General features: G+C 60.0%; 56 protein-coding genes and 1 riboswitch (2 of these 57 only partly in view). Of the genes, 39 read left to right on the top strand and 17 right to left on the bottom strand.

Annotated features, from left to right (window positions below; translation table 11 throughout):
* The 6 genes from rpsT to RAK1035_RS06245 form a co-directional block, all read left to right on the top strand.
* A protein-coding gene (gene rpsT, locus RAK1035_RS06270; protein WP_008281278.1) for a 30S ribosomal protein S20 crosses the window boundary here: on the top strand, nucleotides 1-68 show its 3' portion. 202 nt of this gene lie to the left of the window's left edge; the window shows 68 of its 270 coding nt (coding positions 203-270); its start codon lies off the left edge, out of view; the stop codon is at nucleotides 66-68.
* Between the two features lie 482 nt (nucleotides 69-550).
* On the top strand, nucleotides 551-1,897 hold the full coding sequence (gene dnaA / locus RAK1035_RS06265; protein WP_008281277.1) for a chromosomal replication initiator protein DnaA: 1,347 nt from the start codon (nucleotides 551-553) through the stop codon (nucleotides 1,895-1,897).
* A 124-nt stretch (nucleotides 1,898-2,021) separates the two neighbouring features.
* Nucleotides 2,022-3,140: a DNA polymerase III subunit beta gene (dnaN, locus tag RAK1035_RS06260; RefSeq protein ID WP_008281276.1), complete on the top strand. Its 1,119-nt coding sequence runs from the start codon at nucleotides 2,022-2,024 to the stop codon at nucleotides 3,138-3,140.
* 52 nt (nucleotides 3,141-3,192) lie between these two features.
* On the top strand, nucleotides 3,193-4,302 hold the full coding sequence (recF, locus tag RAK1035_RS06255) for a DNA replication/repair protein RecF (protein ID WP_008281275.1): 1,110 nt from the start codon (nucleotides 3,193-3,195) through the stop codon (nucleotides 4,300-4,302).
* Nucleotides 4,299-4,730 carry a VOC family protein gene (locus tag RAK1035_RS06250; protein WP_008281274.1) on the top strand — a complete coding sequence of 144 codons (432 nt, stop codon included), beginning with the start codon at nucleotides 4,299-4,301 and terminating at the stop codon, nucleotides 4,728-4,730. Before recF ends, RAK1035_RS06250 begins: the two co-directional genes overlap by 4 nt.
* Nucleotides 4,727-5,347, top strand: a complete 621-nt coding sequence (locus tag RAK1035_RS06245) for a LysE family translocator (protein ID WP_008281273.1) — start codon at nucleotides 4,727-4,729, stop codon at nucleotides 5,345-5,347. Before RAK1035_RS06250 ends, RAK1035_RS06245 begins: the two co-directional genes overlap by 4 nt.
* A gap of 77 nt (nucleotides 5,348-5,424) precedes the next feature.
* Here RAK1035_RS06245 and RAK1035_RS06240 read toward each other — a convergent pair whose 3' ends face one another.
* The 3 genes from RAK1035_RS06240 to RAK1035_RS06230 form a co-directional block, all read right to left on the bottom strand.
* A complete protein-coding gene (locus RAK1035_RS06240; RefSeq protein WP_037297931.1) occupies nucleotides 5,425-5,871 on the bottom strand; it encodes a YtoQ family protein in 447 nt (148 codons plus the stop codon).
* A 16-nt stretch (nucleotides 5,872-5,887) separates the two neighbouring features.
* On the bottom strand, nucleotides 5,888-8,287 hold the full coding sequence (gene pheT, locus RAK1035_RS06235) for a phenylalanine--tRNA ligase subunit beta (protein WP_008281271.1): 2,400 nt from the start codon (nucleotides 8,285-8,287) through the stop codon (nucleotides 5,888-5,890).
* Nucleotides 8,288-8,398: 111 nt separating this feature from the next.
* A complete protein-coding gene (locus tag RAK1035_RS06230; RefSeq protein WP_008281270.1) occupies nucleotides 8,399-9,415 on the bottom strand; it encodes a D-cysteine desulfhydrase in 1,017 nt (338 codons plus the stop codon).
* A gap of 97 nt (nucleotides 9,416-9,512) precedes the next feature.
* Here RAK1035_RS06230 and RAK1035_RS06225 point away from each other — a divergent pair, with 97 nt between their 5' ends.
* A complete protein-coding gene (locus RAK1035_RS06225) occupies nucleotides 9,513-10,385 on the top strand; it encodes a LysR family transcriptional regulator (protein WP_008281269.1) in 873 nt (290 codons plus the stop codon).
* Nucleotides 10,386-10,391: 6 nt separating this feature from the next.
* On the opposite strand, the gene RAK1035_RS06220 is transcribed toward RAK1035_RS06225, so the two are convergent.
* Nucleotides 10,392-11,096 (bottom strand): winged helix-turn-helix domain-containing protein, encoded by a 705-nt coding sequence (locus tag RAK1035_RS06220; RefSeq protein WP_008281268.1) that lies wholly within the window; start codon nucleotides 11,094-11,096, stop codon nucleotides 10,392-10,394.
* A gap of 24 nt (nucleotides 11,097-11,120) precedes the next feature.
* Nucleotides 11,121-11,354 carry a hypothetical protein gene (locus tag RAK1035_RS06215; RefSeq protein WP_037297840.1) on the bottom strand — a complete coding sequence of 78 codons (234 nt, stop codon included), beginning with the start codon at nucleotides 11,352-11,354 and terminating at the stop codon, nucleotides 11,121-11,123.
* A 193-nt stretch (nucleotides 11,355-11,547) separates the two neighbouring features.
* On the opposite strand from RAK1035_RS06215, the gene RAK1035_RS06210 reads away from it, so the two are divergent.
* The 4 genes from RAK1035_RS06210 (at nucleotide 11,548) to RAK1035_RS06195 (ending at nucleotide 14,386) form a co-directional block, all read left to right on the top strand.
* A complete protein-coding gene (locus tag RAK1035_RS06210) occupies nucleotides 11,548-11,949 on the top strand; it encodes a hypothetical protein (RefSeq protein ID WP_254683690.1) in 402 nt (133 codons plus the stop codon).
* 27 nt (nucleotides 11,950-11,976) lie between these two features.
* Nucleotides 11,977-12,477, top strand: a complete 501-nt coding sequence (locus RAK1035_RS06205) for a hypothetical protein (protein WP_008281265.1) — start codon at nucleotides 11,977-11,979, stop codon at nucleotides 12,475-12,477.
* A 76-nt stretch (nucleotides 12,478-12,553) separates the two neighbouring features.
* Nucleotides 12,554-13,177: a ribonuclease HII gene (locus RAK1035_RS06200; RefSeq protein WP_008281264.1), complete on the top strand. Its 624-nt coding sequence runs from the start codon at nucleotides 12,554-12,556 to the stop codon at nucleotides 13,175-13,177.
* Between the two features lie 96 nt (nucleotides 13,178-13,273).
* On the top strand, nucleotides 13,274-14,386 hold the full coding sequence (locus RAK1035_RS06195) for a site-specific DNA-methyltransferase (protein ID WP_008281263.1): 1,113 nt from the start codon (nucleotides 13,274-13,276) through the stop codon (nucleotides 14,384-14,386).
* Between the two features lie 83 nt (nucleotides 14,387-14,469).
* Here the strand turns inward: RAK1035_RS06195 and RAK1035_RS06190 are convergent, their stop codons facing one another.
* Nucleotides 14,470-15,834, bottom strand: coding sequence for an MmgE/PrpD family protein (locus tag RAK1035_RS06190; protein WP_008281262.1), 1,365 nt, complete (start codon nucleotides 15,832-15,834; stop codon nucleotides 14,470-14,472).
* A 129-nt stretch (nucleotides 15,835-15,963) separates the two neighbouring features.
* A riboswitch (TPP riboswitch) is annotated at nucleotides 15,964-16,066 on the top strand.
* 46 nt (nucleotides 16,067-16,112) lie between these two features.
* Here RAK1035_RS06190 and thiD point away from each other — a divergent pair.
* Genes thiD through tenA form a run of 8 tightly spaced genes read left to right on the top strand, consistent with a single transcriptional unit; the run spans nucleotide 16,113 to nucleotide 22,028 of the window.
* The gene (gene thiD / locus RAK1035_RS06185) at nucleotides 16,113-16,907 is read left to right on the top strand and encodes a bifunctional hydroxymethylpyrimidine kinase/phosphomethylpyrimidine kinase (RefSeq protein WP_008281261.1); all 795 of its coding nucleotides are present in this window, start codon (nucleotides 16,113-16,115) and stop codon (nucleotides 16,905-16,907) included.
* The gene (locus tag RAK1035_RS06180) at nucleotides 16,904-17,890 is read left to right on the top strand and encodes an FAD-dependent oxidoreductase (RefSeq protein ID WP_008281260.1); all 987 of its coding nucleotides are present in this window, start codon (nucleotides 16,904-16,906) and stop codon (nucleotides 17,888-17,890) included. Before thiD ends, RAK1035_RS06180 begins: the two co-directional genes overlap by 4 nt.
* On the top strand, nucleotides 17,874-18,071 hold the full coding sequence (gene thiS / locus RAK1035_RS06175) for a sulfur carrier protein ThiS (RefSeq protein ID WP_008281259.1): 198 nt from the start codon (nucleotides 17,874-17,876) through the stop codon (nucleotides 18,069-18,071). Before RAK1035_RS06180 ends, thiS begins: the two co-directional genes overlap by 17 nt.
* A 1-nt stretch (nucleotide 18,072) precedes the next feature.
* On the top strand, nucleotides 18,073-18,843 hold the full coding sequence (locus RAK1035_RS06170; protein WP_008281258.1) for a thiazole synthase: 771 nt from the start codon (nucleotides 18,073-18,075) through the stop codon (nucleotides 18,841-18,843).
* The gene (locus tag RAK1035_RS06165; RefSeq protein WP_008281257.1) at nucleotides 18,843-19,439 is read left to right on the top strand and encodes a thiamine phosphate synthase; all 597 of its coding nucleotides are present in this window, start codon (nucleotides 18,843-18,845) and stop codon (nucleotides 19,437-19,439) included. The genes RAK1035_RS06170 and RAK1035_RS06165 overlap by 1 nt, the downstream gene beginning before the upstream one ends.
* A complete protein-coding gene (locus RAK1035_RS06160) occupies nucleotides 19,436-20,419 on the top strand; it encodes a HesA/MoeB/ThiF family protein (protein WP_008281256.1) in 984 nt (327 codons plus the stop codon). The genes RAK1035_RS06165 and RAK1035_RS06160 overlap by 4 nt, the downstream gene beginning before the upstream one ends.
* Nucleotides 20,416-21,348 (top strand): ABC transporter substrate-binding protein, encoded by a 933-nt coding sequence (locus tag RAK1035_RS06155; protein ID WP_008281255.1) that lies wholly within the window; start codon nucleotides 20,416-20,418, stop codon nucleotides 21,346-21,348. The genes RAK1035_RS06160 and RAK1035_RS06155 overlap by 4 nt, the downstream gene beginning before the upstream one ends.
* On the top strand, nucleotides 21,345-22,028 hold the full coding sequence (tenA, locus tag RAK1035_RS06150) for a thiaminase II (protein ID WP_008281254.1): 684 nt from the start codon (nucleotides 21,345-21,347) through the stop codon (nucleotides 22,026-22,028). The genes RAK1035_RS06155 and tenA overlap by 4 nt, the downstream gene beginning before the upstream one ends.
* Before the next feature lie 5 nt (nucleotides 22,029-22,033).
* On the opposite strand, the gene RAK1035_RS06145 is transcribed toward tenA, so the two are convergent.
* The 4 genes from RAK1035_RS06145 to RAK1035_RS06130 form a co-directional block, all read right to left on the bottom strand.
* Nucleotides 22,034-22,417 carry a DUF3307 domain-containing protein gene (locus RAK1035_RS06145; protein WP_037297929.1) on the bottom strand — a complete coding sequence of 128 codons (384 nt, stop codon included), beginning with the start codon at nucleotides 22,415-22,417 and terminating at the stop codon, nucleotides 22,034-22,036.
* A 126-nt stretch (nucleotides 22,418-22,543) separates the two neighbouring features.
* A complete protein-coding gene (locus RAK1035_RS06140) occupies nucleotides 22,544-24,322 on the bottom strand; it encodes an adenylate/guanylate cyclase domain-containing protein (protein WP_050775758.1) in 1,779 nt (592 codons plus the stop codon).
* A gap of 41 nt (nucleotides 24,323-24,363) precedes the next feature.
* Entirely contained in the window at nucleotides 24,364-25,917 is a 1,554-nt protein-coding gene (locus RAK1035_RS06135) for an NAD(P)-binding protein (RefSeq protein WP_008281251.1), read from the bottom strand.
* A gap of 119 nt (nucleotides 25,918-26,036) precedes the next feature.
* The gene (locus RAK1035_RS06130; protein WP_008281250.1) at nucleotides 26,037-26,996 is read right to left on the bottom strand and encodes a LysR family transcriptional regulator; all 960 of its coding nucleotides are present in this window, start codon (nucleotides 26,994-26,996) and stop codon (nucleotides 26,037-26,039) included.
* 94 nt (nucleotides 26,997-27,090) lie between these two features.
* On the opposite strand from RAK1035_RS06130, the gene RAK1035_RS06125 reads away from it, so the two are divergent.
* The 9 genes from RAK1035_RS06125 to RAK1035_RS06085 are packed head-to-tail and all read left to right on the top strand — an operon-like array spanning nucleotide 27,091 to nucleotide 35,946.
* Nucleotides 27,091-27,972, top strand: a complete 882-nt coding sequence (locus tag RAK1035_RS06125; protein ID WP_232279201.1) for an ABC transporter permease — start codon at nucleotides 27,091-27,093, stop codon at nucleotides 27,970-27,972.
* Nucleotides 27,972-28,757, top strand: coding sequence for an ABC transporter permease (locus tag RAK1035_RS06120; RefSeq protein WP_008281248.1), 786 nt, complete (start codon nucleotides 27,972-27,974; stop codon nucleotides 28,755-28,757). Before RAK1035_RS06125 ends, RAK1035_RS06120 begins: the two co-directional genes overlap by 1 nt.
* Before the next feature lie 34 nt (nucleotides 28,758-28,791).
* The gene (locus tag RAK1035_RS06115) at nucleotides 28,792-29,934 is read left to right on the top strand and encodes an ABC transporter substrate-binding protein (protein ID WP_008281247.1); all 1,143 of its coding nucleotides are present in this window, start codon (nucleotides 28,792-28,794) and stop codon (nucleotides 29,932-29,934) included.
* 53 nt (nucleotides 29,935-29,987) lie between these two features.
* Entirely contained in the window at nucleotides 29,988-31,058 is a 1,071-nt protein-coding gene (locus RAK1035_RS06110; protein WP_008281246.1) for an ABC transporter ATP-binding protein, read from the top strand.
* A 4-nt stretch (nucleotides 31,059-31,062) separates the two neighbouring features.
* Nucleotides 31,063-32,415, top strand: a complete 1,353-nt coding sequence (locus RAK1035_RS06105; protein ID WP_008281245.1) for an aminotransferase family protein — start codon at nucleotides 31,063-31,065, stop codon at nucleotides 32,413-32,415.
* Nucleotides 32,415-33,341: a 3-keto-5-aminohexanoate cleavage protein gene (locus tag RAK1035_RS06100; protein WP_037297835.1), complete on the top strand. Its 927-nt coding sequence runs from the start codon at nucleotides 32,415-32,417 to the stop codon at nucleotides 33,339-33,341. The genes RAK1035_RS06105 and RAK1035_RS06100 overlap by 1 nt, the downstream gene beginning before the upstream one ends.
* Nucleotides 33,342-33,380: 39 nt before the next feature.
* Nucleotides 33,381-33,824 carry a GNAT family N-acetyltransferase gene (locus RAK1035_RS06095; protein ID WP_232279200.1) on the top strand — a complete coding sequence of 148 codons (444 nt, stop codon included), beginning with the start codon at nucleotides 33,381-33,383 and terminating at the stop codon, nucleotides 33,822-33,824.
* Nucleotides 33,821-34,843, top strand: coding sequence for a histone deacetylase family protein (locus tag RAK1035_RS06090; protein ID WP_008281242.1), 1,023 nt, complete (start codon nucleotides 33,821-33,823; stop codon nucleotides 34,841-34,843). The genes RAK1035_RS06095 and RAK1035_RS06090 overlap by 4 nt, the downstream gene beginning before the upstream one ends.
* Nucleotides 34,844-34,845: 2 nt before the next feature.
* Nucleotides 34,846-35,946 carry an NAD(P)/FAD-dependent oxidoreductase gene (locus RAK1035_RS06085; protein ID WP_008281241.1) on the top strand — a complete coding sequence of 367 codons (1,101 nt, stop codon included), beginning with the start codon at nucleotides 34,846-34,848 and terminating at the stop codon, nucleotides 35,944-35,946.
* Between the two features lie 35 nt (nucleotides 35,947-35,981).
* On the opposite strand, the gene RAK1035_RS06080 is transcribed toward RAK1035_RS06085, so the two are convergent.
* Together RAK1035_RS06080 and RAK1035_RS06075 are read right to left on the bottom strand one after the other, a co-directional pair.
* Nucleotides 35,982-36,647 (bottom strand): GntR family transcriptional regulator, encoded by a 666-nt coding sequence (locus tag RAK1035_RS06080; protein WP_037297925.1) that lies wholly within the window; start codon nucleotides 36,645-36,647, stop codon nucleotides 35,982-35,984.
* 19 nt (nucleotides 36,648-36,666) lie between these two features.
* Nucleotides 36,667-39,597 carry an FAD-binding and (Fe-S)-binding domain-containing protein gene (locus tag RAK1035_RS06075; RefSeq protein WP_008281239.1) on the bottom strand — a complete coding sequence of 977 codons (2,931 nt, stop codon included), beginning with the start codon at nucleotides 39,595-39,597 and terminating at the stop codon, nucleotides 36,667-36,669.
* 140 nt (nucleotides 39,598-39,737) lie between these two features.
* On the opposite strand from RAK1035_RS06075, the gene RAK1035_RS06070 reads away from it, so the two are divergent.
* From RAK1035_RS06070 to RAK1035_RS06030, 9 genes are all read left to right on the top strand, one after another.
* Nucleotides 39,738-40,922, top strand: coding sequence for a pyridoxal-phosphate-dependent aminotransferase family protein (locus tag RAK1035_RS06070; RefSeq protein ID WP_037297923.1), 1,185 nt, complete (start codon nucleotides 39,738-39,740; stop codon nucleotides 40,920-40,922).
* 118 nt (nucleotides 40,923-41,040) lie between these two features.
* The gene (locus RAK1035_RS06065) at nucleotides 41,041-42,015 is read left to right on the top strand and encodes a TRAP transporter substrate-binding protein (protein WP_037297832.1); all 975 of its coding nucleotides are present in this window, start codon (nucleotides 41,041-41,043) and stop codon (nucleotides 42,013-42,015) included.
* Between the two features lie 118 nt (nucleotides 42,016-42,133).
* Nucleotides 42,134-42,688, top strand: coding sequence for a TRAP transporter small permease (locus tag RAK1035_RS06060; protein WP_008281236.1), 555 nt, complete (start codon nucleotides 42,134-42,136; stop codon nucleotides 42,686-42,688).
* The gene (locus RAK1035_RS06055) at nucleotides 42,688-43,968 is read left to right on the top strand and encodes a TRAP transporter large permease (RefSeq protein ID WP_008281235.1); all 1,281 of its coding nucleotides are present in this window, start codon (nucleotides 42,688-42,690) and stop codon (nucleotides 43,966-43,968) included. Before RAK1035_RS06060 ends, RAK1035_RS06055 begins: the two co-directional genes overlap by 1 nt.
* Nucleotides 43,969-43,978: 10 nt before the next feature.
* Complete coding sequence (locus RAK1035_RS06050; protein WP_008281234.1) at nucleotides 43,979-44,752, top strand: enoyl-CoA hydratase/isomerase family protein; 774 nt, start codon at nucleotides 43,979-43,981, stop codon at nucleotides 44,750-44,752.
* Complete coding sequence (locus RAK1035_RS06045; protein ID WP_008281233.1) at nucleotides 44,749-45,951, top strand: CaiB/BaiF CoA transferase family protein; 1,203 nt, start codon at nucleotides 44,749-44,751, stop codon at nucleotides 45,949-45,951. The genes RAK1035_RS06050 and RAK1035_RS06045 overlap by 4 nt, the downstream gene beginning before the upstream one ends.
* Entirely contained in the window at nucleotides 45,948-46,682 is a 735-nt protein-coding gene (locus tag RAK1035_RS06040; RefSeq protein ID WP_008281232.1) for a 2-keto-4-pentenoate hydratase, read from the top strand. Before RAK1035_RS06045 ends, RAK1035_RS06040 begins: the two co-directional genes overlap by 4 nt.
* Nucleotides 46,683-46,902: 220 nt before the next feature.
* Nucleotides 46,903-48,159, top strand: a complete 1,257-nt coding sequence (locus RAK1035_RS06035) for a PQQ-dependent sugar dehydrogenase (protein WP_008281231.1) — start codon at nucleotides 46,903-46,905, stop codon at nucleotides 48,157-48,159.
* Nucleotides 48,159-48,743 (top strand): c-type cytochrome, encoded by a 585-nt coding sequence (locus RAK1035_RS06030; RefSeq protein WP_008281230.1) that lies wholly within the window; start codon nucleotides 48,159-48,161, stop codon nucleotides 48,741-48,743. Before RAK1035_RS06035 ends, RAK1035_RS06030 begins: the two co-directional genes overlap by 1 nt.
* Before the next feature lie 64 nt (nucleotides 48,744-48,807).
* On the opposite strand, the gene RAK1035_RS06025 is transcribed toward RAK1035_RS06030, so the two are convergent.
* The 3 genes from RAK1035_RS06025 to RAK1035_RS06015 form a co-directional block, all read right to left on the bottom strand.
* Nucleotides 48,808-49,830, bottom strand: a complete 1,023-nt coding sequence (locus RAK1035_RS06025; RefSeq protein ID WP_008281229.1) for an aspartate-semialdehyde dehydrogenase — start codon at nucleotides 49,828-49,830, stop codon at nucleotides 48,808-48,810.
* A gap of 74 nt (nucleotides 49,831-49,904) precedes the next feature.
* Entirely contained in the window at nucleotides 49,905-51,077 is a 1,173-nt protein-coding gene (locus RAK1035_RS06020) for an MFS transporter (protein ID WP_008281228.1), read from the bottom strand.
* Between the two features lie 23 nt (nucleotides 51,078-51,100).
* Entirely contained in the window at nucleotides 51,101-52,030 is a 930-nt protein-coding gene (locus tag RAK1035_RS06015; RefSeq protein ID WP_008281227.1) for a histone deacetylase family protein, read from the bottom strand.
* 270 nt (nucleotides 52,031-52,300) lie between these two features.
* On the opposite strand from RAK1035_RS06015, the gene rsfS reads away from it, so the two are divergent.
* Together rsfS and rlmH are read left to right on the top strand one after the other, a co-directional pair.
* Complete coding sequence (gene rsfS / locus RAK1035_RS06010) at nucleotides 52,301-52,666, top strand: ribosome silencing factor (RefSeq protein WP_008281226.1); 366 nt, start codon at nucleotides 52,301-52,303, stop codon at nucleotides 52,664-52,666.
* Entirely contained in the window at nucleotides 52,667-53,137 is a 471-nt protein-coding gene (rlmH, locus tag RAK1035_RS06005; protein WP_008281225.1) for a 23S rRNA (pseudouridine(1915)-N(3))-methyltransferase RlmH, read from the top strand.
* A gap of 39 nt (nucleotides 53,138-53,176) precedes the next feature.
* On the opposite strand, the gene mscL is transcribed toward rlmH, so the two are convergent.
* On the bottom strand, nucleotides 53,177-53,599 hold the full coding sequence (mscL, locus tag RAK1035_RS06000; protein WP_008281224.1) for a large conductance mechanosensitive channel protein MscL: 423 nt from the start codon (nucleotides 53,597-53,599) through the stop codon (nucleotides 53,177-53,179).
* Between the two features lie 158 nt (nucleotides 53,600-53,757).
* A protein-coding gene (locus tag RAK1035_RS05995) for a TIGR02302 family protein (protein WP_037297922.1) crosses the window boundary here: on the bottom strand, nucleotides 53,758-55,375 show its 3' portion. 983 nt of this gene lie beyond the right edge of the window; 1,618 of the gene's 2,601 nt are visible here — the last part of the coding sequence; the start codon falls outside the window, past its right edge — the gene reads right to left on this strand; it ends in the stop codon at nucleotides 53,758-53,760.

Here is a 55,375-nt window from a genome sequence, read left to right as displayed (position 1 = left end):
ACAAGAACACCGCATCCCGCAAAATTTCGCGCCTCTCGTCGCGCGTAAAAGCAATCGCGCAAAGCTGAGAAGCAACCCTTTGAAACTAAAAGGCAGCGTCGTCGACGCTGCCTTTTGCATGTCTGCGGGTCCGGCTGCGGTCAGAGATTCTTTTCGGTCAAAGCCTCTGTCAAGCGCATAGAGTAGTTGCCGCAACAGGCCGGAGGTTGCTAGTTTCAGACCTGCGATTCACGCTTGGGGGGACAGGCTGTATCGGGGTCAAGCAGAAGTGGGAAACCCTCAGCTATGGCACCGCTACTGAGCACTCTGCTCTAGTCATGTCCAATGCGAATGTACTTTGCGGTCAGGAACCGCGTGGCTTTGGGACGGGCCGCGCATATACGGTGATTGATTTCAGAGTACGCGCTTGTTGACGAGGGGACATGCATCCGTTGCACCTAGCATCGGAACGCAAGTTGCTTTGCCGACTCAAAACTGTGTCGCGCCGGATCGAACAACTGCTGTCGGATCCGGCTTGAGAAGAACGGTAGAGTCGCGGAACGGGGACAGAATGACACAAGAGCAATGGGGCCAGTTGAAGCAAAAACTTCAGCAATCCGTCGGGCAGAGCAATTTCAAGAACTGGATAGAGCCGCTGGAATTTGCTCGCGTCGATGATGGTGTCGCGACCTTTCATGTCCCCACGACATTTCTTGGCAATTATGTATCGCAACATTTTGGCGAATTGATTCTCTATCAGATGAGCAATCTGTCTCCCGATGTCAGGCGCCTGCAATTCCGTGTTGCCGCCAATAGTGGCGCGCGCCCCTCACGGCCTGCTACCGTAGCCTCGGTTGAACCTATCGCCGACAGCATCGTTCCGTCTGCGCCGCTGGACGAGAGGTTCACGTTTGATAGTTTCGTGGTCGGTAAGCCCAATGAACTTGCCCATGCCGCAGCGCGCCGGGTGGCCGAATGCGGCCCCGTTACATTCAATCCACTGTTTCTTTATGGCGGCGTCGGCCTTGGCAAGACCCACCTGATGCATGCGATCGCTTGGGAATTGAAGATCACCCGCCCCGATCTCAACGTTGTCTATCTCTCGGCGGAACAGTTCATGTATCGCTTTGTGCAAGCGCTGCGCGACCGCAAGATGATGGATTTCAAATCGGTGTTCCGTTCCGTCGATGTTCTGATGGTCGACGACGTGCAGTTCATCGCCGGCAAGGACAGCACGCAAGAAGAGTTCTTTCACACCTTCAATGCGCTTGTGGACCAGAACAAGCAGATCGTAATTTCCGCCGACCGCGCCCCCGGAGAGATTGCCAATCTTGAGGAACGCATCAAGTCGCGCCTGCAATGTGGCCTCGTGGTTGACCTTCACCCGACTGATTATGAATTGCGTCTTGGCATCCTGCAATCCAAGGTCGACCGATACCGCGCGCAATACCCCGACCTTGCCCTTAGCGACGGCGTGCTTGAATTCCTCGCGCACCGGATCAGCACAAATGTGCGCGTGCTCGAGGGTGCGATGACCCGGCTTTTCGCCTTCGCCTCGCTGGTGCGCAAGCCGATCACACTGGAACTGACCCAAGATTGCCTTGCGGATGTGCTGCGCGCATCCGAACGCAAAGTGTCTATTGAGGAAATTCAGCGCAAGGTCTCGGATCATTACAATATCCGGCTCAGCGATATGATCGGCCCAAAGCGAACCCGCTGCTACGCCCGCCCGCGACAGGTGGCGATGTATCTTTGCAAACAGATGACATCGCGGTCCTTGCCGGAAATCGGTCGGCGTTTTGGTGGGCGCGACCACACAACGATCATGCATGGCGTCAAGCGTATCGACGAGTTGCGCATTCAAGATGCACAGATTGCCGAGGATCTGGAGCTTCTGCGTCGCACGCTGGAAGGGTAAGTGGCGCCAGCCCTTGACGCTGTCGGTTTTCCAGCCGAAAACTCCAAAAAACACTTGAGGTGCGGGGTGGAGTTGCTACCTTGCCCCTCCCGGCATTGATCCGGCACCTGACAGGAGCGAGGGAATGAAACTCAGCATCGAACGCGGCGCATTGCTTAAAGCCGTGTCTCAGGCCCAATCGGTGGTCGAACGGCGCAATACGATCCCGATCCTCGCCAATGTCCTGATCGAGGCCGAAGGTAACAGCGTACAATTCCGCGCCACCGATCTTGATATCGAAGTGGTGGACAAGGCTCCTGCTCAGGTCGAGCGTGCCGGTGCCACAACTGTATCGGCAGTGATGCTCCATGAAATCGTGCGCAAACTGCCCGATGGGTCGCTGGTCACGCTCAGCGACGACGGGGCCTCGGGCCGTCTTACGGTGCAGGCCGGACGCTCCAATTTCAATCTCGCCACCTTGCCGAAAGAAGACTTTCCGGTGATGGCCTCCTCGGAATACGCCAGCAATTTCTCGGCCCCCGCGCCAGTGCTGCGCCGCCTCTTCGACAAATCGAAATTTGCCATTTCCACCGAGGAAACCCGCTATTACCTCAACGGCGTCTATCTGCACGTCTCGGACGCCGATGGCGGCAAGGTTCTGCGATGCGTCGCCACCGATGGTCACCGCCTTGCGCGTATTGATGCTGACCTGCCTGATGGAGCTTCGGACATGCCCGGCGTGATCGTTCCGCGCAAGACCGTGGGCGAACTGCGTAAACTGCTCGAAGACGATGACATGAAAATCGCGGTCTCGGTTTCAGAAACCAAGATCCGTTTTGCCACGCCCGACATTACCCTCACCTCCAAGGTGATCGATGGCACCTTCCCCGATTACACCCGCGTCATTCCGCAGGGCAACACCCGCCGAATGGAGGTGGATGCCGCAGAATTCGCGCAGGCGGTGGACCGTGTGGCAACCGTGAGCTCAGAGCGCTCGCGCGCGGTGAAGCTCTCGCTTGACGAAGATCGCCTGATCCTCTCGGTCAACGCCCCAGATAGCGGTGCCGCCGAAGAAGAATTGGCCGTGGCCTATGGCGATGAGCGGCTGGAGATTGGGTTTAACGCGAAATATCTGCTGGAGATCGCAAGTCAGGTGGATCGCGAGAACGCGGTCTTCCTCTTCAACTCCTCGGGTGACCCGACGCTGATGCGCGAAGGCAATGACACGACGGCGGTTTATGTCGTGATGCCGATGCGGGTGTGACACCCGTAGGTGCCTGCGGCGGGAGTGTTTCGGAACGATGAAAGGGCCGTGAATGCCCGGCCTTTACCTGTCGGAATTGACCCTCTCGCATTTCCGCTCTCATAAATCGGGGCGACTTTTGCTTGATGCGCGGCCTGTGGCGATTCATGGGCCGAATGGGGCGGGCAAGACGAACCTGATCGAAGCGATTTCACTCTTGTCCCCCGGTCGTGGTCTACGGCGGGCCGCGGCGCAGGACATGGCGCGACGCCCCGAGGCGCTCGGCTGGAAGATCACCGCGATCCTGAACTCTTTGCATCAGGTTCACGAAGTCGAGACCTTCGCCGAAGGCACCGCCGCCCGCCAAGTCCGGATCGACAGCAAGACCGCCACGCAATTGGCGCTTGGCCGTATCGCGCGCCTTCTCTGGCTCGTCCCAGCCATGGACCGCCTTTGGATCGAAGGGGCAGACGGCCGCCGCCGCTTTCTCGACCGCATGACCATGAGCTTTATTCCCGCCCATGCCGAGGTCACGCTCGCTTATGACAAGGCGATGCGCGAACGCAACCGTCTGCTGAAGGATCAGGTGCGCGATGCGCAGTGGTATCTTGCGCTCGAACGGCAAATGGCCGACGCGGGCGCCGAAATCCATGCCAACCGCCAGCACGCGCTCGCCCTGATCATGGGGGCGCAGATGCAAGCCGAAACCGCCTTTCCCACTGCAGAACTGGAGCTGACGCAAACCGAAGGGGAGATGCCGGACAGTGCCGACGATCTGCGTCAAGCATTGGCCGAGAGCCGTTTTCGCGATCTGATGGCCGGTCGCACCCTGATCGGACCGCACCGCGCCGATCTCTACGGTGTCTATGCCGCCAAGGGCGTGCCCGCCGCTGACTGCTCCACCGGCGAGCAAAAGGCGCTTCTGGTCTCGCTCATCCTTGCGAATGCCCGCGCCCTTGCGCGCGATTTCGGGGCGCCGCCGCTCTTGTTGCTGGATGAGGTCGCAGCCCATCTTGACGCCACCCGCCGCGCGGCCCTCTATGACGAAATCTGCGCACTCGGCGCTCAGGCGTGGATGACCGGTACCGGGCCAGAGCTATTCTCCGAACTGGGCAACCGCGCACAACATATCCACGTCACAGACACCGCTGGCATCAGCCAGATCACACCAGAGGCCCCATGACCCCGCAACGCGTCACTCTCATTACCCTAGGCGTCGAGGATCTTGACCGGTCGCGTACCTTCTATGAAGCGCTTGGCTGGACCCCGGCCCAGGCACTTCCAGAGGTGGTGTTCTACCAGATGAACGGTTTGGTGCTTGGTCTCTTCGGCAAGGCGCATCTCGCCGCCGATCAGGGCCGCCCGGATGCCGCCCTCGGGACCGGGGCAATCACGCTGGCCCAGAACTTTGTAACCGAGGCAGAGGTGGACGCCGCCTTTTCCACCGCGCTCGCCGCCGGGGCTGCCGCGCTCAAACATCCTGAAAATGTATTCTGGGGCGGCTATTCCGGCTATTATGCCGATCCCGACGGTCATGTTTGGGAAGTGGCGATGAACCCCTTTTGGCCACTCGCCGAGGATGGCAGCCTGACCTTGCCAGAGGCCCCATGACCATCGCGGCTTTCGATCTGATGCTCTATGCTGCGGCCATGGCAGGCCTCTGGGCTGTGCCGGGCCCGGTCTGGGTGGCATTGACGGCGCGCGCCCTCTCGGGCGGTATGCGCGGGGCATGGCCGCTGGCTGTGGGCGTTGCCTTGGGCGATCTGATCTGGCCGCTCTGCGCCATTCTCGGCCTTGCATGGGTTCTGTCGATCTATGGTGATGCGCTGAACCTGCTGCGCTGGATCGCAGCGGGCGTATTCATCGGTATGGGCCTCTTGCTGATCCGTGCGCCTGCGCGCGTCCCGGGTGCCGATAGCCGCATGACCCGCCCCGGCATCTGGGCCGGGTTTTCGGTTGGCGTGGCGGCGGTCATCGGCAACCCCAAGGCGATCCTCTTCTACATGGGTTTTCTGCCGGGTTTCTTCGATCTGGCGCAGGTTACCGTGCTAGACATCGCCGCGATTCTTGCGATTTCGGCGATCGTGCCCATGCTTGGAAATCTGGCACTGGCGCTGTTTCTCGACCGCGCGCGTCGCCTCTTGCAAAGCCCGGCAGCGCTGCGCCGCATGAACATCAGTTCAGGCGTGCTCCTGATTCTCGTGGGGCTTGTGATCCCCTTTACGTGACCGACCTTGCACGCTTCGTCAGACTGAGCATGCCCCAGGAGCAAGCCCGTTCTTGATCAAGGATAGCGCAGCCGCCCCTAGCCCGGCAGGGTACCATTGAGCACATAGCGCAACAGATCCACAACCTGCGCCGGTTCTCGGGCCACGGCAAGAGCGGCGGCATCTACTTCTTTGAGCGCATGGTCATGTTCGGGGCGCTGCAAGATAATCAAGGACTTGCCAAGTGCCGCTGCATAACCTGCGTCAAAGGCTGCGTTCCATTGCTTGTACTGCTCACCAAAGCGCACCACGACAACATCCGCCTCGGCAAGCCCCTTGCGCGTGCGAATGGCGTTGACCATCGCGCCCTTGTGGTCGTGCCAATATTTGTTCGGCTCTTCCCCAAGGATCGCCACGCCGCAATCATCGCTCGCCGCGTGATCCGTGACCGGGCCTGAGAACACCACATCAAGCCCTTTGGACCCTTCAACAATCTGATCGCGCCAATCAGTGTGGATTTCGCCTGACAGATAGACCTTGAGCATGGTTTTCTCCTCTTGTTCAGCCACGCAGCACTCCGCCGGTCGCCTTTGTTACCTTTTCGATGATCTTGCCCGATACCGCTTCAATCTCGGCTTCGGTCAGTGTCTTGTCGCGGGGTTGAAGGCGTACGGTCAAAGCGAGGGATTTCTTGCCCTCACCCAGATTACCACCGCTGAAGGCATCAAACACGCGAACATCCTCGATCAGCGCCTTATCGGCCCCAGCCGCCGCGTTGATAAGGGTCAGCGCCTCGGTTTGGACGTCTACCACAAAGGCGAAATCGCGCTCGACCGCCTGCAGATCGCTGATGTCCAATGCGCCCCTGCTGGCAGATGTCTTGCGCGGCAACGGAATTTCCGCCGGATAGAGGGTAAAGGCCACGGCAGGCCCTTTGACATCCAGCGCCTGCAAAATGCGCGGATGCACTTCGCCAAAGATACCCAGTACCTTTTTGGGTCCCAGACATATCCGCCCATGCCGGCCCGGATGGAACCATGCCGGCCCGTCGCGCAGGATCTGCACCTTGGCAGGCGCGCCAATAGCGGCAAGGATCGCTTCGACATCGGCCTTGGCGTCGAAGACATCAACCGCACGCGCTGCGCCATGTACCTCTTTAGGCCCCGAGCGCCCTACAAGAAGTCCCGCAACCTGCAAATGCTGTTCACCCGGCTCGCCACCATGAAAGGCGTGCCCCACTTCGAACAACGCCAGATCCATGATCCCTCGCGCCTGATTGCGGGCCGCAGCCCGCAACAGACCCGGAAGCAGGTCCGGACGCATGTGGCTAAGGTCTGCGCTGATCGGATTGGCCAGCATCGTCGCATCATCGCCTCCGCCAAAGAGCGTGGCTGCGGCATGGTCAATAAAGCTGTAAGTGACACATTCGTTATAGCCAAGCGCCGCACAGGTGCGGCGCGCGATCTGTTCGCGCTTTTGCATCGGGCTGAGGATCGGCTTGGGCACGCCAGGCAGGGCGCGTGCCATAGAGCGGCCTTGCAACTTGGTCAGAGATGCAATCCGCGCCACCTCTTCCACCAGATCCGCCTCGCCAAGAATATCAGGCCGCCAGCTTGGGACATAGGCCATGTTACCTTCGAGCTTGAAGCCGAGTGCAGTTAAACTCTGACGCTGCTCGCTTTCAGGAATTTCCATTCCCACCAGCGATTGTACCCGCGCAGGATCAAGCCGGTAGGCGCGGCTCACATCCGGCACCTTGCCCGCGACGACGCGGTTCGAAGGCGCACCACCACATAGGTCGAGGATCATTTGCGTCGCCAGATCCAGTGCTTCCATGTTGAACGCAGGATCAATACCGCGCTCGTTGCGATAGCGCGCGTCTGAGTTGATCCGCAGAGCGCGGCCCGTTGTGGCGATCTGCACGGTGTCCCATACCGCCGCTTCCAGAAAGACATTTACGGTTTCGTCGGTGCAGCCGGTCGCGAGCCCCCCCATGATACCGCCAATGCTCTCAATGCCGGACTCGTCAGAAATCACCACCTGACCGAGGCCAAAGGTGTATTCCTTTTCATCCAGTCCGATCAATGTCTCGCCGCCTGTCGTGCGGTGTATGCGAAGGTCACCCTTCACCTTGTCCGCGTCAAAAACATGCAGGGGGCGATTGCGATCATAGGTGAAGAAGTTGGTGATATCGACCAGCGCCGAGATCGGGCGCAGTCCGATGGCGCGCAGCCGCTGTTGCAACCATTCGGGAGAAGGGCCGTTCTTGACCCCCCGGATCAACCGCCCAGCAAAAACCTCACAGCCGCCGGTTGCCGTATCCGCGTCAATCGTCACACCGATGGGGCAGGCGAACTGCCCCTCGATGTCGACAGTTTGCGCCGGTTTCATCTTGCCCATTCCCCGCGCTGCCAGATCAAGAGCAATGCCGCGCACGCCAAGCGCATCGGGACGATTGGGGGTGATGGCAATCTCGATGACGGGGTCAACCTTGGCCGGATCATGGGCGGCCAGCCAATCGGTAAACCGCTGGCCTACCTCGCCCGAAGGCAGTTCGATGATGCCGTCATGCTCTTCGCTAAGCTCCATCTCGCGCTCGGAACACATCATGCCGTGGCTCTCAATACCCCGGATCTTGCCAACGCCGATGGTGGTGTCGATGCCTGGCACATAGACGCCCGGCTTGGCGATCACGACGGTGATCCCTTCCCGCGCATTGGGCGCGCCGCAGATAATCTGGGTCTCTCCATCCGCTGTCGCGACCTGACAGACACGCAGCCGGTCCGCATCGGGATGCGGTTCTGCCTTGAGCACCTTGCCGATGGTAAAGTCACGCAGCCGCGCGGCGGGGTCGGTGATGCCTTCGACCTCTAGCCCAAGATCGGTCAGGGTCTCGGCGATCTCGGTAACCGAGGCCGTGGTTTCCAGATGCTCTTTCAGCCAGGACAATGTGAATTTCATGCGTGCTTTTCCGCCTGCAAATATAGGTTACAGAGCGCTTTACCGGATATGTCAGGCATGGAAAACCCCGCATTGCTGCGGGGCTTTGTCTTGTTCGCCCTTTGGGATGGGTTACTTTTTCCAGCGGCCCGAGAAATCAAAGGCGCTGTCATAGCCAAACAGCGCGACAGACCCCCCGGTGTGCAGAAAGACGACGCGCTCACCTTTCTTGAAATGACCCTTGCGGATCAGGTCGATAAAGCCCGCAGCCCCTTTGGCCGAATACACCGGATCGAGCAGGATTGCCTCCAATTCGGCAAACATGTGAATGGCTTCGATGCCGGATTCCGTGGGAATGCCATAGCCTTCGCCAACATAATCGGTATTGGCAACCACATCCTCACGCTTGACCACTCCGGCGCAGCCCAGCTTTTCAGCGGTCGCGCAGGCGAGGTTATAGACATTCTCTTCTTGCTTGGCCTTGGGCGCGCGGACGCCAATGCCCAAGAGCGGAATTTGCGCGTTCATCGCCTTCAGACCGGTGATCAGCCCCGCCTGCGTGCCAGCACTGCCGGTGGCATGAACAATGTGATCCACCTTGAGCGCCCGATCATTGAATTGCGCCAGCATCTCGAAGGCGCAGTTAACATAGCCAAGCGCGCCTGTCGGGTTCGAGCCACCACCGGGAATGGTATAGACATTGCGCCCATCGGCACGGAACTTGTCCGCGACCTTTTCCATCTCGGCATTCATGTCGCCGCCACCGGGGCGCTTTTCCGTGGTCGCCCCGTGCATGTGATCCAACAGAACGTTGCCACCATTGTTGTAATTGGCGTTGTTCGAACCCGTGCGATCCTCAAGCAGCAGGTGGCAATCCATTCCCAGTTTGGCGGCAAAGGCCGCCGTTTGACGCGCATGGTTGGATTGCGTGGCCCCTTGGGTCATCACCATATCCGCGCCCTGCAATTCGGCCTCTGCCATCAGGAACTCTAGCTTGCGGGTCTTGTTGCCGCCGGTGCTAAGGCCGGTGCAATCATCCCGCTTGATCCAGATTTCAGGACCGTTCAATTCCTTGGTCAAACGGTCCAGCCGTTCCAGCGGAGTCGGCAGATGAGCGAGAAAACGACGGGGATAGCGGGCAAGATGCATGAGTGTCCTCCATTTAACATGCGTTTTTTGCAGGCTAAAGCGGGACAATACGCGCGTCCAATGCTATTATTGTCATATATAATGCAAGGAATGCAATATGCGGCTAGAGTGGCTAGACGATATTCTGGCAGTTGCTGATGCTGGGTCATTGGCGCGCGCCGCCGAGACACGGCATGTGAGCCAATCCGCGTTTACCCGCCGCCTACGCGCGATTGAGGACGCGCTTGGCGTGCCACTCTTTGATCGGCGGCGCAAACCCGTTGTGCTCTTGCCCGAGATCGAGGCGCAGGCGGGCGAGATGCGGGCGTTGGCCACGCAATTGCGCCACCTGCGCGAAAGCCTGATACAGCGCACCGGAACGCGGGGCCTCACGCTCGCCTGTCAGCACGCGATTACCACCACCCATTCCCCGGCGATCGTCAGCATTCTGACCGCCCAAGGAGGACGACCGGTACGGGTGCGATCCGACAACCGCGAGGAATGTCTTTTGCGCCTGCTCTCCGGCGAGGCCGATCTGGCCGTCGTTTATGCCGTGCCCGAGATTGCGCCACTCACGCTCAGCCGAAGTTTCGAACAGGTCCTGTTGGGGCGAGAGCGACTGAGGCCAGTGGCGGCCCCGCGTCTGGCACAGGGCAGTGATCTGCCATTTATCGGCTATCCGGCAGACGTGTTTCTGGGACAGATCATGGCGCGCGCGATTCTGCCGCGTATCCCCGCAAACCGTATCCTGCGCCGCCGCGCCGAAACCGCGCTGACGCTCGCCGCCCATGAATACGCGCGCCGAGGAATCGGCGTGGCCTGGCTGCCTGAAGGCATGGCGCAACGCGATTTGGACGAAGGGCGTTTGGTGCCGCTTGATCAGGCGCTGCCGGGGCAAGACATGGAGCTTTGGATGATCCGGCTGAGTGAGCGCAACGATGACGGCTGGGCGCATGACTGGTCGCGGCTGGTCGCGGCCTTGGGCGTCTGAGACTGCTCAGATCACCCGGATCACGGCCTTGTCGATGGCCAGCATATACCCGCGCCGCGCAATATTCTTGACCAATAGCTCGCTCACCAACTGATTGCCCAACGTATCGCGCAGGCGCTTGATGCGCGTTGCGCCGGCGGCCTCTTCGCAATCCTCGGGTTTGCGCCCCGAAATCACGGCTTCAATCTCGGCCCCGGTCATCACATCGTCATCCATCCGGGCCTCTGCCAGTACACTCAACGTTTCCATGGCGGCATCAGTCAGCTTGAACCCCATATCGTTGAGATACACTGTCTTTTCATCGCGGCTGATGAGCAGGGAACTGACCTGAATCCCCGAGCGCTCGATCTGCGCCATGCGGCGGTTGAGGGTGATCAGCATCACCAGAAAAACCAGTGACGCCACCAGCAGAGCTGTTGCAAAGACCAACAGCACAAAGATCACCATCCGGTAGCTGACCAGTGTTTCTGAGAATGCCGTGCCTGAAAGGGCAAGGATTTCCAGCAGTTTGATTTCGCCTTCACCGGTCAGCGCGTCATTCTCAACAAAGATCCGTTCAACCTTGGCGTTGAAGGCGTTGGCATCTGGCAGGCTGAGAAACAGGAACACCGCGGCACTGGTCAGAATTGCCACGATGGCCCCGACCCCGGCAATCACCACACGATTGCCGGATCGGCGTGCATCAGCGGCGGTGGTGGTTATCCCGCGCATCCGCGCACCCGTTGACCTATCACCTTAGGTTTCCTTCTTTGACAGCACCTTGAGCAAGGTCAGACCTTGCTGTGCCAATTGCGCCCGGAGCGCGGCCTCTGCCGAGGCGCAGGGCGCGTTTACGACGGTGACGTCGTAATACAGCTCAAGCGGTTTGTCGCGCTTGGCCTTGTATTCTACCTGACAGGCCGCCTGTGCCGTGGTTGCGGCAAGCATCAGGCCAAAGGCAAGGATAAAGGGGCGTGTTATCTGTTCCATGCCGCCAAGATGCGTCAAGGCCTGCGGCTATTCAATAACTTGTGCGACGGACTGGCCGGAAAACGGCGTGTTATCTGATATCATTGGGGCGTTATTGCCTGTCTGGGCGGGCTGATCCCATCCTCGGATTACAGCGTTCGGTCATGCGGACCGACGCAAGAAAACGACCGTCAGCATCCTGAAAGGAATGACCATGCACCGCAAGTTCATCGCTCTCATCATCGGCGCGGCTCTGACCGTGTCCAGCCTTACCGCAGCCCCAGCCCAAGCCCAGAACCGCGGCGAAACCGCGGCCATCATCGCCGGGGTTGCGGCGCTGGCCATCGTTGGGGCCGCAATTGCGGATGATCGCAATCGCGACCGCGATCGTCGCAATGACTATGCCACGCGCGGTCATGGCTATCAGCAGCACTATTACTCCCCCAAACGGCAGCACAAACAGGTCTACAAACCCAATCATCACCGCCACCACTACAACCAGCACCGCTCTTACGAACCGCAGCGCGGCTATGGCCGCCAGCATCAAGGGCGCCCGGTCTATCAGCGGGGCTATGGCAACCATGTCCCCTATCACCGCGACAACCATCGCAACTAGACCACTCGCTTGTGAAAGGATCATCCAATGTTCAGGAAAATTACCACAGCCCTTATTATTGGCGCCGTTGCGCTGACAACCGCCACCGCCACCCCCGCGCTTGCCCGCGACCGCAGCGACAACCGCAATCTTGCCGTGGGGATTGCCTTGGGCGCAATTGTAGGCGCGGCGATTGCCAGCAACAGCAAGCAGAAGAACAACGACGGCTATCGGGACAATGGCTCGTATCGCGACTACGACGGTCGCAATTACAGCACCCGTGACCGTCGGCATGACAAAGCCTATAACGATCACCGCTATGACAACGGCCGTGGGGGCTATGGCAAAAGTTATGGCAAGGCACAGCGCGTCAATTTGCCGGGGGCTTGCAGGGTCTATGCAGGCAACCGGGCTGGATACTCTGGCCGCTGCCTGAACCAGCGCTACGGCTCTTACACTGCGCTGCCGTCGGCCTGCGCCGTGCGGGTGGGCGGGCATCATCAGGTGATCTACCGGGATCACTGTCTGAACCAATACGGTTTCTACTGAAAACATCGCGCGCGCGCGCAAGGGAGGGGCACGCCCCTCCCTTTGCATTTGCGCTCGGATCATGCGACGTGGGATTATGCTTGGCCCTGATTTCACCCATGAACGCGCCGCCCTGTCAGAGGGGTATCTCCGCATTGCCGGGGTGGATGAGGTTGGGCGCGGGCCATTGGCTGGTCCGGTGACGGCCGCCGCTGTGATCCTTGATCCGGGCAATATTCCCGAGGGGTTGAACGACTCAAAGAAACTCAGCGCGGCGCGACGTGCCATACTTTGTGAGGCTATCCATGCCTCTGCCGAGGCCAGCGTGGCCCATGCCAGCGTCGCAGAGATTGATCAGCTCAACATTCTGCGCGCCGCGCATCTGGCGATGGAGCGGGCGATTGCAGCACTCGATCCTCAGCCTGACCTTGTCCTGATTGACGGTAACCTGATCCCGCGTGGCCTGACCCTGCCCGCCCGTGCCATTGTGCGCGGCGATGCGGTCTCGGTTTCGATTGCGGCGGCCTCAATTGTGGCGAAAATCAGGCGCGATCAGATCATGTGGGATTTAGCGCAACAGTTCCCCGGCTATGGCTGGGAACGGAACGCCGGATACCCATCGAAAAGCCACAGAGAGGCGCTCCTAAATCTTGGTGTGACCCCACATCATAGACGTTCGTTCAAGCCGGTGCACAACATATTGTATCAAGAAAATAACTAACCCTCTGATTCAAAAAAGAATTTGACGGCGAATCGGGTTTGACTCATCTTGGTCTCCAACGACCAGAGCGCAGAAGCGCCGGGACAGAGGCAGAAGATGACGACAATGACCAAAGCCAAGGGCGCGCCTGCGCTCCCTCTCAATACGATTATCGCCGGGGATTGCATCGAGGTGATGAACAGCTTGCCAGAGGCAAGCGTTGATCTCATCTTTGCTGACCCGCCTTATAATCTACAGCTCAAGGGCGATCTGCATCGACCCGACAATAGCCAAGTGGATGCGGTCGATGATGCTTGGGACCAATTTGCAAGTTTCGCCGCCTACGACAAGTTCACCCAAGACTGGCTCAAGGCGGCGCGCCGCTTGCTCAAACCTCATGGGGCAATCTGGGTCATCGGCTCTTATCACAACATCTTTCGGGTCGGTGCGGCGCTGCAGGATGCGGGCTATTGGATCCTGAACGATGTGATCTGGCGCAAATCCAACCCGATGCCGAATTTTCGCGGCAAGCGTCTGACCAACGCCCATGAAACGATGATCTGGGCGTCGAAATCCGAGGGTGCGAAGTACACCTTCAATTACGAGGCGCTGAAATCGCTCAACGACGGGGTGCAGATGCGCTCGGATTGGGTGCTGCCGCTCTGCACCGGGCATGAGCGGCTCAAGGATGACAACGGCGACAAGGCGCATCCGACGCAAAAACCCGAGAGCCTGTTGCACCGCGTTCTTGTCGGATCGACCAATCCCGGCGATGTCGTGCTGGACCCGTTTTTTGGCACGGGCACCACGGGTGCCGTGGCCAAGATGCTGGGCCGCGATTACATCGGGATTGAACGTGAGGCGGCCTATCGCAGTGTTGCGGAAAAGCGGCTTGCGAATATCCGTAAATTCGACCGCGACGCGCTTCAGGTTTCGACATCCAAACGGGCAGAGCCCCGTGTGCCCTTTGGCCAGTTGATCGAGCGCGGTATGTTGCGCCCCGGTGAGGTTCTGACCTCGATCAACGGCAAAGCGGCCAAGGTGCGTGCCGATGGCACGTTGGTGGCCGATGGCATCAACGGCTCGATCCATCAGATCGGTGCGCATCTCGAAGGCGCACCCTCATGCAACGGCTGGACCTATTGGTGCTTCAAGCGCGAGGGCAAGGTGGTGCCCATCGACGTGCTACGCCAGCAAATTCGCTCGGAAATGGAAGAGCGACCCAACTGATTACCCAGACACCGCCGGTGCCCAAGGCCTGACTTTCTCGGGCACCATTGACTTGCCCCGCCCTCATGGCGGGGCTTTTTTTGTCATCGGTCCGGTGCAGGCGTGACCAGATCAGCCATCTCGGAAAAAAGCATATCTGGCTGCAACAGTCTCTGTTTCATATCCCAAAGCGCCGCAATGCGCCCCTCCGACAGCACATGCCCGGCCATCGCACCCAGCTTGGCGCGCACGTCCGCTTCGGGCATGGGGGCCTCTGGGCCGCCGCGCGCGTTGACATCGCCTGAGGTCAGTCGCCGCCCGTCCTGCAGGATCGCCGTCACATCAGACCAGCGCCCGTCGGGAAAGCGGGCAGAATGGCGCGGTTCTTCACGCACCGTGATCCGCGCGTGCAGGCGGGCGACCTCCGGATCGTTCAGGCCCGAACCGGTGATGTGCTCTGGCCCGATGCGCCCATGCACCAGCAGCGTGGCAAGCGCAAAACCCAGAGAATACTGCGCCTCGCTCGTCGTCTTGGGAAGGCCCGGGAAAAGCGCGGCGGATTGGGCAAATGTCGCCACTTCAAGCCGCTCAATCTCTGCGGCGCGCAGCCCTTGCTCGACCATCAGAACACGCACCCCTTCCAGCGCGCCATGCGCCCAACGGCAAATCGGATAGGGTTTGATGTAGTTGCGCAGGATGGTCCAATCCTGTCCCAAATCTTCCCAAATACGCGCCACGTCTTCTCTCTCGACCGTAATCGCGGGCGCGCCGGTAAAGCCGCGTTCTGCAAGAAACAGTGACGAAATTCCTACAAGAGCCCCCATTCCCGATCCGTCATGCAACATGGTGGGATTGGCAATCTCGCGCATCATCTGGCTGCGCGGCCCATGATATTCCGCGATCCCCAGAGCCTCGCGCAACACATCCGAGGTCTGCCTGCGCAGATGCGCCCCAAGGGCCGCAACACCCAGCGCATTCCAAGCGCCCGAGGTATGGTAATCGCTGACCGTGGCATGAAGCGCCACACCGACCCGTGCCGCCACCTCATAGCCCATCGCAAGCGCAGTGAGCGCCTGCCGCCCGGTCAACTGTGGATGCTGCCCAGCATAGGCAAAGAGCGCTGGCACCAGCGCGCAGCCGATATGCCCTTTGGTCGGGTTGTAGCCGTCATGCCCATCAAGATTGTCGATCTGCGTAGCAAGCGCCCAAGCCGCCCCAGGCATTGCACAGGTTCGCCCGTCAAATAGCAAAGTTGCGCTGTGTTTGTCACTAGACGCCGCATGAAACTCTACCGCAAAATCGCGTGCAATCTGACCCACCTCCAGTGTCGCGGCCCCCGCAGCCACGCCGAGCGTATCAACCAGCAGGAGGGCAATACGCTCCAGCACCTCTTGCGGAACGTCAAGCGCGGGATCGAGCACGAATTTCGCGACGCGGTCGAACTGAGGGCAGTCTAGAACACAGGACATCTGAGCAACCTTCTGCAAGAGGGACTGCCCCAAAGTGGCGTGTTTACACGCCGGTTTGACGGCTGTTTGCGACATTTCCTGTCTCGCATTCTCCTCTTGCAGCGCGCAGAACCGGCTGTTAGCAATCAGGCATATCCGTTGGGGTGCCCGTGTTCAGGGCTGAGAGGTGCAAAGCCAACCCATCGAACCTGATCCGGGTGATGCCGGCGTAGGGAACGGACCTCAGCACGCCCGGTGCGCACTCCGTCCGTTTCCCCGCAAGATGAGAGGAACGGCAGATGATTGCCACAGCTTTGACAATCGCGGGCTCCGACAGCGGCGGCGGCGCGGGCATTCAGGCAGATCTCAAGACGTTTTCGGCACTGGGCGTCTATGGAACGAGCGTGATTACCGCCGTGACAGCCCAAAACACCTGTGCGGTGACCGATGTGCATCCCATCCCTAACGCGACTGTTGAAGCACAGATTTTAGCTGTTTTAGGCGATATCAGGGTCGATTGCATCAAGATCGGCATGCTGGGCGACGCAGGTCTCATCGAAACAGTGGCGCGGGCTCTGGCGGAGTATCATGGCCCCATCGTCCTTGATCCCGTGATGGTCGCAAAATCCGGCGCGCGCCTCTTGCCGGACGCTGCGCGTGCCGCCCTCGTGGAGCACCTTGTGCCACGTGCCGATCTCCTCACCCCGAACCTGCCAGAGGCGGCAGCACTTTTGGGCATGTCAGAGGCGCGCGACAGTACGGAAATGCAGGCGCAGGGCGCGCTTCTGCGGGACATGGGTGCCGTGGCCGTCTTGATGAAGGGCGGGCACGCGCAAGGCGAGACTTGCACCGATTGGCTGATTGCTGACGCAACATATCGCCTCGACGCCCCCCGCATCGCCACGCGCAACACCCATGGCACTGGCTGCACGCTATCATCGGCCATTGCGGCACATCTCGCAAAGGGACTAACCTTGCCAAAAGCGGTTGAAACTGCCCATGGCTGGTTGCATCGCGCCATTCTCGCCGCAGATACGCTGGAAATTGGCAAGGGCCATGGCCCGGTGCACCACTTTCACGAGGTTTGGACATGACAGGGCCTGTCACCATCCGGGGCGCGGGCATCGTTGGCCTCTGCGTGGCAACCGAACTTGTCGCGCGTGGCATTGACGTTACTTTACGCGATCCCGCACCATCACCCGGCGCGCATGCCTGCTCTTGGTGGGCAGGCGGCATGCTGGCCCCATTTTGCGAGGGCTTTTCCGCAGAAGAGCCAGTGGTGCGATTGGGTCAAGCGGCCGCCGATTGGTGGGCGGCACAGGGAGTTGAGGTAATCCGACGGGGCTCGCTCGTTGTCACCTTGCAGCGCGACCGCCGCGAACTGGATCAGTTCGCCCGCCGAACCATGGGGCATCGATTTGTAACAGGCGAAGAATTGGCCGTGTTAGAGCCGCATTTGGTTGAGCGCCACGACCGCGCACTTTTCTTTCCTGATGAGGCGCATATCAATCCTCGCGCGGCACTGCATCACCTGCACAAGCGCCTGGTGGACGCAGGCGTGCGATTCGAACAAGATGCGGCAGAGCCTCATGGTTCGGTGATCGACTGTCGCGGCCTCGCCGCGCAGGACAGTTTGCCCGATCTGCGGGGGGTCAAGGGAGAGATGCTGGTGCTGCGCAGCCGTGATGTGACCCTGACAAGGCCCATTCGCCTGTTGCACCCGCGGTTTCCACTCTACATCGTGCCACGGGGCGATGGTGTATTCATGCTGGGTGCGACACAGATCGAGAGCACGGAGCGCGGCCGTGCCTCGGCTCGGTCCGTGATGGAGCTGCTGTCGGCTGCCTATGCTCTGCACCCCGCTTTTGGCGAGGCGGAGGTGCTGGAAATTGGCGCTGATGCACGCCCTGCTTTCCCCGACAACCTTCCGCGCGTTTCCCGCAAGGGAGGCACAGTTTATGTCAACGGCCTCTTTCGCCACGGCTTCCTCTTGTCGCCTGCGGTGGCGCGTATGGCAGCAGAGATGGTCTCGGGCGATACTCAGAAACCGGAGTTTTATCATGAAGATCACGGTTAACGGCACTGTGCAGGACACCACTGCACCATCGCTTGATGCGCTGCTGATCGAGCTGGGTTATGGCGCGGCCAAGGTGGCGACTGCAGTGAACGAAAGTTTTGTTCCTGCTGCAATGAGGCCAGAACATAGACTGAATGACGGCGACCGGATCGAGATCGTCGCACCACGGCAAGGGGGCTGACATGCCTGTTTTCTACGAGACCGAGATCACCTCGCGGCTGATGCTGGGCACTGCGCAATATCCCTCGCCCGCGATCCTCGCCGATGCCTTCAAACGCTCTGGCGCGGGCATCGCCACCGTCTCTGTGCGGCGTGAGGCAGGGGGCGACCGCGCGGGCCAGGCGTTCTGGGATATGATCCGCGACCTTGATGTGCGCGTCCTGCCCAATACCGCCGGCTGCCATTCGGTCCGGGAGGCTGTAACAACGGCTCAGATGGCGCGGGAACTGTTTGACACGCGCTGGATCAAGCTTGAGGTGATCGGCCACGCCGACACCCTGCAGCCAGACCCCTTTGGCCTGGTCGAAGCGGCGCGCATCCTGACCGAGGACGGATTTCAGGTGTTTCCTTATTGCACCGAAGACCTTGTGCTCTGCGAGCGCCTGGTAGAGGCGGGATGCCAGGTGTTGATGCCTTGGGGTGCCCCGATTGGTACCGGGCTTGGCCTCAATAACATCTACGGCCTTCGCTCTTTGCGTGCGCATTTCCCCGATCTGCCGCTGGTGATCGACGCAGGCCTAGGCCTACCAAGCCAAGCGGCACATGCGATGGAACTAGGCTATGACGCAGTGCTGCTTAACACAGCCGTGGCCAAGGCAGGCGATCCGGCGGCGATGGCCGACGGGTTCGCCCGCGCATTGGAGGCAGGGCGCCTTGCCTATGAGGCCGACCCGATGGAACCGCGCGATATGGCCGCCCCCTCCACCCCCGTCTTAGGAAGGGCCTTTACCTGATGTCTCTGCCGCGTTTCTATCCGATTTTCGATCACACCGACTGGCTTCGCCGCGTGCTGCCACTTGGTGTTAAACTCGTGCAGTTGCGCATCAAGGATCTTACGGGCGAGGCCTTGAACGCGCAAATTACGCAGGCACAGAGCCTATGTCGGACCCATGGTGCCACTCTCGTGGTCAACGATCATTGGCAAGCCGCGATTGATGCAGGCGCGACTTGGGTGCATCTGGGGCAGGAGGATCTCGACACCGCCGACATTCCCGCCATGCGCCGTGCCGGGCTGAAGCTGGGGCTTAGCACCCATGATCATGCGGAGCTTGACCGGGCTCTCTCGCACGATCCTGATTACGTGGCGCTTGGTCCGGTCTATCCTACCATCCTGAAAAAGATGAAGTGGCACGAACAGGGTCTGGACAAGTTGACCGAATGGAAGCGCCTGATCGGCGACGTTCCCTTGGTCGCCATCGGAGGCATGTCGGTTGAGCGGGCGGGTGGGGCCTATGCGGCCGGGGCGGATATCGTGTCTGCCGTGACGGATATCACGCTCAATCCCGACCCCGAGGCGCGGGTGCAGCACTGGATTGAGGTCACGCGATGACCCGTTATGCACGTCAGATCGCCCTGCCCGCGTTTGGGGTTGCTGGTCAGGATCGGCTTGCGGCGGCGCATGTGCTGGTGGTGGGTGCGGGCGGCTTGGCCGCCCCGGTGCTGCAATACCTCGTGGGCGCAGGGGTGGGGCGCATAACGCTGATGGATGGCGACCGGGTCAGTCTCAGCAACTTGCACCGTCAAACGCTGTTTCGCATGGCGGATATCGGCCAACCAAAGGCGCAGGTTGCCGCGGCACACATGACCTTGCTAAATCCAGATTGCAAGATTTCAGCCGTATTAGAGCCGCTTGATCCGGTCAATGCACCGGGCCATGTCGTGGTCGTTGATCTTGTGCTCGACTGCGCTGACAGTTTCGCGGCAAGTTACATATTGTCCGACACCTGCCATGGCTTGGGCAAGCCGCTGATCAGCGCGTCCATCGTTGGCACCTCTGGCTACGTCGGTGGCTTTTGCGGCGGCGCGCCCTCGTTGCGTGCGCTGTTTCCGGACCTGCCAGACCGATTAGGCAGTTGCGATGCTGATGGCGTGTTTGGTCCCGCTGTCGGCGTTATGGGCAGTCTTCAGGCGCAGATGGCAATCGCAAATTTAGCCGGAATAGAGCCTGATCCATTGGGGCAGCTTGTGACCTTTGAGGCGATCGGTTCCCGCTTCGGCGGCTTCCGCTTTGACAAAGCATCAGAGCCAAAGGATGGATTTCATTTTATTGCCCCCGCTCAGATCACGCCCTCCGATTGGCTGATCGACCTGCGCGCCGAGGCAGAGAGCGGGCCCGCTTTGCCAAACGCCATCCGCCGTCGCGTTTCGGATTTCGATCACCCCACCACGCATCCGCAGGGGCCGCGCGCGGTGCTCGCGTGCCGCTCTGGTTTGCGGTCATGGCAAGCCGCAACACGGCTGCGCGGCCACTGGGACGGCGAAATTGCCCTGATCGCCCTTGGCGACGTTCAACAGGAGACAGATACATGAAACACCTCACCCTGATCTTTGCCCTTTTGGCCAGCCCGGCCATGGCGCAGGACAAGATGACCCTGATCCTCGATTGGTTCATAAACCCCGATCACGGCCCCATCATTCTGGCCGAGGAATTGGGATATTTCAAAGAAGCCGGACTCGAGGTAGAGGTCATTGCCCCCGCCGACCCAAGTGATCCGCCCAAGATGGTCGCCGCCGGGCAAGCCGATCTTGCGATTTCCTATCAGCCGCAATTGCACATGCAGATCGAGAATGGCCTTCCGCTGCGCCGCGTTGGCACGCTCGTTGCCACGCCGCTCAATTGTCTCTTGGTGCTAGAGGATGGGCCGATCAGATCCACGGCTGACCTTAAGGGCCGCAAGGTTGGTTTTTCGGTGGCTGGCGTCGAAGAAGTGCTGCTTTCAACAATTCTTGCACAGCATGGCCACAGCCTGAGCGATATCGAACTGGTCAGCGTCAACTGGTCGCTGTCGCCCTCGCTCATGTCCGGTCAGGTCGATGCGGTGATCGGCGCCTATCGTAACTTCGAGCTTAATCAGATGGAGATCGAAGGCGTGCCGGGCCGCTGTTTCTATATCGAAGAAGAAGGTGTGCCCGCCTATGACGAGCTGATCTATGTCGCCAATCCCGATTCGATGGATGCCGAGATGATCCGCCGCTTTCTGCACGCCACTGAGCGCGCAACGCAGTACATCATGAACCATCCGCAAGACAGCTGGGAGATTTTCGCAGGCACTTCGCCCGAGTTGCAGGATGAGCTGAATGAAAAGGCTTGGGTTGACACCTTTCCGCGCTTTGCAACCCGGCCCGCCGCCTTGGATCACGCGCGCTACAAGCGGTTTGAACAATTCCTGCTCGACGCAGGAATGATCAGTGACGCGACCCCGGTTTCCGGGCTTGCCATGGACCTGAACGCAGAATGACGCGCGATTACGGAACGACCTTTCCCCGCTTGCGCGATGCGGCGGGCACGGTCTGGCAGGACTATACGCATCACGCCTTTGTCGAAGGATTGGGTAACGGCACGTTGCCGCGCAAGGCCTTCCTTGGCTATCTCGTGCAGGATTACGTATTCCTGATCCATTTTGCGCGGGCTTGGGCGCTCGCTGTGACCAAAGCCGATGCGCTCGAGGAAATGCGCGCCTGCGCCGCCACCGTTGATGCGCTGGTCAATCACGAACTTAGCCTGCATGTGAAAACCTGCGCCGAGGCGGGGCTAAGCGAGGCGGATCTCTACACCGCCGAAGAGCATCCCGCCAACCTTGCCTATACGCGCTACGTGCTTGACGCGGGCCATTCTGGCAATTTTCTTGACCTTCTGGCAGCCCTTACCCCATGCGTCATGGGCTATGGCGAGATTGGCGCGCGGCTAGGGCCGGTGCCTGCGGATCACCCCTATGCGGATTGGATCAACACCTATGCAGGCGACGCCTATCAACAGGTTTGTCGCGATGCTGGCACGCTCTTTGACGGTGCCGTCCTTCTGCGGCTGGGAGCAGGTGCCGAGACAACCCCGGCCTGGGGGCGGCTTTGCCAGCGTTTTACTACGGCGACGCGGTTAGAGGTAAGCTTTTGGGATATGGGCCTGTCGTTTGGGGCGTGAAACGCTCAGGTCGCGCGGCTGACCACCACTGCGAAAAGCGCGATATACGTAAGCTGGTGCGCGGCCTGATCGAGCCCGAGGTAATACCAAAACCTCGGGTCGGTCTCGGTCAGATCCTCTATGCGCACGAGACGCGCCTTGGACCAGTCGATGTGATAATGCAGCGCCACCTCCGCCAGCACGAGACCAAGAGCAAAATTCCAAGGTAGAGCAAACCAGAGCAGGATAGGCAGGCTGAGTATCCCATGCACTCCGGCGTGCACGATACCCGCCAGATGCCCATACCTTCCTTTGTTCCGTGCGATCCATGCCGTCTGGAACTGAAAATCGCCAAGGTAATGCTTGATCTGAAACAGGATCAAAAGAAGGCACAGATCAAAAATACTCATCGTGAAAACCTCGGCAATTGCCATGAATGCTGGGCTCTGAACGAACACTCCGTCGGAAACGTGGTTTGATACAATTTGGGTCTAGCGGTAATTTCCTTAGTCTATCACATCTCGCGGGCATTTGCATCACCGGCGCGGCAAACCCATCGAGACGAGCGTTTCCAGGTCATCCTTGATCCCCGCCACCAGCGCGGGCCATTTTGGAAAGTGAAACCCGTATTTGATTACATCCAACGAGAAATCAGGCCGCACGGTCAAGGCCTGCGCCAAGGCACGCTCTGCCGTGGTCTGATCCCCGGCGCGCAGGGATAGAACAGCATAGGCGGAATGCACAAAGGCCTCCGCCCCAGGATTGCGCGCCGCAGGTTCGAGATACTGGCGCATATTCTCACCCAAGCTCATGTCGCGCATCCAGATGGCAACGGCGAGCATCCAGTAAAAGGACCACAGCATCGGATCCTGAGGGCTGAGGCGAATGGCCTCTAGCCCGGCCGCCTCCATCTCTTCGGTGTTGGGGTTCTTTTGGAAGAGGTTGATAAAGGTCTGCGCGTTATAGATCAGCGCATCGTTGTGATTGAGCGCCCGCGCGCGGGCCAACGCCTCTCTGGCATCGTTTTCTTGCCCTTGCAGCGTCAAAAGTTGCGCAAGCGTGATATGCCCAAGCTCGAGCCTGTCATCCAATTCGATAGCGCGATTGGCGTGAAACATGCCCTTCACCACATCCTCGCGGGGATTGCGGCTCCGGCCCGAGTAGATCCGTACCGCATGAACACGTCCTATCAGCGCATGGGGCAAAGCATAGGTCGGATCTGCCTCGGCGGCGGCATGAAAGAGGGCGGTTGCGTTACGGACGCCACCAGAGGTGCGCATGTCGATCTCGGTCAGGCCACGCTGGCACATTTCCCAAGCTGACAGGCTCTCGGTGGGTTTGGCGCGCGACATGGCACGCTCATGCGCGCCAATCTCCGGTGTCAGCCCAGTCACGATACAGCGCGTGATGTCATCTTGCAGCGCAAAGAGATCAGCCATGTCGCGATCATAGCGATCAGACCATATCTGACGACCTGTCTCGGCCTCGATCAGTTGTGCTGTAACACGCAGACGGGCACCCGCACGGCGCACAGCACCTTTGACCACATAGCGCACACGCATGTCCTGCGCGATCTGGCGCATGTCTTGCGCGCGGTCTTTATACGCAAAGGAGGAGCCGCGTGCGATGACAAAAAGCGAGCGAAACCGCGACAACTCGTTGATCAAATCTTCGGCGATCCCATCCGCCAGAAACCCATCCTCGACCGAAGACGACAAGTTATCGAAGGGCAGCACGATGACAGAAGGACGATCTGCGCTCTGGGTGACGGTGCTGCGGTTCTCGGCTTCGACCCCGGTTGTAACATGCCAAACCTCAACCGGCGTGGGGATGTTTCGGACAAATTGCATGCCTTGCCCGGTGATCGTCAGGCCCGGTTCCCGCGCCAGCATGTCGCGCACCGTGCGTGACACGCAAATGCCGCCGGGTGCCGATAGGGTTTCAAGCCGCGCCGCAATATTGACGACATCGCCCAGAACATCGCTTCCGTCGATAAGGACACTGCCGTGGTTTATCCCCACGCGCAGCCAGATACGCAGGTCGTCGGGTTCCTGAAGCTGATGCGCGGCAATAGCGCGTTGCGCGCTCAAAGAGGCATGGACCGCTGCGGCAGGGCCGGGGAATTCCACCAAAAGCCCGTCGCCCATGGATTTAACAACCCGCCCACCATGATCTGCAATCGCCGGGTCAATAATGGCGTGCCGCAAGATGCGCAGCCGCTCAAACACCCCCTCCTCGTCCATTGCGACGAGGCGAGAAAACCCCACCACATCCGCGGCGGCGATAGTTGTCGCCCTGCGCTCCAGCGCTTTCACCTCTGTCCCCTTCGTCGCGGCGCCCGTTCCGCCCCCAAAGTTTAAGGTAAGCGGGTGATCTTTGTCACCTGAGCATTTTGAGTGATACTTAGCGTCGGGGCCATTTGTTTCCAGATATCAAGCCAACCTTTTGACAAAACGGTAACTGCTGGCTTGTCGCTGAAAATCAGACCAAGGGTCAGGGGCAATGAAATCCAGATCATGCCATAATAGGCTGGGATTTGTTTCAGCGGGCCATATCCCTGCACCGAATAGGCATATTCCAGCATTCCTGTCAGGATCAGCAGATCATTCTTGGCGAGAAAATCGTAGAAGCTGTCATATTGCAGCAACTCCTTCGGCGCACTCAGCGGCATCGGCAGGGTCAGCCCACGGTAGATCGCCAAGAGCACGTCATACTCTGCAAGACGCACAAAGATTTCGGCCTTGACCTTATCCTCATTGAACCCGGCCATCCAGTTTTCCGGATCGGCAAAGGGCTGGTTGGCCTCGTAATAACCTTTGAGCAGGGTGTAGTCGTCATAATCCATCAAGGTGGCCGGGGCAGGCACGCCGGGAAACTGCCCTGTCGTCACCATGGCGCGGATTGAATGGCCTGCGGGGTCCTGGTGATCGGCGGTCAGAAACATGCCCTCGCGGATATTCCCGTCCATGAACCCGCAGGCGGCAAAATGCGCGGCCATCTTGTCATACGCGGGCGAGAGATAGCAGGTGCCCAATTCACAGGGTGTGGGTTGCCCATTGGGCGATGGTGTATCGTAGGTGACGGTATGCGTCTTGCCTCCGAAACGGTCTGTGGATTCGAGGATTTCGACATTGGTATAGCCCAAACCTTGCAGCCGATGCGCGAACATCATGCCTGAAGGCCCAGCCCCCAGCACAATGATAGGCGCCCCTTTGTCGGCAGGTAGCGACCAACCCAGCGCCGCCTGCTGATCCAGCAGCATCCCGCCATATTGCCAGCACTGCAGCACGGATTCAAAGCAGGTCGAGCCATGCACAAAAACCGTGTTGTTCTTGCCCTGCAGGCCCAGATAATTCCACGGTCCGCCACCGCGAAGACCCGTATTATCGAAATGGTCGAAATAGGGCGTCCGCAGATCGACCGGCGCGCCGGTGCTGTCGGTCACAATCTCATAATCCGGATAAGGCCACCAATCGAGCGTCGGCAGCGTCTGCTCCAGATTGGCGAGAAACTCCGCCTCGGTCATTGGCGGATTGGCCGGACCCTGTAGCTGATACACGGTAACAAGGTTCTCGGTCATGGAATTGGCGGTCTCTAACGAGAATTGCTTGGCTGTTTCGTTGCGATACCCACTGACATGGCCCGCCATGGCCGAAATCTCTGTCGGCGCTAGAATGATGCCATATTGCGGCGCAGGATTGGGCACCTTTACCCTCACCAAAGTGGTGTGAAAGGTAAAGTTGGTCAGCTGACCAAAGACCGCTGTTTCTGCTGCGGTATAGTCACAAATACTGCTCAGATTGCGTGGCTCGCAGGCGACGACCAAAAGATCGCAAGTTTTGGTGACTGGGGCAGCCCCATCAATGGCAACGGTCAGCGTGACGGCTGGGGAGGTCGTTGTGGGCGTCAAAACAGGTCTCCTGGAATCAGTGATGAAAAACCGGCCCGAAACGGGGCAATTTTGACGCTACACTGATTTGCGTAACGGTTGAATCTTTTATGCGGGGCACAAGCCTTGCGCGCAGAACTCTAGCGATAGGTGCGCTCTTCAATCGGGGTTTCGTCAATCCGGGCCAATAGCCGATCAAGCAGGCTTTGTTCCGCCCGATTGAGCACGGCGCGCGGATTCCAGACAACGTGCACATCAACCGCCGCCGTCTGATCATAGGGGGGTAACTGCCACAAAAGCCCGTCTCGCACATCGCGCTCCGCCACATGCAACGGCAGCGGACCCACGCCAATTCCCGCGATGATCATGCGCCGCACCTCTTCCAGATGGCTGGAGGTGGCGATGATCTGATCCCCCAATTCCGCCTGTGCCCGCATCAAGGTTACGGGTTTGAGGGCGTCTTGCAATCGGTCGGTTTCAAAGCTGACGGCCGAGCGCCCAGCAAGGTCCGCCCGCGTGAGATCACGTTGCCCAAACAGCGCATGGCGCGGCCCGCAAAACAAGCCAAAGAACTCTCGATAAAGGCGCATATACTCTAGCTTGGGGTTGCGCTGATGCACAAGGCAGATGGCAAAGGAGGCCGAGCGCGCCGACACCGTTTCAATCGCCTGCGCAGAAGAATGCACCTCGATTGCCAACGTCGCGCGGGGGTTTTCAGCATGGAACTCTGCCAGAACCTGATCAAAAAGCGGGCAGATCACGTGAGAGGCCAAAGACAGGCGCACATGACCCGTCACCTCATCCGTCATATCGCGCATGAGGGTCGAGAGGCGCAAAATAGAGCCTTGGATATCCAGCGCCTCGCGATACAGAACCTCGCCCGCCTCGGTCAGTGCGAAATGCCCCGGTGTGCGGTGAATAAGACGTTTGCCAACCCGTTCCTCTAACCGTTTCAACGCTGTAGACACAGACGGCTGCGTCAGCCGCAACCGATGTGCAGCATCCGTAACAGAGCTGGACTGCGCCAGCGTGACAAAGGTGCGCAAGAGGTTCCAATCCATCTCGCGCATGATGCGTTCGGGGCTGTTACGATCATCCATAGGCTACATCTATTGTCACAATTCCCATTATCTATTTGATTAATGATGGCCTGCTTTGCACCCTCATCGCAAGCCCGCATTTGACGGGTCGCGCATGAAAGGGAGACGCATGTCGGTTGAGGCCCGCGAAGCGAGGCAGCCGTGGATTCTGTTGTCACCCGCCTTGGGGGCGGTGACGCTTCTTTTGCTTGTGCCGCTCATGTTCATCGTTGTCTATTCCTTCTGGCTGCGCTCGGCGATGGGCGCGGATACGGTCGGCTTCTACCTCGACAACTGGCAAAAAACCCTCACGGATCGGTTTTACCGCGACATCCTGCTCAACACGTTGAAAATCGCGGCAATCACCACGGCAATCTGTGCCCTGATGGGGTATCCGGCGGCCTATTTCATCGCCCGTTCGCGCGGCAACAAGATGGTGCTGCTGCTCTTGCTTATGCTGCCGTTCTGGATCAGCTATATCATCCGCACGATGAGCTGGATCAACATTCTGGGCACATCCGGCGCGCTCAATTCCCTGCTCTTATCGCTTGGCATCATCAACGAGCCGATCCAGATGCTCTATAACGAGGCCACGGTGATCCTCGGGCTTGTGCATTTCTTGCTGCCCTTCATGGTGCTCAATGTCTACGTGAGCCTTGAGGGCATCGACACAAATCTGGAGGATGCTGCCAATTCGCTGGGGGCAACCCGGTGGCAGGCGTTTACCCAAGTCACCTTGCCGCTCTCGCTTCCCGGCCTTGCGGCGGGCGGCTTGCTCTGCTTTGTGCTGGGCGCTGGAACCTATATTACCCCGGTGATCCTTGGTGGGCCGCGCGATGCGATGTTCGCAAATCTGGTGTTTGAGGCGATCATCACCCAATTGAACTGGCCACTTGGATCGGCGCTGTCGCTCTTGCTGTTGATCGTATTGGGGCTGCTGGTCGCCATCTACAACCGCTATCTTGGCATGGCGCAACTGGCCAAGGGGCTGGGCTGATGGGGTGGCAGATCATCCGCGCTTGGACCGTTCTGGTCTATGCTTTCATGTTTTTGCCGGTGGCGGTGGTGGTGCTCTTGTCATTTAACGCCAACCAATTCGGCAGCTTTCCGATGACTGGCGTATCGCTGCATTGGTTTCAGGAACTGTGGAATAACGACGCCGTGATGCGCGCCTTTCGCACGTCGCTTGTGCTTGGTCTGATGACTGCGGTGATCTCGACGACCTTGGGGATTTTGGCAAGCCTTGCCTTGGTGCGCTACAACATCCCCGGTCGCAACGCGATCACCACGCTGCTGATTGCGCCTATCCTTGTGCCAGAGGTGGTGCTGGCGGTGGCGCTCTTGCTGTTTCTCAACTGGCTGGGCATCGGCAAGAGTTTCGCACTGCTTCTGGCAGGGCATGTGATCTTTACCCTGCCCTTCGTGATCCTTGTGGTGCAGGCGCGTCTTGTCAGCATCAAGCGCGATGTAGAAGAGGCCGCACTCAGCCTCGGCGCCTCGCCGGTGCAGACCTTCTTTTCCGTGACCCTGCCGTTGATGCTGCCCGCCGTCGCGGCGGGGGCGCTCTTTGCTTTCACCATCAGCTTTGACGACATCACCGGCACGCTCTTTTGGAAACCCGGCGGGGTCGAGACCGTGCCGACGCAGATCTTCTCGATGCTGCGCAATTCGATCAGTCCGGAAATCAACGCTCTTGGCACCGTGATGATCGTTATGACCTTGGGCCTTCCGCTGCTCGGAGCGGCGGTGGCCCGCAAACTCGCCATGAAAGGCGGCGCTTAAGAACCGCATTAACCCTCAACAAGGAGAATTAAAAATGGACAATACCAAACGATACGAAAGACTGCTCGACCGCTATCGCAACGGCGATCTGGACCGGCGCAATTTTCTGGGCCTGATCGGCGCTGCGGGCCTCGCATATGGTGTGCAGACACCCTTTGCCAAGTTCGCCCAGGCCCAGGATGTGAAACAGGTACGGTTTGATGGCTGGGGCGGGGTGGTGTCTGAAGCGTTCCGCAAACATGCGTTTGACCCTTACACAGCAGAAACCGGGATTACCGTGGTCGATGGCACCTTTGCGGGCGGCGATGAATATCTGGCACAGGTCCGCTCTAGCCAAGAGGGTGAATATAACATCGCGCATCTGTCCGGCGTGTTCGACTATGCGCGCTATGTGAACTTTGGCCTGACAGTCGAGTTGAACCTCGACAACATCCCCAACATGGCGCTGGTGATGGATGCGCTGACCAATGCCTTCCGCCGGGTGACCCCGGATTACCTCTCGGCTGTGCCTTATGACTATGGAACCACGGGGCTGGCCTATAATCGCAAGTACATCTCAGATGAGGAGATGAAAGAAAAAGGTGCCTCGATCCTCATTGACGCCGCTTACAAGGGCAAGATCGGCGGTTGGTCAGATTGGCGCACGCGGGTCTGGTATGGCGCGTTGCAGACCGGTCAGGACCCGAACAACATTCAGGATATGGAAGCGGTCTGGGATGCGATCCGCAGCCATCGCGATCTGGCGCTGAAATATTGGTCCTCGGGTGCAGAACTGATGAGCCTTCTGGCCGAAGAAGAGATCTACGTCACGGAAGGCTGGTCTGGCCGCATCGCCGCCCTTCAACAGCAGGGCCACGACATCGGCTATTACGACGCGCCCGGCAGCTTTGCTTGGCAGGAATGTCTGCACGTGCTCAAGGGCAGCCCGGTTGAGGCGTGTGAGGAGTTGCTGAACTTTATGCTCGCGCCTGAAACCTCAATCGCTGTGGCCGAGGGGCAGAATTATCCGCCCGCTCTGGATGGGACCAAGGTGGATCTGGGGTCCAAGATCCCAACCCTGCCCGCCTACGACCCAACCGGCACGCTTGAATCGCTGACCTTTGCCAACCCGACGTACTGGAACGGCAATGAGGCCGAATGGTCCGAAACCTTCAGCCGCGTGCAGCGCGGGTATTGAGCCAGAACCGCGTCCCGATATGGGGCGCGGTCCACCCCGAGAGGACCCCGCGAATGAGCGCCGTCACCCTGAAGAACATCGTCAAGCGGTTCGGCACCTTTACCGCCGTTCATCGCACCACACTGGAAATTCCCGAGGGGGCTTTTGTCACGCTGCTTGGTCCGTCGGGCTGTGGCAAGACGACCAATCTGCGAATGATCGCGGGGCTTCTCGATCCCACCGAGGGCGAAATCCTCATTGGCGGCAAGCGCGTCAACGACGTGCCCATTCACAAGCGCAATCTTGGTCTCGTCTTTCAGAATTACGCGCTTTTCCCGCACAAGACTGTGGCAGAAAATGTGGCGTTTGGCCTGAAATACCGCAACGTCCCAAAATCCGAAATTCCAGCCAAGGTGCAGGCTGCGCTTGATCTTGTGCAATTGCCCAATGTCGGGGAACGCTATCCCAAGGAACTGTCGGGCGGGCAACAACAGCGCATCGCCCTTGCCCGTGCCATCGTGATCGAACCAGATGTGCTTCTCCTTGATGAACCGCTCTCGGCACTTGATGCCAATCTGCGCGAAGATATGCGCGTTGAACTCAAACGTATCCAAGAACGGATCGGCGTAACCACGGTCTTTGTCACGCATGACCAATCCGAGGCGCTGGCCATGTCCGATTTGATCGTTGTCATGTCCGAGGGGCGGGTAGAGCAAGTGGGCAAACCCGAAGAGGTCTACAACACGCCAGCCAGCGAATTTGTCGCGAACTTTCTCGGTGCGTCCAATATCTCTGAGGCGCGCTGCGTCGAACATGGCGCAGCGGTCGTCGTGGAGGATGCCATATTCGGCCGAGTGAGCGTGCCCGCCGCCAAGGCGCCTAATCTGAGCGGCACCGGTCCAGCCAAGCTGGTGGTGCGCGCCGAAAAGCTGAGGCTCGCGCGCGATCCCGCGCCCGAGGGTGTGATTTCTGTTCCCGCAACCGTGGAAACAGTAGATTATCAAGGGCAGGCTGTGCGGTATTTCGTGCGTGCAGGTGAGGCGCAGTTACAAGCCATCAACATGATCGACGACCACCCATTTGCGGTGGGCGCTGCGGTGCATCTGCACTTGCGCCCGCAAGATTGTGCGGCGTTACCGGGATAAGACAATGAACGTAAAACCCTCTCACCTTTTCTATCAGGGACGCGAGCGCAAGCCGGTCCTCGATCAGGCGCGCGGCGTCTATATGTGGGACGTGGATGGCAAGCGCTATCTTGATGGCTCATCTGGCGCGATGGTCTGCAATATCGGCCATTCAAACGAAAACGTGCTCGACGCGATGCGCCGCCAGATGGAGAAATCCACCTTTGGCTACCGCTTGCATTTCGAGACCGAGGCATCAGAGAAACTCGCCGCCAAGACCGCCGCCCTCTGCCCCGAGGGGCTGAGCCGAGTGTTCTTTGTCTCGGGCGGGTCCGAGGCCGTGGAATCCGCACTGAAGCTGGCGCGCCAATATGCGCTGGCCATCGGAGAGGGCAGCCGTTGGAAGATCATAAGCCGCGCACCATCCTACCATGGCTGTACGCTAGGCGCGCTTGCCATAACCTCTTATGCGCCGCTCACCGATCCCTTTGCGCCGATGATGCAGGCAATGCCGAAAATTCCCGCACCGCGCGCCTATCTCGATGGGCTGGACGCCGACAAAGAGGCGACCGGGCATCACTATGCCGACATGCTCGAGGCCAAGATCATCGAGGAAGGCCCCGAGAGCGTGCTTGCCTTTGTGGTTGAGCCCATCGGCGGGGCCTCAACGGGCGCTCTGGTGCCACCGCGCGGCTATATGGAGAGGGTGCAGGAGATTTGCCGCAAATACGGCGTGCTTTTTATTCTGGACGAGGTAATGACCGGCGCAGGACGGACCGGCAAGTTTCTCGCCTCTGAGCATTGGAATCTCGCTCCTGACATTATCGTCATGTCAAAGGGCTTTGCCGCTGGATACGTGCCACTGGGCGCGATGGTTGCGCATGAACGGTTGGTCGAGCCGGTCTTGGACGCTGGCGGCTTTCTCCACGGCTTTACTTACGCAGGCAACCCACTGGCCTGCGCCGCCGGTCTCGCCGTGATCGACGAGATTGAGCGGATGGATTTGGTGGGCAATGCCGCCCGCATGGGTGACCGCCTGCAAGAGCGTTTGCGTGGCTTGATGCAGCGCTATGCCATCATCGGTGATGTGCGCGGCAAGGGGCTGCTGACCGCGTTCGAATTCATGGCGGATCGCGGCACCAAGGCCCCGCTGCCCAAGGGTTTGCGCGCCTTCGACCGATTTGTGCAGATCGCCTATGAGAAAGGTCTGATCGTCTACGCCCGCCGCACCCGTGACGGGGTTGAGGGGGACCATATCATCGTCGCCCCCCCGATGATCGTGACCGAGACGCATCTGGACGAGATCACCGAAATGCTGGATGCATCGCTGGCAGAGTTTACCGATGAAATTCGCCCGGCACTGGAGCGGGCTTTATAATGCGCAAAATCATAATTACTTGCGCACTTACAGGTTCGATCCATACGCCGTCCATGTCGCCGCACCTGCCCATTACCGGCGATGACATCGCCCGCGCAGGGATCGAGGCGGCCGAGGCGGGCGCGGCAATTCTTCACCTGCACGCCCGTGATCCAAAGACCGGGCGGCCCTCTGCAAAACCAGAGCATTTCCGGGCCTTTCTACCACGCCTGAAAGAAGGCTGTGATGCGGTCCTGAACCTCTCGACCGGGGGCAGCGCCACGATGACGCTGGATGAACGCCTCGCCGCGCCGAAAGAGGCCGCGCCGGAAATGGCCTCACTCAACATGGGCACAATGAATTTCGCGCTCTATCCAATGGCAGAGAGGATCGCCGACTGGCAGCACGACTGGGAAAAACCCTTTCTCGAAGGGTCCGACGATCTGGTGTTCAAGAACACGCCCCGCGACATCGCCCGCATTCTGACGGAACTGGGCCAAGAGCGCGGCGCGCGGTTCGAGTTTGAGTGCTACGACCTGAGCCACCTCTATATGCTCCGACATTTCGCGGATCGCGGGCTGATCCGCGCCCCTTATTTCATTCAGTTTGTTTTTGGCGTCTTGGGCGGAATGGGCGCGGACCCCGAGAACCTCACGCATCTGGTGCGCATCGCAGACAAGCTTTTTGGTCAGGACTATATGTTTTCCGTTCTGGCCGCGGGACGGCATCAGATGCCGATGGCGGCACAGGCGGCGGCGATGGGCGGCCATGTGCGCGTCGGACTTGAGGATAGTCTGACCATCGGACGCGGCACGCTTGCGCGCTCTAACGCGGAGCAAGTCATCAAAGTGCGCGGCATTGTCGAGGCGTTGGGGCGCGTCGTGGCCAGCCCCGACGAGGCCCGCTCTCTGCTGGGCCTCAAGGGTGCTGACCGGGTGGCGATCTGACCCATGGTAGATTTTCGCGCAGTCGAAACAGAGGACGACATGGCGTTGCTAGACGCGGCCCTGCGCCAGCTGAGCGCGGATTTGGGCGATGCGCATAGCGCCGGTCTTGACGCGTTGCGCGCCGGGCTGACAGGCAAGATACCGGCGGCATACGGCCTGCTCGCGCTCGAGGGCGATCTGATCGGTGCGGCCCTCTTTGGCCCGCTTTTTTCCACTGTGCGCGGGGCGGCAGGCGTCTATGTCTCCGACCTTTGGGTCACAAAAGCAGCGCGCGGTCAGGGACTTGGCCGCACGCTTTTGTCCGAGGTAGCGCGCCGCGCAGGCACGCTGTGGCATGCGGAATGGATGATGCTGGCGGTTTATGCGCATACACCCGCCTCGCGGCGGTTTTATGAGCGCCTTGGATTCGAGGCGCAACCGCAAGCCACGCAGATGCGCCTGCCGCAGCCTGCGATGCGGAGACTGAAGGGAGAAGACGGATGAAGGCGATTTTCGACGATCGGCAATGGCGACACGACCCCAAACATTTCATGGCGAACGGGGTGATCAAACCCTGCCCCGAGCAGCCCGAGCGTATCGCGCGCCTGACGGACGGGGCCAAAGCAGCCGGTTGTGACTTTGTTGCGCCAAAGGATGCCGGTCTTGGGCCCATCGCGGCGCTTCATTCGCCAGAATATGTGACCTTCCTGCGCAATATTTACACCCGATGGCAACGCATCGAAGGCGCAGGGGATGAGGTGATCCCAAATGTTCACCCTTCCAATCGCAGCGACAGTTATCCCAAATCCGCCGTAGGCCAAGCGGGCTATCATCAGGCCGATACCGCCTGTCCCATCGGGGCGTGCACATGGGAAGCGGCCTATTGGTCAGCACAGACCGCCATCACTGGGGCCGATATGCTCGCCGCTGGCGAGCTTGCCGCCTATGCCCTTTGCCGCCCGCCGGGGCATCATGCCTTTGGCGATCTGGCGGGTGGGTTCTGCTTTTTCAACAACGCCGGGATTGCGGCAGAGCGGCTGCGCACAAGCGGCCTGCGCGCCGCGATCCTTGATGTTGATGTGCATCACGGCAACGGAACCCAAGGGATATTCTATGACCGCGACGATGTGCTGACTGTCTCGATCCATGCCGATCCGGCGCGGTTCTATCCGTTCTTCTGGGGCCATGCCGATGAGCGCGGCACCGGGCGCGGCACCGGCTATAACCTCAATCTACCGCTTGAGCGCGGCACCGGGGATGACGCCTATCTGAAAACACTCGACACCGCGTTAGAGCGGGTGGCGAATTTCGGGGCTGATGTCGTGGTCGTGGCCCTCGGTCTTGATGCCTATGAGGGCGACCCGTTTCAGGGTCTGGCGATCACCACACCCGGGTTTGCGCGCATCGGGGCCGCGATTGCCGGGCTGGGGATACAGACACTCTTTGTGCAAGAGGGCGGGTATCTCTGTCAGGAATTAGGCCAGAACCTTACATCGGTTTTAACAGGATATGAGGGGGCTTGATCATGGCCGATGTGATCGTGATCGGCGGCGGTATCGCCGGGATCAGCGCTGCTGCGGAACTGGCGCGCGGCGGGGCTGATGTATTGGTGCTCGAAATGGAGGGGCAGATTGGCTATCACGCCACAGGCCGCTCAGCCGCTATCTTTATTCGCAACTATGGCAATGCCACGCTGCGCGCACTCAATGCCGTGGCAGAACCGATCTTTGAGCAGCCGGGCGAAATCAGCGACCAACCGCTGCTTAGCCCGCGCGGCGAACTTATGGTTGCCTCCGAGGAAGAATTGCCAATCCTCGACGCCTATCTCGACGGCTCGACCGGCATTGACCGGCTGACCGGCAAGGAGGCCGCCGAGATTGTGCCGATCCTGCGCGCCGACCGTATTGCCGGGGCGATGATCGAACGCGGCGCGCGCGGCATCGACGTGGACCGTTTGCTACAAGGCTATGCGCGGATGCTACGGGCAAGGGGGGGACGAATCGTTACAGGTGCTGTGGTGACCGGCCTGTCGCATCGCGCCGGGCTCTGGCAGGTCAAGACCGCGCAGGAACAGCATAGCGCCCCGATCATTATCAACGCGGCAGGTAGCTGGGCGGATGAAGTGTCCGCCTTGGCCGGAGTGCCGCGCGCAGGATTGCAGCCCTACCGGCGCTCGGCCGCGATCATTCCAACACCCCAGGGCTATGAAACAGAGCATTGGCCTATCTTTGGCTCTATCGCAGAGACTTGGTATGCCAAGCCCGAGGCAGGCAAGCTGATGGTTTCCCCCGCCGATGAAGACCCGGTAGAACCGCATGATGCCTGGGCCGATGACATGGTGCTGGCCGAGGGGCTGCATCGGTTCGAGCAGGCAGTCAGCGTGCCGGTAACACGGGTAGAGCATAGCTGGGCAGGCCTCCGCACCTTTGCCCCTGACCGAACGCCCGTAGTGGGATTTGATCCGCGCGCGACAGGCTTTTTCTGGCTGGCCGGGCAAGGCGGCTACGGGGTGCAGACCGCCCCCGCATTGTCACGCCTGACAGCGGCACTGATTGCGGGGGTTGCACCAGACGTCTCGTCGGAGGTGCTGGCGGCTATGGAGCCGGGGCGGTTCGGGCTAGAATAGCAGCACCCCGCTGCACAAGGTCTGCAGCCCTGCGCTCAGGCCTGCGTTTTGGCCTTGATCGATGCGAACTTGCGCAGCAGGTGATCTTTCATCAGTTTACCGCAACGCTCCGCATCCCGCGTGCGCAGCGCGTCTAGAATGGCCTCATGCTCTTCTACTGCCGCGCGCCAGCGTTCGGGGGTCAGGTTGGCCTGATAGCGTGCCCGCTGCACCCGAAAGGCCAAAAGCTCATGCGCGCGCAGCAAAGTCTCATTTTCAGCTGCGGCCAGAACCGCTTTGTGAATGGCTTGATTGATGCGGAAATACGTCGGGCGGTCCGCCTCGTCATAGGTCCGTCGCAGGGCCGTTGTCATCTCTGCGATGTCCTGCACGGTCTCTGCGCTTGCCTGCATCGTGGCCAATTCGCCGGCCAAGCCCTCAAGTGCGGCAAGCACGCAGAACACCTCTGCCAATTCCGCCTCGCTCTGACGGGTGATGACCGCGCCGCGATGCGGGATAAGGTCAAGCAATCCCTCTGCCGCCAAAACCTTGAGCGCCTCGCGTAGCGGTGTGCGCGACACGCCGAATTGCTCGGTCAGGGCCTTTTCGTTGATCTTCTCACCGGGCTGCAATTGCCCCTCAAGGATCATCTGACGCAGTCGATTTGTGATCTCAACGGCGAGCGCGGTGCGGCCAATCGGATCGGGTTTGAGGGCGGTCATGGGGGCCTCCGGGCCGGGGTTATCCATCTTTGCGGCCTTCCCTTACAGCATTTTGCGATGCCCTGTCGAAGATTTCCGCGATATGCAGCGCGCGGCGGTCGGTGCCATCTGCGATCTGGTGGCGGCATGAGGTGCCGTTCGCGATCAAGAGATCATCGGATGCTGCGGCGCGCACGGCTGGAAGCAGGGACAGCTCGCCCATTTTTAGGGATACGTCGATGGTTTCAGCCTGATAGCCAAAGGCCCCCGCCATGCCGCAGCAGCTGCTCTCGATGGTCTTTGGGTCAAGATCGGGGATCAGCGCCAGCGCCTGTCCCATATCGCCCATCACGCCCGCCGCCTTTTGATGGCAATGGCCGTGGACATGGGCAGTGTGCCCCAAAGGGCCCAGCGGCAGATCAAGCCGCCCGGCGCGCGCTTCGCGCGCGATGAACTCTTCGAAGAGATAGGCATTCTTTGACAAGAGCTGCGCCTCATCCCCCGGCAAGAGCGTGAGAAACTCATCCCGCAACGTGAGCAGGCAAGACGGCTCCAGCCCCACCACCGGCACGCCAGCGCGCACATGCGGCAAGAGCGCATCCAAGGTCCGCCGCGCCTCGGCGCGCGCCTTGTCGATCATCCCCGCCGCCAGATATGTCCGCCCACAGCAAAGCGGGCGACCGGGCGCATGTGCGGTGATCACCTCATAGCCTGCACGGGTCAGAACGCGCAAAGCGGCACGCGGAATCTCTGGCTCCATCCAGCGGTTGAACGTGTCAGTAAAGAGAATGATCTTGCCTGCCTTGGTCGACGAGCGGGCGCGCTTGACCTCAGAGTCCTTGAAAAAATCCCCTCGAAACATGGGCAGAGACCGCGCATGTGCCAGACCGGTAATCCGCTCGCCAAGCCCGGCGAGAAACGGCACCCGGTTGCGCAAGGCGATCAGGCCCCGCAGCGCCACCGCAAGTCGAGCATAGCGTGGCATCTCTGCAATCAGCCGCGCGCGCAGACCGAACCCCAGCTTTTGACCCCGCTGATAGAGCACCTCGGTCTTCATCTTGGCCATGTCGACACCGGTTGGGCATTCGCGCTTGCAGGCCTTGCACCCGACACAAAGCTTCAGCGTTTCGGCCATCTCATCCGAGAAAAGCGCGTTTTGGCCAAGCCGCCCCGAAAGCGCAAGGCGCAGCGTGTTGGCGCGGCCCCGTGTTGCGTCGCGCTCATCTCGGGTCACGCGGTAACTCGGGCACATCGCCCCACCTGCCAGCTTGCGACAGGCGCCGTTGTTGTTACACATCTCGACCGCGCCTTGAAATCCGCCGCCCTTGCCTGTCCAGGCAGACCAGTCGTGGCCGGTTTTCAGATCGGCGAAATCATAGCCCGGCGGATAGCGCATAAGGCTGCGGTCGTCCATTTTCGGCGCATGTACGATCTTGCCGGGGTTGAGGCAGGTGTCAGGGTCAAAGGCCGCCTTGACCTCTTCGAATGCCCTGAGGATTTGCGGACCGAACATCGCCCCATGGAATTCAGAGCGCACAATCCCGTCGCCATGTTCGCCCGAATGCGATCCCTTGTATTCCCGCACCATGGCAAAGGCCGCCTCGGCGATTTCGCGCATTTTGCGCACGTCCTGTTCCAGTTTGAGATTGAGGACAGGGCGCACATGCAGGCATCCTTCGGACGCGTGCGCGTACCACGTGCCGGTGGTGCCGTGACTATGAAACACCTCGGTCAGACGATCTGTATAATCCGCCAGATGTTCCAGCGGCACGGCACAATCCTCGACAAAGGACACAGGCTTGCCCGCCTCCTTCATCGACATCATGATGTTGAGACCTGCCTTGCGCAATTCACCAATCTCGGTGGCGAGGGACATATCCCAGACCTCGACCACGCCACCCTCATGGGCACCGCCGCGCCCAAACCCATAGCCAAGGTCCGCCATCGTATCGGCCAGACGGCGCATGTTCTCTTCATTTTCGGGTGGGCTATCGGCGAATTCCACCAGCAGCATGGCAGCAGGCGCGCCGCGCACGAATTGCTCAAGTGTCTTGGCGTAAATGGGAATCGCGCGGGCAAGATCAATCATGGTGCTATCGACCAACTCGACCGAGGTCGGGCCAAGCGCGACCAGCGGCTTGGCGGCCTCCATCGCGGCGCGGAAAGTGGGGAAATGGCAGACGCCCAGCACGCGGGTTTTCGATGGCAGCGGTGACAGCTTGATCTCTATCGCGGTCGACGTGGCCAGCGTCCCCTCGGACCCGATCAGCAGATGGGCGAGGTTGATGGGCGCGTCACCGGGGACCAGCGCGTCGATGTTGTAGCCACCGACTCGGCGTTGCACCTTGGGGAAACGCAACGCGATTTCGCCAGCTTCTCGCGCACCCAGATCAAGCATTTGCCGCAGCAGAGGTTCGGGCACGCGGTTGCCAGGACCGGGGCCGAAATCGAAGGGCGTGCCATCGGCCAGAAATCCCTCAATCCGGGTTACATTATCCCGTGTCGTGCCATAGCGCAGCGACCGCGAACCGCAGGAATTGTTGCCAACCATGCCACCGATCGTGGCGCGCGACGCGGTCGAGACATCGACAGGAAACCACAGGCCGTGCGGCTTTAATGCGCGGTTCAGATCGTCCAGAACAATCCCCGGCTCGACCACCGCGCGCCGCCCTTCCACATCCAGTTCCAGAATGCGATTGAGGTATTTCGAGCAGTCGACAATCAACCCGGAGTTCACCGTTTGCCCACATTGCGAGGTGCCACCGCCCCGCATCGTGAGCGGCAAACCGGCGGCACGCGCGGCGTCGAGCGCGGCCAGAACATCCTGAGGTGCCTTGGCCAGAATCACTCCTGCCGGCATAATCTGATAGATCGAGGCATCCGTCGCGTAACGCCCGCGCGAAAAGGTATCAAAGCGCGTTTCGCCCTGTACCTCGCGGCTGAGGCGGCTTTGTATCGTGCTGTCCAGCATAGGGTCCCGATCCGGTCGATGGTCAGAGTTTGGTCTTGACAGAATATTGAATTCAGAATTCAATTCAACAGAATTCACCTTTGCCCCGGTCCAGATCTTACCGACGGTGGGCAAGGATGCTGTCTATGGGAGGAATGACAATGACCGCTGGCCGCCACTTTCTGCAAATCCCGGGGCCCTCGAACGTGCCGGATCGCATTCTGCGGGCGATGGATTATCCGACCATGGATCATCGCGGCCCGGCCTTTGCCGATGTCGGCCGCAAGGCGCTTGAGGGGATGAAAAGCATCTTCAAGACCGAAGCCCGAGTGGTCATCTATCCCTCTTCTGGCACTGGCGCTTGGGAAGCGGCCTTGGTCAACACGCTCTCACCCGGTGACACGGTGCTGATGTATGAAACTGGTCACTTCGCGGCGCTGTGGCAGAAACTGGCACTCAAACTGGGCCTGAACCCGGTCTTTATCGACAGCGACTGGCGCGCCGGGGCCGATGCCGCACGGATCGAAGAGCATCTGCGCGCCGACAAGGCGCATGAGATCAAAGCCGTCTGCGTTGTGCATAACGAAACCTCTACCGGCTCTGTGACCGACGTGGCAGCAGTGCGCCGCGCGATGGACGCCGCCAATCACCCGGCGCTCTTGATGGTCGATACGATTTCCTCGCTCGCCTCAGTGGACTACCGACACGATGACTGGGGTGTGGACGTGACCATATCCGGTTCGCAGAAGGGGCTGATGCTGCCGCCGGGCTTGTCGTTTAACGCGGTCAGCGCCAAGGCGATGCAAGTTTCCGAATCTGCCGCGCTGAAGCGTTCGTATTGGAGTTGGGCAGAAATGGCGGGCCCAAATGATACGGGCTACTTCCCCTATACCCCCGCGACAAACCTGCTCTACGGTTTGAACGAGGCAATCGACATGTTGCACGAGGAAGGGCTCGACACTGTCTTTGCCCGGCACAAGCGCCATGGCGCGGCGGCGCGCGCGGCGGTTGAGGCATGGGGCCTAGAGGTGCTCTGCAAGAAAGCGTCTGACCGCTCGCCAGTGCTCACCGCCGTGATGGTTCCCGAGGGGCATTCAGCCGATAATTTCCGTGCCGTGACCCTGCGTAACTATGATATGTCTCTGGGGAATGGTCTGTCCAAAGTGGCGGACAAGGTATTTCGCATCGGTCACTTGGGGGATTTCAATGATCTGATGCTGATCGGCACCCTTGCGGGCGTGGAAATGGGCCTGCGCGATGCGGGTGTGCCGCACCGGGCCGGGGGCGTACAGGCGGCGATGGATCTTTTGGGCCAGAAGTTCGAAAGCGCCCGCGCCGCAGCCTAACGTTATCGGTCCGGGACGGAAGAGGGGCCTTCCCGGACCAACTGTAATGATTGCACAATAAGGAAAGACCAAGGCGCGGCACAGCCCGCGCAGACACGAAAACCAAGGGAGGAAGACAATGAAAAAAGCAATAATTGCATCCGTAGTGGCGTCGTTTGTGGCGGTGCCCGCGATGGCGGCAGATGTCACCATGCGGTTTGGCCATGTGGGCGAACCGGGCTCGCTGTTTGAGGCAACAGCAAACCATTTCGCCGCCTGCGTGGGCGAAAAATCCGGTGGCAAGGCAGAGGTTCAGACCTTTGGCTCGTCGCAGTTGGGCAATGACAAGGAATTGCTGCAAAAGCTCAAGCTGGGTCAGGTCGACTTTGCGTTGCCCTCGTCGGTGATGTCCTCGGTTGATGGGCTGTTCGGTGTTTTTGAAATGCCCTACATCATCAAAGACCGCGACCATATGCGCCGCGTTCAGGATGCCATGATGGACACGTTCCAGACTGCCGCAAACAACAACGGGTATCACATCGTCGGGCTTGCGGAAAACGGGTTCCGGCATATCACCAACAACATCCGGCCAATCAATTTGCCCGAGGACCTGAAGGGGATCAAACTGCGCACGCCCAATGGCGAATGGCGCGTCAAGATGTTCCAAGAATACGGTGCCAACCCCACCCCGATGGCCTTTTCGGATGTGTTTACTGCGTTGCAGACGGGTGTGATGGACGGGCAGGAAAACCCCTATACACAGATCGCGACGGCCAAGTTCCAGGAGGTGCAAAAGTACCTTTCGGTCACGGGCCATGTCTATACGCCAGCGTATATTCTGTCGTCGAAAAAGGGGTTTGACGGGCAGGCAGAGGATGTTCGCGCAGTGCTCGCGGAATGTGCCACAGACACGCAGACCTTTACCTATGAGACGGCTGCACGGATGGAAACCGAACTGCTCGACGTGATCAAGGCTGCCGGGGTCGAGGTGAACGAGGCCGACAAGGACGCGTTCATCGCGGCGTCCAAGCCGGTCTATGACGCTTTTGCAGAGCAGGTCGAAGGTGGGCAAGAGCTGATCGACGCCGTGCTCGCACTTGGTAACGCAAGCTGATCTTACTCTGTGACGGTCCCTGTTCGGGGGCCGTCACAGGCGTTTGTCTACAAGATTTCGCGAACTTGAACCGGCATGCGCATGCCGGGCAACCTTTTGCACCGGAACGTTGCACAACATGACCCCTCTGCTTACCCAAACCAATCGGATCGCAAGCCGCCTGCTTGAATGGATCACGGTTCTGCTGATGGTCGGCTTGACGATCGTCGTGATCGTTGCCGTTATCGCCCGCCTCATGGGCCAGAGTTTCTCTTGGTACGATGAGGTTGCCGCGATCATGCTGGCTTGGATCACCTATTATGGCTCCGCTCTCGCGGCGCTGCATCGGCGTCATATCGGCTTTGACTCGGTCCTTCTCGCCCTACCCACCCGGTACCGGATGATTGCGGTTCTGGTGGGCGAAGCGCTGGTGCTGCTCTTTTTCGTGCTCATGGCGCGCGCCGGGTTTCAGGTGCTTGAAGTGCTGGAAGGCGATACGCTGACCTCGCTTACATGGGTGCCGGTGCAACTGACACAATCGGTGATCCCGATCGGTGCCATCCTCTTTATCATCTGCCAATTGCTCAGCCTGCCGCATTACTGGGTTCAGACATCGCGCGGCATCTCTCTGGAACATGCTGAGATCGAAGAAGAAGTCGAGACCGAACTGGCCAAGAACAAGGAGCGCGTGTGATGCTTATGCTGGGTATTTTCGCGGCCCTTGTGGCGATGATCTGCATCAACATTCCGATTGCCATCGGCTTGGCTCTTGCCGGGGTTTTGGGTCTCTTGCTTACTGAGGGGCCGAGCAGTCTGGTGACCATTGCACTCGATATGTATAGCGGGTCCACCAAGTTTTCGCTGATTGCCATCCCGATGTTCGTGCTGGCAGGGGCCATCATGAACGCGGGCGGTATCACGGACCGGCTGATCAATTTCGTCACCGCCATCATCGGCTTTGTTCGTGGCGGGCTGGCCATGGTAAATATCGGTGTGTCGCTTTTCTTTGCCGAAATCTCTGGCTCTGCGGTGGCGGATGTCGCCGCCATGGGGTCGATCCTGATCCCGCAGATGAAGAAACGCGGGTATTCCAAGGAACTGTCGGCGGCTGTTACCTCGTCCTCGGCCTCGTTGGCGATCATCATCCCGCCGTCGATCCCGATGATCCTTTATGCGGCCTCTTCTAATACGTCGGTCGAACAGCTCTTTGTCGCGGGCGTGGTGCCGGGTCTTTTGGGGGCGGCAGGCCTGATGTTCGTGGCCTATGTTTTTGCCCGCCGCTACAATCTGCCGACGGAAGAAGCATTCAACATTCCCCGCCTGCGCGAGACTTTCGTTGATGCACTGCCCGCCTTCTTGCTGCCGGTAATTATCCTTGGCGGTATTTTTGGCGGCTATGTGACCGCAACCGAGGCGGCTGGTCTTGCCGTGATCGCAGCCATCGTCGTGTCAGCTTGGTATCGCCAAGTGGATATCAAACATCTGCGCCGCGCGATGCTGGATGGGGGCATGCAAACGGCTGTTGTCATGTTGCTGGTCGCGGCCTCTGTTTTGATGGGTGGGTTCTTGACCCGCGCACAGATCCCGCAGCATCTGGCGCAGGGCATTCTCAACATCACCGATCAGCAATGGGCAATCTTGCTCATCCTCAACTTCTTCTTTCTGATCATTGGCTTTTTCCTGCATTCCGCAGCAGCGATCATCCTTGTGATTCCAATCGTAATGCCGCTGATCACGGCGGCGGGTATCGACCCTGTGCATTTCGGCCTTGTGGTTACGCTGAACCTTGCGATTGGTCAGCAGACGCCGCCGGTTGCCTCGGTTCTGATTACTGCCTGCGCGGTGGCAAGGGCCAATATCTGGGAGGTATCCAAGGTCAACATCTGGTTCATCATGGTCTTGTTGGCGGTGCTGATGCTCTGCACCTATGTGCCCTCGGTGCCGCTCTTCCTTGTTGAATACTTCTACCGCTGAGGGGGCTGCGATGACCGAGATTTTGTCGCAGGTCCGGGGGCAGACCCTCTGGATCACATTCAACCGGCCTGATGCGCGCAATGCACTGACCTTTGCGATGTATGAGGGGCTGGCCACCCTATGCCGCGAGGTGCCGACAGATGGCAGCATCCGCGCGGTGGTGATCCACGGTGCTGGCGGCAAGGCGTTTGCGGCGGGCACCGACATGACGCAGTTTCGGGCCTTTGAAAAACCGCAGGATGCGCTTGACTACGAGGCCCGGATTGAGCGTGTCCTAGAAGCGGTCGAGCGCTGCCCCTTGCCAACCGTCGCTGCGATCAACGGCGCCTGCACCGGCGGCGGCGCGGCAATTGCCGGGGTTTGTGACATCCGCATTGCCGCGGCCAATCTGAAGTTCGGCTTTCCCATCGCCCGCACCCTTGGAAACTGCCTGGCCGCTGCCAATCTGGCGCGCCTCTCATCCCTGATGGGGGCCGGGCGCGTGCGCGAGATGATCTTTACCGCCCGCCTGATCGGCGCAGAAGAGGCGCAGGGATGCGGCCTGATCTCGGAAGTGTTGGAGGATGAAGCCGCGCTGATGTCACGTGCCGGGGCATTGGCCGACACGCTTGCCGAAATGGCCCCCCTCACGCTGAGGGCGACCAAAGAGGCGATGCGCCGCGTAAGCGCAGCCACCCGTGTCGAGGACGCAGACCTTATCGAAATGTGCTACATGAGCCGCGATTTCCACCACGGGCTCGAGGCCTTCCTTGCCAAGCAAAAACCAGAGTGGAGCGGGACATGAACGCCACTGGCCCCCTTGTGGGGATGAAGGTTATCGAACTGGCCCATATCATGGCTGGTCCGGTCTGTGGCCTGATGCTGGCGGATATGGGCGCGGATGTGATCAAGGTGGAAAAGCCGGACGGCGATGACAGCCGGCGCTTTGTGCCCCCCGCGATCAACGGCGAATCTGCTGCCTATATGATGATGAACCGCAACAAGCGGGGTGTGGCGCTGAACCTCAAGGACCCAGAGGCGGTCCAAGTGCTGCACCGTCTGCTGGAAGAGGCTGATGTGGTGATCGAGAATTACCGCATGGGCACAATGGAGCGTCTGGGGTTGGGCTATGACGATCTGCGCGCCATCAACCCGCGCCTTATCTATTGCGAAATCTCGGGCTTTGGCCGTACGGGACCGTATGCAGAGCGTGGTGGCTTCGACCTGATCGCCCAAGGCATGTCGGGCCTTATGTCGATCACTGGCGAGGGGCCGGGGCGGCCCCCGGTCAAGACTGGTGCGCCGGTTTCCGATATTACGGCCGGGATCGTGGCGGCGATGGGTGTTTCTGCTGCCTACGCTCGGATGTTGCAAACGGGGCAAGGCCAAAAGGTGGATACCTCACTGTTTGAGGCCGCGATCACCCAAACCTATTGGCAATCGGCGATTGCCTTTGCCACTGGCGTGGCACCCGGCCCGATGGGGTCTGCGCATCCTTTGAACGGTCCCTATCAGGCGTTCCAGACCGCCGATGGCTGGATCAACGTGGGTGCCGCCAACCAACGCAATTGGCTGCGGTTTCTCGATGTGATCGGGGCCCCCGAGTTGAACGACGACCCGCGCTTTGCCTCAAACCATGACCGAATGCAGCACCTCAGGGAACTCGAAGATATCCTCAACGGCTATCTTCGCCACGAAACGTCCGAGATTTGGCTGGAACGGATGGAACAGGCCGGTCTGCCTGCCGGCCCCGTGCTGGATATCCTGCAAATGCAGGCCGACCCACAGGCACAAGCCCGCGATATGATTGTTGAAGTGCAGCATCCTGTGGCTGGTCCGGTCAAGACCCTTGGACATCCGGTCAAATTCGGCGAGACCCCGGCAAACATCCGCTGTGCCGCGCCCGTTCTTGGCCAGCACAGCCGCGAGGTGCTGCGCGAGGCTGGTTATGACACGCAGCAGATCGCGGCGATGATCGCCTCGGGCGCGGTGATCGCAGCATGACTGATCCCCTGACGAAGGCGCTGCTGGAGGCGCGGAACGGCGGCCCCAAACTGCCCGATACCTATGGCGAGGGGTTAACGCGCGAGCGCATCTTTGCGGTCCAAACAGAAGTCGCCTCTGCGCTTGGTTCTGTGGGGGGATTCAAGGTTGCTTGCCCGCCCGGCTCGCCCATCATCATCGCCCCTATCATGGCCCACGACATTTACGAGAGCCCCGCGAAAATTTCCCTCTCAGAGGGCGAAGAAGCGGGAGTCGAACTTGAATACGCCTTTCGCCTGATTGCCCCAGTGCCGGATACCGCTGCGTTTGATTTCGAGGCGCGCTTGCGAGACTCGGTAGAACTGCTGCCTGCGTTTGAGTTGGTCCAGAGCCGCCTTGCCAATCCCAAGGGCGCCGGTGCAGCGCTCAAGATGTTGGACAATCAACTCAACGGCGCGGTGGTTCTGGGTGAGGCTTGTCGCGACTGGCAAGGGATTGACGTCACCAGTGCCCAGGCACATCTGACCCTTGGCGATGCCACCCTGCTTGATGGCGTGGCCAAAGTGCCCGGCGAGGGTGCCTTTGCCACGCTCTGCGCTCTTGTGCGCGCCTTGGGGGATCATTGCGGCGGCTTGCAGCCGGGGCATATAGTGATCACCGGATCGCTCAACGGGCTGCCTTGGGTGACGCCGCCGATCACCGCCCAAGGCGAAATCGCAGGCCTCGGCAGCGTCACCATGACACTGGAATGAGACCTAAGACTTTGGTCGTAGAAAATTCAGGCAGCAAACCCTTGTTCCGCCCAAAAACTGCGATAGGGTCTGCATGTGCGAATGCAACGTAAACGGTATTCGCAGGGGCCGCGCGAAGGGGAGAGCGCGTTGGGTCAGCTTGAAGAAGTCTAGGATCACGGCCCTGTCTGGGCTTGGCAAGTCAGACAGGTCGAACGGATTTTCAAACGGGAGGAACCAAATGAAGCATCTGCTGTCATCCATCGCCACTCTGGCGCTCAGCGCCGGGCTTGCCCATGCGCAAGCTGCCAACGTGCCGGACAATCTGGAAAAACTTTCAAATTTTCAGTCCACCGGCGTCACTGATTTCACGTTCATCGAACAGGGCGGCGACTATGCCGAGGGGATCAAGAAAACGCTCGAGCAGATCAGCCTGCCCGACGGGTTCAAGATCGGCCTTTACGCGGTTGTGCCCGATGCGCGCCACATGGCTGTAGGTCCGCAAGGCATCGTGACCTTCGTGGGCACCCGCAAGGACAAGGTGTGGTCCGTTACCGACCGCAACAAGGACCGCGTCGCCGACGAGGTCAAGGATTTCGCCCCTTCGCTCCAATTCTCGATCCCCAATGGCCCCTGCTTTTCCAAGGACGGTTTTCTCTATATCGCTGAACAGAACCGCGTGCTGCTCTTTCCCGCCGCCGAGTTCTTTTACGAAAGCCCGGATGTGGCAGCCTTCAACCTTGTGGCCAAGGGTGATCTGATCCCAGAGGACGAAGAAAGCTTTAACCATACCGCGCGGGTTTGTGACATCGGGCCAGATGGCAAGATTTACATTTCGCTTGGTCAGCCCTTCAACGTGGCCCCCAAGGATCGGCTTGAGAAATATAACGAGGTGGGCATTGGTGGCATCATCCGCATGAACACCGATGGCACGGGGCGCGAGGTCTTTACCTATGGCGTGCGCAATTCGGTTGGTCAGGATTTCCATCCCGAAACCGGCGAGTTGTGGTGGACAGACAATCAGGTCGACGGCATGGGCGATGACATTCCGCCGGGCGAGTTGAACCGTCAAACCGAGGCGGGCCAGCATTTCGGCCATCCGTGGTATGGTGGTGGATCCGTGCGCACCAACGAGTACAAGGGTGAAGAAGTCCCTGTAGACGTGGTGATGCCTGCCGTCGAAACTGTGGCCCATGCGGCCGACCTTGGCATGGCATTCTATACCGGCAAGATGTTCCCTGCCAAATACAAGAACGCCATCTTCTCGGCGCAGCATGGCTCTTGGAACCGCACTGAACCGGTTGGTGCCCGCGTGATGGTTACGTTCATCGACGCAGAGGGCAATGCCACGATGGAGCCCTTTGCCGAGGGTTGGATCGACGAGAACGGCGAATACCTTGGCCGCCCGGTCGATGTGGCGCAGTTGCGCGATGGTTCGATCCTTGTGTCGGATGACCTTGCCGGGGCGATCTATCGCATCTGGTATGAGGGCAATTGATGCTTAAGGCATGTATCTTGGGTCTGGGCGGGGTTTTCCTCGCCCAGATCGCCATGGCAGAGGGACTGACCGGCGACCCAGAGGCGGGGCGCAAACTGGCCGGTCAATGCCGCACCTGTCACGGCATCGAAGGCATGGCCAAAATGCCCATCGTGCCCCATATCGGCGGCGAGAACCCGGCTTATATCGAGCATCAACTGACCGCGTTCCGCGAGGGGCGGCGGGTGCATGAAATGATGAGCGTGGTCGCGGCCAGCCTCAGCGATCAGGCGATTGCCGATCTGGCGGCCTGGTATAGCAGCCAGACGCCGGTCGCCACTCTGGCCCCAAGCCAGACGGCCGAGAATGCGCCCGAGACCTGCACCGCCTGTCATGGCACCGATGGGATCGCGCTGATCGACGATGCGCCCAATCTGGCGGGTGAGACGGTGATGTATATCGACACACAGCTCAAGGCATTCCGCACCGGCAAACGTCAGCACGACATCATGAGCGGCATCGCCGCTGAGATGTCGAATGACGAAATCCGCGCGGTGGCTGAATGGTATTCTTCCGTTCAGTTCAAGGTCGCGCCGGTGCAGTAATTGCCCCGAAAATGCAAACGGGCGCGCCTGATAGCGCGCCCGTCTTTAATCTGCCTGAGGTAACTCAGCCCTTTTTCAGAACCCGTTGACCCAGTACTTCAGCGATCTGCACGGCATTCAGCGCCGCGCCCTTGCGCAGGTTGTCGCTGACGCACCACAGGTTAATGCCATTATCAATCGTCGGGTCCTGCCGAATACGGCTGATGAAGGTGGCGTAGTCACCGACGCATTCGATCGGCGTCACGTAGCCACCGTTCTCACGCTTGTCGATCACCATGATCCCGGGAGATTCGCGCAGGATGTCGCGCGCTTCGGCCTCGTCCAGATGATCCTCGAACTCGATATTGATGGCCTCGGAATGGCCGACAAAGACCGGAACCCGCACGCAGGTGGCTGTAACCTTGATCTTGGAATCGAGGATCTTCTTGGTCTCAGCGACCATCTTCCACTCTTCCTTGGTTTGCCCATCCTCAAGAAATACGTCGATATGCGGGATCACGTTGAACGCGATCTGCTTGGTGAATTTCTTGGCAGGCTTGTCATCGGTCGGGTTGTAGACCGCTTTGGTCTGGTCCCACAGCTCATCCATGCCCTCTTTGCCAGCGCCCGATACCGACTGATAGGTCGAGACGACAACGCGCTTGATGCGTGCGCGGTCGTGCAGCGGCTTGAGTGCCACAACCATCTGCGCGGTTGAACAGTTGGGGTTGGCGATGATGTTCTTCTTGGCATAGCCCATGACCGCATCGGCGTTCACTTCCGGAACGACCAGGGGCACGTCGGGGTCATAGCGATAGAGCGACGAGTTGTCGATCACGACACAGCCCGCCTTGGCCGCCTTGGGGGCGTAGACCTTGGTTGCGTCCGACCCGATGGCAAACAGCGCCATGTCCCAACCTGAGAAGTCGAACGTATCAAGATCTTGGGTCTTGAGAGTTCGGTCGCCAAAGCTGACTTCGGTGCCCAGAGAACGGCGGGACGCAAGTACCGCGATCTCATCGACCGGAAACTCGCGCTCGGCGAGGATGTTCAGCATTTCGCGGCCCACGTTGCCCGTGGCACCTGCGACGACGATCTTGTAACCCATGTGTGTCTGCCTCCATAGCGGGGGTTGCGGTGCGGGTCATACAGGGATTACGGCCAATGTGAAAGGGGCCGCACTCACTCCATGCTGTCGCGACTGAAGAGATAGATCACCAATCCGATGACAAGGGCAAATGTGAACAGCGCAAAAAGCGCTTTGTAGCCCGCGACTGCGCCCCCGGTCGCGGCAGACGCAAAAAGCGGCCCCGAGGCAAACTGCGCCACGCCCGCACCGCCAATGCCAAAGAGATTGAGCAGCGTCACACCCCGCCCTGCCAAATGGGCCGGAAAGAAGGCCCGCCCATGCGCGATCAGCACCGGGTATGTGGACCCAGCAAGGCCGATAACCGCCAAGAGGGCAATCGACAGCCCAAGGCTGCGTTCCGGCCAGAGCATCAAAGTCATGAGGGCGACTGCGCAGATGACATTTCCGGTAAAGATCACCCATTTGCGCGACTTGAACACCCGGTCGAGGGGGCCATACGCAAAGGTGCCCGCGATCATCGCCATCCCCATGACCAGGGTCGCCTGTCCGACCTGCACCGTATCAAGCCCAAAGATATCGCGCAGATAGGGACCGGCCCAAAGGCCCCGCAGCCCTGCCGCAGGCGCATAGGCCACAAACATCAGCGGCAGAATGGCCCAAACCACGGGCATCCGGAGCAGATCAAGAAGTGAGCCGCGCGTATCCCCTGCGACTGCCTCTGGGTCGCGCACCAGTGCCAAGATACCCAATGCCGCCGCGACCGAAACCGCCGCCAATCCCCAAAGCGCCGCGCGCCATCCGATTGTTTCTGCCGCCCATGCCATCGGATAAGAGGCCACCAGATTACCGAATGATCCCACCCCCAGCATGACCGCCGCCAGCGTAGCAAACCGCGCAACCGAGAATTGCCGCGCAAAGATGTAATAAGAGGACATCAGGACTGGCGCGCAGCCTGCGCCGATCAACACCATCGCAAGGTTGATATGCAGCGGGCTGACGGCCATTGCAAAAAGCGCCGCACCACCACCGCCACCCAACAGCAGCAAAGCCGACGCCGTGCGCCGTGGCCCAATCCGGTCGAGCGCCCAGCCCACCGGCAATTGCATCGCCGCGAAGGTCACGAACATCAGACCCGAGGCCGTCGCCAGATCATCCGGTGTGGCCCCGACATCGCGCGCCAAGGGACCGCTCAGCACCGCCAGAAAGGCGCGAAAAAACTGGCTGAGCACATAGGCAAAGCACAGCAGGATCAGTCCGGCGCGCATCAGGTTTCCTTGTTGGTCAGGGATCAGGCTGCGCCGCGCGCAATCAGCACATCGACATGCGCAGCCACACTTTCAGCCAGCGCATAGAGGTTATAGCCGCCCTCAAGACAACTGACCAGTTTCCCACCACAAAGCTCATCCGCCAGATCACAGAGCCGCTCTGTAACCCAAGCGAAATCTTCCGTTTCCAACATCAGATCGGCCAGCGGATCATCGCGATGCGCGTCAAACCCGGCAGAAACAAGGATCAGATCCGGCTTGAACGCCCGCACGCGCGGAAACACCTTTTCCTCATACTCTCGACGAAACACCGCCCCGCCCGAGCGCGGCGGCAGCGGCACGTTGAGGATCGTATCGTGCGGCCCTGTCTCATGTGCGGCGCCGGTGCCGGGCCAAAGCGGGTATTGATGCGACGAGGCGAAAAAGGCGCGCGGCTCATCCTCCAACAAATCCTGCGTGCCATTGCCATGATGCACGTCGAAATCGACGACCGCCACCCGTTTCAGCCCGTGATGATCCAGCGCATATTTTGCGGCAACGGCCACATTCCCAAAGAGACAAAATCCCATCGTCGTTTCGCGCTCGGCATGATGGCCCGGCGGGCGGGTGGCGACAAAGACATTGTCGGCCTCGCCCGACAACACCAGATCTACGGCGCGCACAGCACCGCCCGCCGCACGATGCGCCGCCGCCAGCGTTCCCGGCGACATCCAGGTATCGGCATCCAATTGCACCTTGCCCGAAGCAGGAGAGGCCGCCCGGATCGCCTCGACATGGCTTTTGGGATGCACGCGCAAGAGGTCATCCTCGGCCACCAAGGGTGCCTTGACGAGGATCACGTCTTTGCCCTCCAACGCCTCCAGAATACGCTCAAGCCGCGCAACCTGTTCGGGATGACCTTCGGGCGTCACATGGCCCAGACAATCGGGATGGGTGATCAGGGCTGTGGTCATGGCGCTCCTCCGTCATTGAGGTGAAAAGAGCCTGAATTTCGCGCCTTGTCCAGACTGGCCTTTGGCCCGGCTTATCAGGCGTCACCACGATTATGTGACATTACCTGCATTTCGGCGCGATCTGGAACAGGGTTTATTGAAAAGTCACGCAACTCTTGCTACTTTAGCCTTATACCTTGCACCGGGGTCCTGCGGTGCGCAGCAAAGGAGGACGATGTCCTGTCTTTTACGACATATGCGGCGAAGGCCGCTGACCAGGGGGCCATCGCAATGATGCCCACCATGACCGCAGACAGCGAAGCGCAGCTTGCGGCGATCCTGACCTCTCTTGACGATGACAAGGCCGAAGATGTTGTGCAGATCGACCTGCGCGGCAAAACAGCCATGTGCGACTATATGGTGATCTGTTCGGGGCGTTCCTCGCGGCAGGTGTCAGCCATCGCCGAGAAACTGATGGACCGTCTCAAGCAGGATATGGGGATCGTGTCCCGCACAGAGGGCAAGGAAACCGGCGATTGGGTGCTGATCGACACAGGCGATGTCGTCGTTCATGTGTTCCGCCCCGAGGTTCGCGATTTCTATCAGCTTGAGAAAATGTGGCTGCCTTCCGGGCAGACGGCGGCATCTCAAGTCTGAATGCGGGTTCATATCTGCGCGGTGGGCCGGTTGCGGACCGGCCCGGAACGTGTGTTGTTCGACGATTATCTCACCCGGTTCGACCGAACGGGGCGCGCGCATGGCCTTGGCCCTGCGACGCTGATTGAGGTCGAAGATAAGAAGGGTGGGGGCATGTCCGCCGAGGCCACCTTGCTTGATCGGGTGATTCCCCAAGGTGCCGTGCTTGCGGTGCTTGATGAGCGCGGCAAAGAGATCACCTCTCCCGAATTTGCCGATACGCTGTCGGGCTGGCGCGATGCCGGGCGCAGCGATCTGGCTTTGGTGATCGGTGGGGCCGATGGCATCGCGCCTGAATTGCGCGCCCGTGCCGATTTCGCGCTGTCCTTTGGCCGCATGGTCTGGCCACATATGCTGGTGCGGGTGATGCTGGCGGAACAGCTCTATCGCGCGGCCTCGATCCTCGCCGGTAGCCCCTACCACCGGGTTTGAGAGGACGAGAAGCGTAATTGCTCCTCGCCCTTGCCGTGCTTACTTTTTCAGCGCGTCGCGGATTTCCATCAGAATATCCAGTTCGGACGGGCCGGGATCAGCGGCGGCTGCCTCTGGTTTCGGCTTGGATGTGGCATCCTTGGCGCGGTTTACCAGCTTGACCAGAATGAACACCACCCAAGCGATGATCAAAAAGTTGATAACGGCCATGACGAACCGGCCATAAGCGAACACCGCGGCGCCCGCCTCTTCTGCGGCAGCGATCGAGGCATAGTCGCCCGAGCCCAGCACGATATAGAGGCCCGAAAAGTCAATGCCGCCCAAGAACAGGCTGATGATCGGGTTGATCAGATCGGCAACAAGTGAGCCGACAATCGCCGTAAAGGCCGCCCCGATGATGATACCAACGGCCATGTCCATGACATTGCCCTTAGCGATGAAGTCCTTGAATTCCTGAATCATTTCCGTCCCTTTTTTACTGACACACAGGGGCGTGTTCGCGCGCCCGCGTCGGGATTTACCATATACTTGCAACAATTTGCGATAAATTCGAAAAACTGCCTGGGGAAATACCTCTTGCCTCTCCCCGCAAGAGCGGCGTTTGGATCGGTCAAAAAGACCTAGAACCGCTCCAGCAACCGCTTGAGATAGTCCAGTTCCACATCCGGCCGAGCGCCTTCGCCTGACCGCTTGCGAATCTCATCAAGCAATTCTCGCGCGCGGCGATAGACATCCTCACCCTGCAAAAGACTGTCTTGCGTGCCCACCTGTCGGCCCTGCCCGGCCTCGCGCCCCAAGGGATCAGCCTGAGCCTGACCGGGCTGGCCTTCGGCCTCGCCCTGCCCACCGGGATTCTGTTGTTCCGCCATGGCCTCGCCCATATTGCGCATGCCCTCACGCAGGGCCTCCATTGCCTCGGCCTGATTATCGATGGCCCCGGCCAGATCATCGTTGCGCAGCGCGTCTTCGGCCCCTTCCATGGCGCGGCCAGCACGCTCCAGCGCATCGCGCGCGGCCTCGCCTGCCTCGCCACCCAATTGCGGCAAACCCTGCCGCTGCCGCTCCAATTCCTGTCTCAGCGCCTCTTGCCGCTCAGCCAGCGACCCCTCGGCACCTTCGCCATCCTCGGCCTGTTCGCGACCTTCACCACCTTGGCCCTGTTGCTCGCCGCCTTGGCCACCTTGGCCTTGCTGACCATCATGGCTCTCGCCGCGACCCTCGCCGCCGCTGCGGCCCTCATTGTTCTGCGACTGGCCGGATTGCGCACCTGGATTGAACTGTTCCTGCAAATCCCGGAACGCCTGATCCGACAGGCCCTGCTGTTCGCGCAGCGTTTCTGCCAACCCCTCCATCGCCTGTTCGCCGGGGGATTGACCCTGCTGGCCCTGCCCCTGCGTGACCTGCATGTTCTCCATCATCTGCTGGAACTCTTCAAGTGCCTGCTGTGCCTCGGCATAGCGGCCCTGCTCCATCAATTCTTGGATGCGGTCCATCATGTCTTGCAGATCCTGTTGGTTCATCTGCATCATGTTCTCGGCGCTGCGCTGATCGCTTTCTTCCGGGTTTTCACGCTCTGCCTGCTGCATCTTTTGGCGCAGATAATCTTGCGTGGCATCGCGCAAATCCTGCATGAGGCGCGCAATCTCTTCTTCGCTGGCGCCGTTCTTCATCGCCTCGCTCAGGCGCTCTTGTGCAGCACGCATCCGCTCCAGCGCATCGCCAAGATCCCCATCCTCAAGCAAGACGCCAAGATCCCACAGCGCCTGCGCAATCTCATCACGCTCGGCCGCGTCCAGCCCATCGCTCTGCGTCATTGCCTCAAGCTGCCGGATGATAACCCGCAGGCGCAAATACGCTTTCTCTGACCGAAAAAGCCGGCCTTCTGGCTTGTATGACACCGCCCGCAACACCTGCGCGACACGGGGCGCGTTCTGGCGCGACCACAAAAGATCGCGGCGCTGCTCGATCACGGCTGCGGCCATCGGATCGAAAAATCGCCGCGCAGGCAGGGCCATCTGGAACGGCTCGGATTGCCCCTCTTGCCCCGCCGCATCCGCGACCTGCAAGCGCAGGGTGACGGGCAAATGCGCCCAAGGATGCTCTGACAGGTTCTCGACCAATGTCTCTGTAAACTCGGTCCGATCCCCGGCCAAAGGCATCGGTAGATCAAGGCTGATGGGGTCACGCGCGTCAGGCTCTACCGCCAGACCATGCCGCCGATCCACTTGCGCCAAATCG

It is taken from the genome of Roseovarius sp. AK1035, from assembly GCF_003288315.1.
Taxonomy (GTDB): Bacteria; Pseudomonadota; Alphaproteobacteria; order Rhodobacterales; family Rhodobacteraceae; genus Roseovarius; species Roseovarius mucosus_A.
This window is presented reverse-complemented; position numbering and strand designations above follow the sequence as displayed.

What these genes read in the sequence shown, in the direction of transcription:
- dnaA (WP_008281277.1), top strand. Translation starts at nt 551, where the DNA reads ATGACACAAGAGCAATGGGGCCAGTTGAAGCAAAAACTTCAGCAATCC.
- dnaN (WP_008281276.1), top strand. Translation starts at nt 2,022, where the DNA reads ATGAAACTCAGCATCGAACGCGGCGCATTGCTTAAAGCCGTGTCTCAG.
- recF (WP_008281275.1), top strand. Translation starts at nt 3,193, where the DNA reads ATGCCCGGCCTTTACCTGTCGGAATTGACCCTCTCGCATTTCCGCTCT.
- RAK1035_RS06250 (WP_008281274.1), top strand. Translation starts at nt 4,299, where the DNA reads ATGACCCCGCAACGCGTCACTCTCATTACCCTAGGCGTCGAGGATCTT.
- RAK1035_RS06245 (WP_008281273.1), top strand. Translation starts at nt 4,727, where the DNA reads ATGACCATCGCGGCTTTCGATCTGATGCTCTATGCTGCGGCCATGGCA.
- RAK1035_RS06240 (WP_037297931.1), bottom strand. Translation starts at nt 5,871, where the DNA reads ATGCTCAAGGTCTATCTGTCAGGCGAAATCCACACTGATTGGCGCGAT.
- pheT (WP_008281271.1), bottom strand. Translation starts at nt 8,287, where the DNA reads ATGAAATTCACATTGTCCTGGCTGAAAGAGCATCTGGAAACCACGGCC.
- RAK1035_RS06230 (WP_008281270.1), bottom strand. Translation starts at nt 9,415, where the DNA reads ATGCATCTTGCCCGCTATCCCCGTCGTTTTCTCGCTCATCTGCCGACT.
- RAK1035_RS06225 (WP_008281269.1), top strand. Translation starts at nt 9,513, where the DNA reads ATGCGGCTAGAGTGGCTAGACGATATTCTGGCAGTTGCTGATGCTGGG.
- RAK1035_RS06220 (WP_008281268.1), bottom strand. Translation starts at nt 11,096, where the DNA reads ATGCGCGGGATAACCACCACCGCCGCTGATGCACGCCGATCCGGCAAT.
- RAK1035_RS06215 (WP_037297840.1), bottom strand. Translation starts at nt 11,354, where the DNA reads ATGGAACAGATAACACGCCCCTTTATCCTTGCCTTTGGCCTGATGCTT.
- RAK1035_RS06210 (WP_254683690.1), top strand. Translation starts at nt 11,548, where the DNA reads ATGCACCGCAAGTTCATCGCTCTCATCATCGGCGCGGCTCTGACCGTG.
- RAK1035_RS06205 (WP_008281265.1), top strand. Translation starts at nt 11,977, where the DNA reads ATGTTCAGGAAAATTACCACAGCCCTTATTATTGGCGCCGTTGCGCTG.
- RAK1035_RS06200 (WP_008281264.1), top strand. Translation starts at nt 12,554, where the DNA reads ATGCTTGGCCCTGATTTCACCCATGAACGCGCCGCCCTGTCAGAGGGG.
- RAK1035_RS06195 (WP_008281263.1), top strand. Translation starts at nt 13,274, where the DNA reads ATGACGACAATGACCAAAGCCAAGGGCGCGCCTGCGCTCCCTCTCAAT.
- RAK1035_RS06190 (WP_008281262.1), bottom strand. Translation starts at nt 15,834, where the DNA reads ATGTCCTGTGTTCTAGACTGCCCTCAGTTCGACCGCGTCGCGAAATTC.
- thiD (WP_008281261.1), top strand. Translation starts at nt 16,113, where the DNA reads ATGATTGCCACAGCTTTGACAATCGCGGGCTCCGACAGCGGCGGCGGC.
- RAK1035_RS06180 (WP_008281260.1), top strand. Translation starts at nt 16,904, where the DNA reads ATGACAGGGCCTGTCACCATCCGGGGCGCGGGCATCGTTGGCCTCTGC.
- thiS (WP_008281259.1), top strand. Translation starts at nt 17,874, where the DNA reads ATGAAGATCACGGTTAACGGCACTGTGCAGGACACCACTGCACCATCG.
- RAK1035_RS06170 (WP_008281258.1), top strand. Translation starts at nt 18,073, where the DNA reads ATGCCTGTTTTCTACGAGACCGAGATCACCTCGCGGCTGATGCTGGGC.
- RAK1035_RS06165 (WP_008281257.1), top strand. Translation starts at nt 18,843, where the DNA reads ATGTCTCTGCCGCGTTTCTATCCGATTTTCGATCACACCGACTGGCTT.
- RAK1035_RS06160 (WP_008281256.1), top strand. Translation starts at nt 19,436, where the DNA reads ATGACCCGTTATGCACGTCAGATCGCCCTGCCCGCGTTTGGGGTTGCT.
- RAK1035_RS06155 (WP_008281255.1), top strand. Translation starts at nt 20,416, where the DNA reads ATGAAACACCTCACCCTGATCTTTGCCCTTTTGGCCAGCCCGGCCATG.
- tenA (WP_008281254.1), top strand. Translation starts at nt 21,345, where the DNA reads ATGACGCGCGATTACGGAACGACCTTTCCCCGCTTGCGCGATGCGGCG.
- RAK1035_RS06145 (WP_037297929.1), bottom strand. Translation starts at nt 22,417, where the DNA reads ATGAGTATTTTTGATCTGTGCCTTCTTTTGATCCTGTTTCAGATCAAG.
- RAK1035_RS06130 (WP_008281250.1), bottom strand. Translation starts at nt 26,996, where the DNA reads ATGGATGATCGTAACAGCCCCGAACGCATCATGCGCGAGATGGATTGG.
- RAK1035_RS06125 (WP_232279201.1), top strand. Translation starts at nt 27,091, where the DNA reads ATGAAAGGGAGACGCATGTCGGTTGAGGCCCGCGAAGCGAGGCAGCCG.
- RAK1035_RS06120 (WP_008281248.1), top strand. Translation starts at nt 27,972, where the DNA reads ATGGGGTGGCAGATCATCCGCGCTTGGACCGTTCTGGTCTATGCTTTC.
- RAK1035_RS06115 (WP_008281247.1), top strand. Translation starts at nt 28,792, where the DNA reads ATGGACAATACCAAACGATACGAAAGACTGCTCGACCGCTATCGCAAC.
- RAK1035_RS06110 (WP_008281246.1), top strand. Translation starts at nt 29,988, where the DNA reads ATGAGCGCCGTCACCCTGAAGAACATCGTCAAGCGGTTCGGCACCTTT.
- RAK1035_RS06105 (WP_008281245.1), top strand. Translation starts at nt 31,063, where the DNA reads ATGAACGTAAAACCCTCTCACCTTTTCTATCAGGGACGCGAGCGCAAG.
- RAK1035_RS06100 (WP_037297835.1), top strand. Translation starts at nt 32,415, where the DNA reads ATGCGCAAAATCATAATTACTTGCGCACTTACAGGTTCGATCCATACG.
- RAK1035_RS06095 (WP_232279200.1), top strand. Translation starts at nt 33,381, where the DNA reads ATGGCGTTGCTAGACGCGGCCCTGCGCCAGCTGAGCGCGGATTTGGGC.
- RAK1035_RS06090 (WP_008281242.1), top strand. Translation starts at nt 33,821, where the DNA reads ATGAAGGCGATTTTCGACGATCGGCAATGGCGACACGACCCCAAACAT.
- RAK1035_RS06085 (WP_008281241.1), top strand. Translation starts at nt 34,846, where the DNA reads ATGGCCGATGTGATCGTGATCGGCGGCGGTATCGCCGGGATCAGCGCT.
- RAK1035_RS06080 (WP_037297925.1), bottom strand. Translation starts at nt 36,647, where the DNA reads ATGACCGCCCTCAAACCCGATCCGATTGGCCGCACCGCGCTCGCCGTT.
- RAK1035_RS06075 (WP_008281239.1), bottom strand. Translation starts at nt 39,597, where the DNA reads ATGCTGGACAGCACGATACAAAGCCGCCTCAGCCGCGAGGTACAGGGC.
- RAK1035_RS06070 (WP_037297923.1), top strand. Translation starts at nt 39,738, where the DNA reads ATGACCGCTGGCCGCCACTTTCTGCAAATCCCGGGGCCCTCGAACGTG.
- RAK1035_RS06065 (WP_037297832.1), top strand. Translation starts at nt 41,041, where the DNA reads ATGAAAAAAGCAATAATTGCATCCGTAGTGGCGTCGTTTGTGGCGGTG.
- RAK1035_RS06060 (WP_008281236.1), top strand. Translation starts at nt 42,134, where the DNA reads ATGACCCCTCTGCTTACCCAAACCAATCGGATCGCAAGCCGCCTGCTT.
- RAK1035_RS06055 (WP_008281235.1), top strand. Translation starts at nt 42,688, where the DNA reads ATGCTTATGCTGGGTATTTTCGCGGCCCTTGTGGCGATGATCTGCATC.
- RAK1035_RS06050 (WP_008281234.1), top strand. Translation starts at nt 43,979, where the DNA reads ATGACCGAGATTTTGTCGCAGGTCCGGGGGCAGACCCTCTGGATCACA.
- RAK1035_RS06045 (WP_008281233.1), top strand. Translation starts at nt 44,749, where the DNA reads ATGAACGCCACTGGCCCCCTTGTGGGGATGAAGGTTATCGAACTGGCC.
- RAK1035_RS06040 (WP_008281232.1), top strand. Translation starts at nt 45,948, where the DNA reads ATGACTGATCCCCTGACGAAGGCGCTGCTGGAGGCGCGGAACGGCGGC.
- RAK1035_RS06035 (WP_008281231.1), top strand. Translation starts at nt 46,903, where the DNA reads ATGAAGCATCTGCTGTCATCCATCGCCACTCTGGCGCTCAGCGCCGGG.
- RAK1035_RS06030 (WP_008281230.1), top strand. Translation starts at nt 48,159, where the DNA reads ATGCTTAAGGCATGTATCTTGGGTCTGGGCGGGGTTTTCCTCGCCCAG.
- RAK1035_RS06025 (WP_008281229.1), bottom strand. Translation starts at nt 49,830, where the DNA reads ATGGGTTACAAGATCGTCGTCGCAGGTGCCACGGGCAACGTGGGCCGC.
- RAK1035_RS06020 (WP_008281228.1), bottom strand. Translation starts at nt 51,077, where the DNA reads ATGCGCGCCGGACTGATCCTGCTGTGCTTTGCCTATGTGCTCAGCCAG.
- RAK1035_RS06015 (WP_008281227.1), bottom strand. Translation starts at nt 52,030, where the DNA reads ATGACCACAGCCCTGATCACCCATCCCGATTGTCTGGGCCATGTGACG.
- rsfS (WP_008281226.1), top strand. Translation starts at nt 52,301, where the DNA reads ATGATGCCCACCATGACCGCAGACAGCGAAGCGCAGCTTGCGGCGATC.
- rlmH (WP_008281225.1), top strand. Translation starts at nt 52,667, where the DNA reads ATGCGGGTTCATATCTGCGCGGTGGGCCGGTTGCGGACCGGCCCGGAA.
- mscL (WP_008281224.1), bottom strand. Translation starts at nt 53,599, where the DNA reads ATGATTCAGGAATTCAAGGACTTCATCGCTAAGGGCAATGTCATGGAC.